The organism is Priestia sp. YIM B13486, assembly GCF_042787865.1.
Taxonomy (GTDB): domain Bacteria; phylum Bacillota; class Bacilli; order Bacillales; family Bacillaceae_H; genus Priestia; species Priestia megaterium.
In genome coordinates, this window is record NZ_JBHZOZ010000003.1 from 55308 (window position 1) to 109311 (window position 54004).

Below are 54004 nucleotides of genomic sequence, written 5' to 3' on the forward strand. Positions count from 1 at the left end.
CTTGGCGTATATGATATCCACAGCCCGCGCGTACCGAAGCTTGAAGAGCTTCAGCGAAACATTGACCGCGCTCTAAAGGTGCTTGATCCTGCATTATTTTGGATTAATCCCGACTGCGGCCTTAAAACAAGAGGAATCAGCGAGACGGTTGAAGCTTTAAAAGTGATGGTTACTTCAGCAAAACAAACAAGACAAAATTTATTACAAAATATTTAATAACAAGAAAGTAAAGACCAAGCAGTGTAAACGCTACACTGCTTGGTCTTATGGGATTTTAAAAGGCCAAAAATATCCATTGACACTTCCCGTACATTTTTGTATCTTTTTAAAGGTGTTTTTAAAATCAGGGAGGTACAACATGAGTAACAACAGCACGCAGCACGTTAAAATTGTAACAGCGGATCCATCAGCGCTAGGTCTATTCGGACTTGCCATGGTGACACTTGTTGCATCGTTTCAAAAGCTTGGGGTAACCGATGGTGTTTCATTGGTATTGCCATGGGCGGTTTTTTTAGGCGGAATAGGACAGTTAATCGCATCTATGCAAGATTTCAAACATAATAATACCTTCGGCGCAACTGCTTTTGGTGCCTTCGGATTATTTTGGCTAGGTGTAGCTATGACATGGCTTATTCAGCTTGGAGCATTTGGAGAAGCGCTCGCAAAAGAAGCGGATCCAAAGCAGCTCGCATTTGCTTTTGTCGGCTACTTGATTTTCAGCGTTTTTATGACAGTTGGAGCAATGGGCACTCATAAAGTATTATTTATTATTTTTGTGTTAATTGATTTCTTATTCATTGGATTATCGCTAAGTACATTCGGTGTGGCGTATGAGTACACGCACTTACTAGCAGCAGTGTCAGAGCTATTGATTGCTCTGTTTTCATTCTATGGATCTGCAGCGGCTGTATTAAATACTCACTATGGTCGAATTGTGCTTCCGGTGGGCAAGCCGTTTGGAGCATTTATCAAATAATCAAGATGTTAATTAAAAAGCGAAGTAGGGTTGAATTCTGTATGATGCAGAGGTCAATCCTTTTTTGTTTGGGCATTTTTATATATAGTAGAAAGAGATAGTTATATGTAATAGAAGCTTTTAGAGAAAAAAGAAAGTACATAATGAAAGGAAACGTTCCAATGATTATAAGACAAGTGGAGGAAAAAGATTTAAACCAATTAATTACGTTAGAAAACAAAGGCTTTACACCTGAAGAAGCTGCCTCAAAAGATGCATTTATCACGCGGATTAACACTATTCCTGATACGTTTATCATCGCTCAAGAAAATGAAGAAATAATCGGATATGTGAACGGTCCCGTCATTTCAGCTCCGTTTATTACGGATGATTTGTTTGAAAAAACGATTTCGAACCCTGAGGCAGGCGGTCATCAAAGCATTTTAGGTATCGTTGTAAATCCAGAGCATCATCATAAAGGAATTGCGAGTATGCTGCTAAGAGAGTTTGAAAAGCAAGCGCAGGACAAACAGCGCTTAACGGTTACATTAACATGTAAAGAGAAATTGATTCCGTTTTACGAAAAAAACGGATATGTGAATCAAGGCGTTGCCGAGTCTCAGCATGCAGGCGTGCAGTGGTTTAATATGAGTAAGGAGCTTTAATGTTAACAAGGAAATAATGAAATAGAAAAGCACCAGCTTCCTTTAAGGAGTTTGTGCTTTTTTCATTGTGATGGTGAACATGTGTTTAATCTATTTCGTTGCTTCTAGCGGTTGATTGGAGGGCGAGGCGAAGACTCCTGCGGGAAAAGCGGTACAGGTGAGACCCCGCAGGAGCGAAAGCGACGAGGAGGCTCAGCGCCCGCCCGCGGAAAGCGAGACCTTGCACGGAAATCAACAGCGGTGTAACAAGCGATTTATACTCAATCATTTCTCTCATTTTTTCGTCTTTAGATTGGATCAATCTCGTTATGTTTCAATCTCTTTTTTAGGTAGGTAAGAGACATTGATTTGTCAAACATATTTGACAGTAACAAGAAAAATAATATAAGATATGGATGTAAAAAGTTTTTTACATTTTAGAGATGAGTGATGAATGGTGGAAAATCGAATTAAAGAACTGCGTAAAAGCAAGCGAATGTCTCAGGATGAACTGGCAAAAGTATGCGGCGTATCGAGACAAACAATTAATGCAATTGAAAACAATAAGTATGATCCAAGCTTAACGCTAGCTTTTCAGCTGGCTGAGGAGCTGGGAGCAACAGTAGATGAGCTGTTTTTATTTCATAAATCAGGATGAGTTAGTTAAAAAGAGAAGGTAATGTGAAGTAGTGATCTTACTAGTAGAAGTTTTGACATTTCTGTACTATAAGCTAAAATCACATATGTAAACAGTAGATCAATATTACTTCTATCACTTTATAAAAAAGAGATTTACAGAGCAACGGTGGTGAAAGGAATGAAAAATCGAGCTGCCGGAGTAGCTCTTACAAGTACGGGCATGTTACTGTTGATGGTAACGTTAGTACTTCCTGTTCCGGGAGTAACGTATAGTTTACTTGTAGGAAGCAGCATTGTACTAAAGGGCTGCGGAACAGGAGGAATAAAAAGGTGTATCACGTGAATGCAGCGCGATGTAGAAAAGGAGGTTCCTTTTGAAAAAAAGAACAATTATTATAGCTGCACTTTTATTTATCGTCGTATTTTATTTTACATATACCGGGAAAGCCTATCAGTTAAAAGACGTCATAAAAGTAGATGAAGCAAACGTTACGCGTATTGAAATAGATACGGACGAAGGAAAACGTGTAGTAGATGATAAAAAAGAGATAAAGCAAATCGTACATTCTTTGGCAAAAATAGAAGTAAAAAAAAGCAAGGAGCTCGACCCAAAGTTTGATCAGTCTTACTGGGTAAAAATCGTCGAAAACGGAAAAGATGCGTACGGTTTAACGATTTATGATGATGACTACATAAAAGCGTTTAGCTTTGAAGATAAAAAACAGGCGACATATACGATTGTTAAAGACCAAAAAGTAGATGTTAAAAAGCTGTTTTCAACTAAATAAACGTGTAAACCTACTAAAAAAGACAGCCTGCGCTGTCTTTTTTTATAAAAATAATAGATTGAAAATTTAGATTATTTTAAGCGGAATTAATCCTTGCCTATATAATTAATAAATGATTGAATTAGGTCAATATCCGGGTTAACTAATAGTGCTGGAAGAAGGCCAAATGTTAATAATACAAGAACGTTTGATCCAATAAAGATGCGAAGTGCTTTTTTGATTTTCATGATATTTCCTCCCTTTTTTATATTTTCGTATAAAAAGAGAAAAAAATCAATAGAAATGTGACGAAATTGTGAACTTTTTGTCTAATAGTCCCTGATAGATGATAAAAATTCCCTCTCTATACTAGATAAAGAGGGGATATAGCACGTCATAAAATATGTAGAAACATTAAAAATACATGTGCAAATTCTCAACAAATCGGTAAAGAAAATAGCATGAAAAACCGATTAAGATACATCCAGCCGCAATAGAAACCCATTTAATATAAAACTGATTCAGTACTTTTCTAGTTCCAGAGACAATCGTCATTAAGCCTAGGTCATGAATTAAAATCCCTGTTAATATTCCGGCAGCAATCAGCAGGAAATGAAAAGAATGAGAGGATTGAAGCGAATTGGTCAGCACCGTTCCAAACACGCTGAGCCAAAAAATGAGATTGCTAGGAGAAATCGCAACAAAGATCCCGTTCACATAAGAAGAGGCAAACGACTTTTTTACGTGTTCTCCAGGAGCTGTTATATCATGGTCGGCATGTTTAATGCTGTCATAGCCAATATAAAGTAAAAAAAGCGCTCCTATAAGCCACATGATAAGCTGTATAAAAGGAGCCGATAAAACAGAAGCCAGTCCAGAGTAAAGAAGCACAATTAATAATAAATCAACCGTCATCCCTCCGAGTCCGACAACCCATCCGTGAAGAAACCCGTTTTTTAAACCTTGTTTTGTCATTTCAATTGTCACCGTACCAACGGGAAGGGCAATCGAAAGACCGAGCAGCACATTTGTTAAAAATAACGTCACCAAAAACAAAACCTCTTTCAATCTTGTATCTACTATCGTTTTCCGTTTAAGTGGTCTTTCATTATATAAAAATATGTAATGAAATTTGATGTTATGTATAAAAAACAGTAAGCACAAAGGCTGCTTCGGTATATTGACACTTTTTTCCTACCGAGCTATAAAAAGAGGAGCAGTAACTGCTCCTCTTCACCATTTTAAACGCTTTCCTGCACGGTGGCCGACGGTCTTTTAAACGCAGCAACAAACCACACAATATTCGTAATCAGCAAGCCTAAACAAGAAATCATTATTCCTATAATTGAAGCTAAGTTTCCTGAGAAATCTTCTAATCCGAATAAAAACAGAGCCGGCATCAGTAATAGAGTACTAGCAGCGATTAAAAGGCCGATGCTGCAAAAAGCGGCCATGATAAATTTTAAGAAATTGATTCCCAACATATAAAAAGCTAACGGCAACAAATATAAAAACAGAATCATGCCAAGAGATAACCACAGCCCTGTTGAGCCGAACGTATTAACGTTGGGACCTGAATCTGCTAGAGGAGAAAGCGAACCAAGAACTAAAATGAAGCAGAAAAATAGGGCAGAAAGCAAAGTGGTGACTATCACACTATTTTTTGCTGTAGAATTACGCATTGTTTTTTAGCCTCCTTTCTAATAAATAAGTGTATGGATTAATTTTACAATACAAAAGTTTGGGAATCACCAGTTTTTTTACAAAAACCTTTGGTAGGTTGGATAATAATGAAGAGAAGCCGGGTTAAGATAATACACGTGTACATATTTTTTGTGTGGACCTGGATAGTGGGTTTCGTGCCAGTATTGCGCCAGTATTGTTTGAATAGGATGCGAATGAGGGGCTTCTCCGTAATGTCCGTAGTAGAGGCCGCTTCCTGAATAAGGAGAATACATAAAATCACCTGCCTGTTTAAATGAATGTGTTACACGGTATGATTTTATACGGATTAACGTTCTTCTACAGTGTAAAAAGGGCACAAATAGGTCATTGGCTATATGAATGCTCCATTACAGTAAAAAAGACCTCTAAAAGCAAGAGGTCATAACCTAGGCATCTGTATGTTCTTCACTTGGATGTCTTTGAAAATCCAAAAAACGAGTTCCTTGAAACGTCAGCATTCCTTCATCGCCTTCTGCTAGCATGCCGTATTCGCGGCCTGAAACCGTAAATTCAGAGCGGTCGGTGCTTTCAAATTGGAAGGTTACGTAGTAAGTTGTAGACGTGTGAGAGTGATGATGTTCGTGAGCATGATCGCCATGGCGGTGGACGTTTGTCCGTTTGCCCGTAATTTTTGCTTTTACGGATAGACGGGGAGACTGCTCATTTTTACTCCAAGTGCCGATCCCTTTAAAAATAGAAAATAGAAAAATACCAATAACAATAACAAAAAATAGCATCACAAACGTAGGCATTCCGTTAAATAACGCGTCGTCTGGAAAAAAAGCGCCTCCGCTTACGTCATCGGGCACATCACCTTCAAAAACAATGTCATCTCCGGACGGATCATCTTCAAATATCATTTCATCTTCAAACATTCGTATTCCCCCTTACTATAAATACGATTACTGAATGGAAAAAGTTTCATCTTTATAGTAGGCTTATGATAGGATAGCTAGTTACTATTCATACATATGAGTGAACAAGAAAAAGGAGAGATACACATGGGGAAATACAAAGTTGTTATGTCTGGAAAAACGTGGCCAAATGCTTACGAGAAGCTAGCGGAGCACTGCGATATTCAAATGTGGGAAGGAGAAGGAAAGATTCCACAAGAAACGCTGCGCGACTGGCTTCGTGACGCCGACGGCTTTTTTAATATCGGCCACATCACAGTGGACGAAGAGCTGTTAGAAGCAGCGCCGAATCTGCGCGTTATTTCTCAATCAGGCGTCGGGTATGACAGTGTAGATGTCGAAGCATGCACCAAAAAAGGGGTGCCGTTTAGTAATACGCCAGGCGTTCTAGTAGAAGCAACGGCAGACTTAACGTTTGGTCTCTTGCTGTCAGCAGCTCGCCGCATTCATGAAGGCTATGAAAAAGTGAAACAAGGAAACTGGGAAACGGTATTTGGCGTTGATTTATTTGGAAAAACGCTTGGTATTGTTGGAATGGGCGATATCGGAAGCGCCGTTGCCAGACGAGCAAAGGCATCGGGTATGAACATCGTTTACCACAACCGAAGCCGCAAGCATGAAGCCGAAAAAGAGCTTGATGCCGTATACCTTTCATTTGAAGAGCTGCTTCAAACAGTTGACTGTATCGTATGCTTAGTGCCGCTTTCAAATGAAAGCAAAGGCATGTTCGGAGAAGCTGAATTTAAAGCCATGAAAAGCAGCGCGTATTTTGTGAACGCAGCGCGCGGAGGATTAGTGGACACGGAAGCACTTTATAACGCGCTGAAAAATGAAGAAATTGCGTATGCCGCACTGGACGTAACAGACCCAGAGCCGCTTCCGGCAGATCATAAGCTCCTGCAGCTTTCAAACGTACTGGTGACGCCGCATATTGGAAGTGCTACGTACGAAACGCGCAATCGCATGGCAGATTTAGCCGTCCAGAACCTGCTTTTAGGTCTTGAAAAAAAGCCTTTAGTGACGTGTGTGAATGAAGACGTGAATTACAAGTAAGGAGAGATTTTTTGTTAAAAGCATTACAACTTATTTTTTCAATTATTACTGTTGGACTGGCTCTTTATATCATGCTTACTCACAGTTACCAGTTCCTTTCGTTTTTAAATATACTTTTAGGTTTAACGATGCTAGTTTTAGGAGCAATCGAGTGGCAAAAAAGAAAGAAAACCAGCGCATGGCTGTTGTTTTTAGTTGCGCTGTTTAGCTGGTTTGTCGGTATTTATCGCATGACCATTTAAAAACGCTTGGCAAATGCCAAGCGTTTTTTTAATGTGCTTCCAGCTGTGCTTCTAACACTTTTTCAATAACGGAAGCTACTCCGTTTTCATCGTTTGTTAATGTAACGTCATCAGCTAACGCTTTAATTTCCGCGTGCGCATTTGCCATAGCGATTCCTTTTCCAGCCGTTTGCAGCATGGATACGTCGTTAAAGCTGTCTCCAATAGCAATGGTATCATGAAGAGAGCCGCCGAGCTCTTTTACAACGTATGTTAATGCGTTTCCTTTTGACGCGTCTTTGTGTTCAAGTTCGAAGTTATGATCAGCCGAAGATACAAGCGTCATGTCGTGCTGCTTGCTAAAGTGATCCCAGCCTTTTTGTCGTTTTTCATCATCAAATGAAAAAGCTAGTACGTTATAAAGCTCAGCGTTTGTATTTAAAATATCTTCATACGATGCAACAAAGGCAAATCCCGTTTGGCTGTATTGCTTAGCCGCTGCGTGATGAAGTCTTTCTTCATCCACGTTTTTATTGGCGCTTTTTACTCGGTCAATTTCAATAGCCAGCAGCTCACGGCCTGAGTTTGGCGTATAAATCGCATGTTCAGCAAACACTTCATAGTAAAATTCGTTTGCATCCAGCCACTGAAGCGCTTCTTTGACGTGATGTGCATCAATCGGAACAGAATGTCTGAGCTGTCCGTTTGGGTCATGAATAGTCGCTCCGTTTGCGGCAATCACCCAAAGGTTTGAAAGCTCAGCTTTTTTTAAAATTTCCTGCACGTCGAAATAAGCGCGCCCCGTAGCAACCACGACTTCAATTCCTTGTTTTTGCGCTTTTTTAATTGCTTCTGCATTAATTGTGCTAATTTCACTGCTGCTATTTAAAAGCGTTCCATCTAAATCTGTAAAAATCATCTTCATAAACTATCTCTCCCTTTGACTATTATTACTTGTTTTTGCATGTTTTATCTTGTTTATCCTACAATAAACGAAAAAACACTGATAATCAAGCGTTTTTACATTGTTTTTACAAAAGAAACAAGTATAATAAAGTAAAAAGCAGAAAGAAAACAGGTGAACAAGCAATGTTAAAACAAGAAAGACGCAAACAAATTATGAATTTGCTTGAAAAAGAAGGGCGAATTGTGGCTACCACGCTTAGCCAAACGCTGAATGTTTCAGAAGATACAATCCGCAGAGATCTGCGGGAAATGGACGCGCTCGGTCTGCTGCAGCGCGTACACGGAGGAGCGCTTCCGCGTTCCACGTCTGCGGTTGAGTACAAAGAGCGAAAACGTGAATTGATGGATGTCAAGCATTCACTTGCCGTTGCGGCGCTTCCGTTAATTAAAGACGGGCAGGTGCTCTTGATGGACGGAAGTACAACAAATATTCAGCTCGTCAAAGCTTTTCCAAAGAATTTAAACGTCACGGTTATTACAAACAGTCCGTTAATTACCGTTGCACTAGCGGAGCATGACTTTGTAGAAGTTGTTTCTCTTGGAGGAACGTTTCGAAAAGAATCGATGGTCACGGTAGGACAAAGCGTGGTTGATACATTAAAACAAATTCGAGCGGATCTCTGTTTTTTAGGCGTATACGCAATCGATCCTAAAATCGGCATGAGCATTCCTTTGCTTGAAGAAATGCACATTAAAAGCCAAATGATTAAAAGTGCGAGTGAAGTAGCGGCTATTGTAACAGCTAAAAAACTCAATACATCGTCAACGTACACGTTCAGTTCAGCCAACTCACTAGATTGGCTCATTACAGAAGAACATGTGAACGAAACCGTGTTAAATGCTTACCGCGAAATCGGCATTGAAGTAATCACAAATAAATAGTCGTTTTAGTAAGGAAGTATATGGTAATGTAGAGTAAAAAGGAGCTTGAGCGATGAGCGAACAAATAGATGTTACGCAGGAACTAGCGAAGCTTCAGCAAAGAGTCGAACACCTAGAGGAAAGAGTGGAAAAAGCAGAGTCTAAGCAAGGTCCTTTATGGTTTCTATGGGAAGCCATACGATCGATTTTAATTGGACTATTCATTGTAGGGCCTGCAGCAGCAATCATTTTTGGCGTTTTATCGGCACTAGCGGGAAAATGAAAAAGGTTGAGACATAACTAAATCAATATAATCTCAAGGCGAACAAATTGGATAGATGAGCTATTGTGTTCGCTTGTTACAGCGCTGTTGATTTCCGTGCAAGACTTCGCTTTCCGCGGGCGGCTGGTGAGCCTCCTCGTCGCTTTCACTCCTGCGGGGTCTCACTTAGCCCGCTTTTCCCGCAGGAGTCTTCGTCTTGCCCTCCAATCAACAGCTAGAAGCTGCTATATATATGAACGTTCACTATACTAATAAAAATCCGAACAAATTTGATTCTCAATCAAGAATCAAAATCGTTCGGATTTTCCTTTGACTAAAATACTTTTATCCCAGCCTCGTTTTATTATTATTTTTCTGAATCAGAGTGAAACTTCGTGCTGACAAAAATGATAATGGCTAACAAAATCACAATTGGCAGCCAAATAATTTCAAATTTATAAGCAGGCTCTGCAAGCGCGGCGATAACAGCGCCAAAGCAGTAAAGCACAAGAGACAGCGCGCGAAGAATAGCATCGGTGTTAAACGTTTTGCGGTAGCGAGAACTGCGAAAACGTGCCGTTACGTCTTCAAAAAAGTTAGCAAGCGTCCCTGTCAATACAGTTGTGGAAATGCCGGCTACGCCAAGCTTTCGAGCCGCCGTTGTTTGAAGACCCATCGCTGAGCTTAATAAGAAAATAAATAAGTAAGTTAAGTGTAAAGAAGGAGAAAACGAAGATAAAAGTGCAAAAACAAGTAAAATTAATCCTTCTATTCCAAGCGCGATCGTTACGGCTTTAGGCCAAAACGTTTTTTCTTTGTTTCCAACAAGGATTGCAGCGCCTACAACTCCTATAATAAAGCCTCCTAAAGCTGTCAGAGAGTGAAAAACAGTTGTTTCAAGCGAGTTTCCGATTGCTAACCCGAGCAGCACGATGTTTCCGGTCATGTTTGCAGTAAAGATATGGCCAAGGCTTAAGTAGCCAATCACATCGACGATACCCGCTGTGACACAAAGAACCAGCAAAATAATGTTTCGATAAGTAGAATTCGTCACGGTAAGTCATCCTTTCTTTTATACCAACTAAACAGTTTACCGTGAAGAAAAAAATCTGTCCAGAGAGTTGTCTTACAAATTTTTAAGCGTGTCCCATCCAAAAGCCACTTCAGATAGGGAGGTCCCCTCAATAACAACCTCAGCACGATCGATTCTTTTTCCGCCAAGCGCTTCGTAAAACTGACAGGCGCCGTTTTGTTCAAAAGCCCATGTGAGCATCGTATGTATATGTTGGTTTGCCAACTCTTGCGCTATTTTATGCATAAGCGCTTTTCCGATTCCTTTTCGCTGATGCTCTGCGAGTAAATACATGGCATACAGTTCTCCTTTATAGAAAGGATGCTTGCTGGTTCTTTCTTTGCCATAAGAAGCAAAGCCTACGATTTGACCGTTTTCTTCTGCAACAAAAATAGAATTTGATTCCAGCTGCTTTTTCCAGACGGGCTTTCGCTTTTCAGCGCTCAAAGAATCTAAAAAAGAATCCGGAACAAGTCCTTTATAAGTTGATTTCCAGCTTTCTACGTGTACATTTGCAATGCCTGCTTCATCGCCAATTCTGCCTGGACGTATCATATGCTCACCTCATTTTTTCTATATTTTAACATAATTTTAAAACGGGCATCCCCGTTTTTTCATTTTCTTTGTATATATATAGTAGCTATTTTACATAACAAAGGAGATGATATAATGAGTAAATTATTATTAAAAGATCAGCCGTTAATTGTACTACCGGCGCTGGCAGTCAAAGTAGGAGTGAACGGAGCCCTGTTTCTTCAGCAGCTTCACTACTGGCTTGAAAAAAGCGTAAACGTGCAGGACGGATATACGTGGGTATACAACACCAATCAGCAGTGGCTGCAGCAGTTTCCATTTTGGTCGCTTTCAACGATTCAACGCATCATTTCAAAGCTTGAAAAAGAAGGCCTGATTGTAAAAGGAAAGTACAACCGCTCTAAATTTAACAACACGGTCTGGTACCGGATTGATTATAAGAAACTAGAAGAGCTTATGCCAAGCGATGAATTTGAAGAGCTCGAAGATGTCAATTTGACAGAAGGAGAGAGTCAAATTGAAGCAGCGGATTCACTCACTGTGACGGCGTCATTAACAGAGACTACAGCAGAAAATACAAATCAAATAAAAAGAGAAGAAGCCGCGCATGACGCTTACGTACAAACGTTAGAAGCCGCTTTTATTGCTAGAAGAAACCGAGGAGTGTATCCTTCAGCGAGTGACTTGAAGCATATGTACGAAGTCGCCAAAAGCGAAATACCTATAGAAGAGGCGCTAGCTGGACTGCATGAAGCATTTGATCACTACGTGCCTAAATACAGCGGAGATACCATTCGAGCATTTGCCTACATTAAACAGCATCTTTTTCATAAGCATTATGTAACATCACAGCGCACGCTAGCGAGTCAGCAGACTGAAAAGCCGCTTTCCTACGCTACTAAAAAGCGCATTGTTCGCAAGGAATTGACGCCGGATTGGCTAAGAGAAAATGAAGAGCTAGAACCTTCAGCTCCTGCTTTTAAAAACGATGCCCACTTTGAAGAAGAAAAGAAAAAGCTTGCTGAAAGTCTTCGTGAGCTGGAGCAGGAATTAAAAAATAATTGAAAATACCCCCGGACTTTTATAAGATAAAAGATAGTAAACCTTTTGAATACGAAAGGTTTACTAGGTAAAAGAAAAGCGTCTCTTAAAGAAGGTGCGCCATAAACGTGATAAAATTTTTGTTTTTGCTGTTTATGCCAACAATCTTTGTTTTTTTCGGTTTGTGGCTTATCCAAAATGTGTTGGTAACATTTGTTTGCTTTTACGGCTGGATGTTTATGATTTTATATGCGAATAATAAAATTAACTTGAAGGTAGCGCTTACAAAAAAATCTCTGTATGTGGGAACTCTGAGCGGAGTTCTATGTGCCGCTGTGATAATTGGAAGCAGCCTGTTTTTTTCTGGTAAAATCTTTCATGCAGAAGATATGCAAGCGGTTTTGCAAATATGGGGATTTAGCGGATGGAAAGTGATCATTTTAGCCGTCATTTTGATTTTTATTAACCCTTATTTAGAAGAAATGTATTGGCGCGTCTATATACAGAATAAAGTGAAGAAGCATCTGTCCTTACACGCTTCAACCATTGTTACATCAAGCTTTTATACGCTTTATCACCTGTTTATTATTCTGCCCGTTTTTGCGTTTCCTTTTAATTGGATCTCGGCTGCAGGCGTTTTTTTAGCAGGTATAACGTGGGCGTGTATAAGGGAGCGATACGGTGCCGAAGCGGCAATTATTAGTCATGCGTTAGCGGACGCGGCGATTATGATTGTATACGGATTATATGTAAGATAGTGGTATTATGTCAAAAAACCATGAATCGTTATTCATTTATAACTTGTTTTCATGGTATAATAACAATAATAGTAAAATTTTATCAACACATTTGAATTGAAATAATGTATACTTGTAATACAAAGATTGAAGCGTTTACATAAATCGGAATACACATAGTTAATCTGGGTCCGATGAAAACTAAAAAAAAAGAGAGAGATAATTACTTGGAGGAGGAATAGAAGTATGTTTGTACCTATTGAGCGTAAAAAAGTATCTAGTCAAGTGCTTGATCAATTAAAAAAGATGATTAAAGAGAAAACGTTCCCGCCAGAGTCTCGTTTGCCGTCGGAACATGAGTTATCCAAAATGTTTGGAGTGAGCCGCGCACCAATTCGTGAAGCGCTAAGCGTTCTTTCTGCCAGCGGATTAATTGAATCACGACAAGGCGGAGGAAGCTACGTAAAACGTGTAAACTTAGTGGGCATGCTTGATCCAATGACGTTTGAAATGGTTGAAGCAGATCAGGTTCTTGAACTAATTGAAATGCGTATTATCATCGAGTCGCAGGCAGCAAGCTTAGCCGCGCTGCGCCGTACGGATGAAGAACTGATTGAAATTAAAGAATCGTTAGAAGCATTTAAAAAGACGGTTCACAACAGTGAAGAAATTGGACATGAAGCGGACTATCGCTTTCACCATGATATCGTGAAAGCAGCTCATAACTCATTCCTTCTTCATGCTGTAGAAGATTTAGGCCATTTGTATCGAAAAGCGCTTGCTTATTCGTTAAATAAAAGCCAAAAAGAAAATCGCAAGCAAACGGATGCCGACCATGAGCGTATTTTTGAAGCGATTAAAAATGGTGAGCCAGAAGAAGCAGCAGAAGCGGTTCGTGATCACTTAGAGCACGTTCGCCAAAAAGTAATGGTATCTCAATAATAAAAAAAACGATAGTCTCAAGGGCTATCGTTTTTTTATATTTCGTTCATGTGAGGAAATAAAACATGTTGAAAACGAAAATTTACGCTTAAGCCGGTGCGAATGTGCCGGCTTTTTGTATATAAAAAGAGAAAATATCTAATTATACTCTTTAATAATCAGAAAATACAGTATTGTTAATAATTTTATGGCATGGTATTTTATTAACAAATGTTACTTTTATTTACATATTAATGTTAGTAAATCTAACATTAATAGGAGGAGGAGGGAGAAGATGCTTTCATCAAGCGTCGGGTATTTGATTTTACTGATTTTTGGAGGAGGCTTTACGGCCGTTACAATCATGATGCAGCGCCGCCAAGGAAAGGAAATGACGGCTGAGCAGTTTAGTACAGCCGGAAGAAATGTAAGCGTTGGGCTGGCGAGTGCATCCATTATTGCTGCATGGACGTGGGCCGCTACGTTAATGATGTCTTCTTCCACAGGCTATCAGTACGGCATTAGCGGACCGTATTGGTACGCAGCGGGAGCAAGCATTCAAATTTTGCTGTTTGCCATTGTCGCGATTAACCTGAAGAAAAAAGCACCGAATGCTCATACGTTTTTAGAATTTATTGCACAGCGTTTCGACGTGAAAAATCATCGTTTAATGCTTGGCTTTGCTCTTATGACAAATATTATTGTGACCGCCATGGTTATTTTAGGAGGAGCCATTGCTTTAAACTCTCTTACCGGGATGAATATTTTTATTGCTGCTTTTTTAATTCCTCTTACGTTTACCATCTACACCATGATTGGCGGTTTAAAAGCCTCATTTGTTGCTGATTATTTTAACACCGTTTTTATTTTCATTATTTTATTTATTTTTGCTGCTGCCGTTTATTATAAGTTCGGCATAACAAGCGTGTACGAAGGGCTGAAAAATCTGCCTTCGTCACAGCATATGCTTACGATGGCATCGGTGCCGGGTCTTTTGTTTGGGATGATTAATATTATCGGGAACTTCGGTACGGTCTTTGTGGATCAAGCATACTGGCAGCGTGCCATCGCAAGTAAAAACAGCGCTGCTTCAAAAGCGTATATTTACGGCGGAATTGCCTGGTTTTCGATTCCCTTTGCCGTTGCCACTTTCCTAGGTGTAAGTGCGGCTGGGCTTGGAATTGCCGTAGATTCACCGGATTCTATCGCGCCCGTTATGGCGTCACACGTGCTTGGAAATCTAGGTTCTATTTTGTTTTTAACGATGCTGTTTATGGCGGTAATGTCGACAGGAGCGGCTGAATTAACAGCGATCACAAATATTATCGTAACGGACATTTACCTGCGTTCTATTAATCCAAAAGCAAGCAGTAAAAAAATCTTAAGCACGTCGCGAAAAGTGACGCTTGGCTTTGGGCTTGCGATGGGTGTGTTTTCCATTTTACTGTTTTACTTAGGAATTAGCCTTGGGTTTGTGTATATGGCTATGGGCATTTTCGTCAGCGGAGCCGTTATTCCCGTTACGCTTGGACTGATGTGGAAAAAAGCGACGAATACAGGTGCATTTTACGGAGCGCTTTTAGGGATGATTGGCGGCGTTGTCGCATGGAACACATCTGCTTACTTGATTAACGGTCACATTAATGTAGAAGCCCTTGGCGGACTGTATCCAATGCTTATTGGAAATTCTACCGTTTTTATTATCAGCGGAATCATATCAATTGGACACGGCTTGCTTGCTAAAAAAGAATTTGACTTTGATGAACTAAAAGACAAATTCAAAAGCTTTGATGAACATGGAGATGAACCATTAAGGGAGGAAGTGGCGTATGGATCCACAACAACAGTTAAATAAAGACGCAAAGCTATGTGCGCGCTGGGCGCTGGGACTTACATTTTTGTTTGTCCTCTTGTTTCCAGGCGTGATGTTTTTAACGGGCTATCAATACACGCTTTCCTTTTTTAAAGGCTGGACGTATTTTGCGTTTGGCTGGCTGATTATCGCGGGAATTTGTATTATTGTGGGGCCTGTGGTGGAGTTTGTGAGGGAGAAGAAGGAGAGAGATACCGTTTAATTTGTTAAAACGCTACGAATTTCAAATGTGTTAGTTATAAAAAAAATCACAAATCATATTCTAGTGAATATGGTTTGTGATTTTTTTGTAAAGATATTTAAAGTTATGTTAATTTTTGGTAAACTGGACTTAGTTCCATAAAATTACATTATGGTTTTAAATAGATTTTCCTATTTTATTTGGTTGTCTTTTAACATAAATGAAAGGAGGTTAAGTGATTGTACATCGTCTCTTTAGAAAAAGCATGTTATGCAGAACTTCAAGCAGTAGGTTCAAAAGCTTACAATCTCTCAAAAATGATTCAGCACGTTTCTCATATCCCTACAGGATTTGTTTTAACATCTCACGCATTACATTCCTTTTTAACGTTTAACCAAATAGAAATAAAAGCAAAAGATAGCAGCTTCATAGAAAAGAAGATTCAAAGCGGCACGTTTCCTTTAGCTTTGCAAAAAGAAATTGTTTCTTCGTATGCCAATATTCAAGGTGCTGGTGTAAAAGCCGTAGCCGTAAGATCTTCTTCCGCACTTGAAGATTTGGAGAATGCGTCTTTTGCCGGACAGTATGAAACGATATTAAACCTAAGAAACAGAGAAGAACTTTTGACAAGTATAAAAAAATGCTGGGCTTCTTATTTTTCATCCGTTGTTCAAGCGTACGCCGAAGATAAAGAAATTTCGCTTTCTAATCCCCAGATGGGTGTCCTTGTACAAGGAATGGTTGAAGCCGATGTATCCGGAGTGATTTTTAGCGTAAATCCTATTACAGAAAGTGAAGATGAAGTAGTCATTAACGTGGCGTACGGCTTAGGAGAGGGAATCGTATCAGGTGGTGTTACGCCAGATTTATTTATTATTCATAAACAGACAAAAAGTATAGTGAAAGAACTAGGATTAAAAGAGTATAAGCTAGTGTCAGGTTTTACAGGAATAACAAAAGCTGTGACAACGGATAAAGAAAAAAATGAATTTTCCATATCAGATGAAACAGCACTACAGCTGCTTTGTTTAACGAATCAAGTAGAGCAGTATTGTCAGTACGCTGTAGACATTGAATTTGCCATAAAAAATGAACATATTTATTTGCTTCAAGTGAGACCTGTTACTACATAATGAAAAGGAAAGGGGAAATCAAATGAACGTATTATCTGCATTTCAAAACGACCTATTTTTAAGTGAGGAAGAAAAACAAACAGGATTTTGGGTGCAAGACAACCTACATATCGCACATGCGCTAAGTCCTTTATACGCTTCCTTTCAGCTTCCGGCAATGACTTATGGGACAAAGCAAGGTTTTGAAACGTTAAAACTGCCTATCTATCAATTTGTAGTGAAATTAGCTGATGGAAAAATGTATCAGCAAAATATCCCGTTTCCCGGTGACGTAAACGATCGCTTAAAGGAGCACCAAGAAGCAGTGAAGCCGCTGTTACCTCGACTTAAACCTAGATTATACGAGTACGTTAATGAGGTGTTTTTACCTTTTTATACGGAAGTTAAAAGAAATGCAGAACGTCCCTTATCTTTAAAAGAAGCAGAAGAAAAAGTAAAAGAACTGCATGATTTTTATAAAAAAGCTTGGCAGCTTCACTTTGAAATTGTCATGCCAAGAAGTGATTTAGGAATGATTTTAGAAGAGCTATATGGAGCCTTGACGGGAGATGAGAATACCGCTTACGTATATGATCTGCTAGAAGGCGTAATGAACAAGTCACTTGAAACGGATCAAGCACTTTGGGAACTAACTGACAAGGTAAAGCGTTCTGGCCCGTTAAAACAAGCTTTTACGGACCAGAAGTCAGAAGACATAGAAGCAAATCTATTAGGCACAGCTGAAGGCAGAGAATTTTTAAAGAATCTGCAAAACTTTTTGGATGAGTATGGCTATCGTTCTGCAAATTCGCACGAGTTTATTGATGAGACGTGGGTAGAGAATCCTTTACATGCGCTATCGATTATTGCTGGCTATGTGCGTAAAGATTACGACTTCAAGAAAAATTATGAAGATGTCGTAAAAAAAAGAGAAGAAAGCTATCATGATGTACTCGCAAAAATGCCAGAGTGCCAAGAAAAAGAGCAGTTTAAGCTGTTTTATGGATGGGCCCTAGACGCGTGGGGGTTGGATGAAGATCATCATTTTTATATCGATGCGATGCTGCCTGCTACAGCAAGACTGTTTTTGCTGAATGTAGGAACTCTTTTAGCTGATCACCAAGTGATTCATCAGCCTCAAGATATCTTTTATTTCTATTACGATGAATTGCTGGAAGTATTAAAAACGCCCGTGGCATCTCATGAACTGATCGTCAATAGAAAGCAGGAGTTTGAAGAAAATCGTCATAAAAAAACGCCGCCTGCTTATGGCACGCCTCCTCAAACAGGAGAAGATCCTTTATTAGAGCGTATATTCGGGAAAATGGGGCCTCCAGAAGTAGATGAAACGCAAAAAATCTTTAAAGGAAGTGCCGCTTCAAGAGGCGTTTATACGGGAGTAGTAAAAATCATTTCAGATCCAAGTCAATTTTCTAAACTTAAACAAGGAGAGGTTCTTGTGTGTGAAACAACAGCACCGGCTTGGACCACGTTATTTTCGCTTGCAGGCGCAATTGTAACCAATGCAGGAGGGATTTTATCTCATGCAGGAACAGTGGCTCGTGAATATAAACTTCCAGCGGTTCTTGGCACAAAAGTAGCCGTGGATCTACTAAAAGACGGAGATGTTGTTACCGTAGACGGAACTAACGGAGTGGTGACGATTGAACAGCAGTAAGCCGTCTTTGATTATCTTTTCTATTTTAACGGGAACTTTTTTAATTCCCGTTAATTCCACTATGATTGCAGTAGGCTTACCGTCTATTGCCAAAGCGCTTCATCTTTCCATCGTACATGTATCAGTAGTGGTAACTATCTACTTAATTGTGATGGCAGTTGCTCAGCCCATCGCGGGGAAACTTGGCGATTTATATGGAAATAAAACGATGTTCGTAGCTGGAATGATTATTTTTTTAGTGGGATCTGCCGCCTGTGTGTTTTCATATAACTTACTTTCGCTCACCGTTTTTCGAACGCTGCAAGCATTAGGAGGCGCACTAGCTACGCCTAACGCAACAGCCATTATGAGACACAGTTTGCCAAAAGAAAAGCTTGGAAGAACACTTGGGTTATTTGGCTTATCAATGGGGCTGGGAGCAGCTGTAGGTCCTGTATTAGGTGCCTTTTTAATTAAGTATCTTGGGTGGACGTCGATTTTTTGGTTTAACGTTCCTTTTGCTGTTCTATCGTTGATTTGCTCATTTATATACGTGCCGTCTAACGTAAAACAAAAAGCAAAAATGCTGGATATAGGGGGCGCTTTTTTACTTGGAGTAAGCATGACGAGCTTTACGCTAATGCTGACGCACCGTGATTTGTTTAATGCTTGGACTATTTTTATATGCATAGCGTCTATCGTTCTTTTCATTGTGCAAGAACGCAAAGTCCAAGAGCCGCTGATTGATTTTAAGCTTTTTAAGGTTCGTCCTTTTTTTTCTTCAAATCTTTCCATTTTATGCAGTAATTTTATGATGTATAGTACCATTTTGTTTGTTCCGCTTTTGCTAGAGAAGCAGTATGATATTCGGTTAATTGGTTTGCTTCTTTTCTTTTTTTCATTAGCCATGTCTATTTCTTCTTGGCTGGGAGGATTGTTAGCAGAAAAGGTAGGGAAAGAACATCCGATACGGCTATCATTTCTTATTTCACTGCTTGCGGCGATGCTTTATTTCCACTTAGCAAATGCCTCCATTTCTTATACCATTGTATCTTTATTAGTAGGAGGAGTGGGAGCAGGGATCGGTGTTTCATCTATGCAGGCTATGAATATTCAATCCGTCAAAAAAGAGCAATCAGGCACTGCATCGGGCATTTATTCTACTTTTCGCTATATTGGAGGAATGTTAGCGTCAGCTGCGGTGAGCTTGTTAGTAGGCACTACTGATCTATTAGTGGTTCTATGTATAGCCGGAATAGCAGGATTCCTTGTGTCGTTAGTTGGAAAAGAAAAAGAAAAGCAAGTTTCCTTGTCTAAAGACGTTTTTAAATAAAAAAGAATAGCCAGCGGAGAAGCAGACACTCATTTTATTGCAGGTCCTGAAAATGATGATATGCTGATCCAAAGGCTATTCTATTTTTAAGTGATCGCTCTTTTTTCAATTTTACACACCCACCGGTAATACTGCACCACCATCCAAAACAACAGCGGATTTAGCAGGAGCGAATACCACCATGTCCACCATCCGTAGTGAAAATAACCCCAAGGAGCAGGGAGAAGGGCCACTACTTCATAAAGTAAAACAGCAACCGACCAAAGTAAAATATAGGCGGCTTTTTTTGTGAGCTTTCCTGCAAAAGGATAGTAGGTAAGAAAAAGCATGTTCACAGGCGGAATGAGAACAGTATAGGCAAAAATACCTTGCCAGTCTGTCTCTTGTGTAAAATACCAGTAGCCGTGAAATTTGAAATTAATGAAGACGTCAAAGATATGCTGAGCAGCAATGGTGAACATCCAAATGTGAACAATTTGATTTGTTGTGAAGCGCTTGTTTGTTTTAAAAGCAAGAATGTTAAATATTAAAATAGAAAGAATTAATCCAATCATATTGGTTCTCCTTTTGGCTTCTTGATTATATTGTATAATTTTAGGAGATTAAATCCAATAGAGAAATGGACATACTACGAATTTTCTGCGGTATTTTTCACAGGGACGGACTGTACTTTTTTTCGATTTCTTAAAAATGCGATCACGAGTAAAAGAGCAGGAATGACAATTTGAAACGGAAGATGTAAAGTGAGCGGAATGATTTTTAACCCTTCATATACGTGTTCGAAATAGTTTTGAGCAATAGACAATGAATAAAACAAAACGACTAAGCCGATTGAAAATACAAGCGGTGACGGGTTTTTAAGCTTAAACACGTGGGAAAGCCCCAGCACAGTGGCATAGAAAAACAGACCGATTTTAAAGAAGCCGCCAGTGATTAAAGCCAGCATAAAAAACACATCAAGCCGTTCTAAAAAACCTGCGAATTGAATGCTTTGAACCGTGCTTAAAAGCGGAAAAGCAGACCTCGATGTTAAGGTAACGCCCAGCACACCTATATTCACAATCATTGTAATCATAAGGTTAATACCGTTTAACGTAATGGCGCTGAATACAATCAAAGCGGTCTTTTTCACATTCATGGAAGAACTGGCTTCAGCATCATATTCGCGGTATGCTGGGGTCTTATATCGGAGCGGTTACCGCACTGCTTGTGAATGTTGGAGACAGTATTCCGCTGTTAAACAAGCTTCCGGCACTTTCTTATTGGTTTTTGCCGACGATTATTGGCAGTCCGCTTATTTACATAGTCGCAAGACGCTATAGAAAAAATGCTTCTGTTTCTAAAAAAATATCATACTAAGCAAAAAAGCCTTTTACCGAAAAGGCTTTTTTCTGTTGCGAACATTTGTGCTATGATAGAGAAGCAAGGAGGATGCAGCATGAAAGAAAATCATCAGTTTACCATACATACGAATAAAGAAAAGCTTGATATAGATGTCATCTACTCGTACCTTCATTATGAGTCATACTGGGCAAAAGGAATTCCGCTTCACCTTGTTCAAACGTCCATTGAACACTCCGTTTGTTTTGGCGTGTATGATGAGTGCGATAAACAAGTAGGATTCGGACGAATTATTTCTGATTTTGCCACGTTTGCTTATTTGGCGGATGTGTTTATTCTTCCGCACGCACGGGGCAACGGGCTTGGAAAAGCGCTGGTACAAGAAATGATTCGCTATCAGCCGATTCAACACGTACGAAAAATTTTATTGGCAACAAAAGATGCTCACGGTTTGTACAGTCAGTACGGATTTAAAGAAGTTAAAAATAAGCAGCTGTTTATGCAAATTTTTAAAAAAGGCATGTACGAGCGGGCGCTTTATTCAAAAGAAAATAAAATACTGCCTGGAAAAGAGGGATAAGTATGGCTGAAGAGTTACGTAAAAGCGTATTTAATGAAGAGTTGATTACGCACTTGAGCGACGCTTTTTCACGTGAAATGAGTTCATTTGATAAACAAGTATTTCATGAGCTGGTTTTTCAACAGGACTGGGAAGACTTAGGGCTGAAAGAGCGCATGAGAAGAATTACGCTTTCCATGCATGAAGTGCTGCCGGAGGATTATGAAGAAGCACTTCATATCCTTTATAAAGTGGCTCCAACGGTAGGAGGACTTCAAGGCACGATTTTTCCAGATTACGTTGAACTGTACGGATTGAACGATTGGAAAGCTTCAATAAAAGCACTCGCGTTTTTTACGCCGTTTTCCACATCAGAATTTGCGGTGCGTCCGTTTTTAATTCAAGATAAAAATCGAATGCTCCAGCAAATGATTGAATGGGCAGGAGATGAAAATCATCATATTCGCAGATTAGCAAGCGAAGGGAGCCGGCCTAGACTTCCGTGGGGACAATCAGTACCTGCATTAAAGCAAGATCCGAAACAAACGCTGCCGATTTTAGAGCAGTTAAAATGCGATGAATCGCTCTATGTCCGAAAAAGCGTAGCCAATCATTTAAATGATATTTCTTACATAGAAAAAGACTGGATGCTTGATGTGGTGAAAAGCTGGTACGGAAAAGACGTTAAAACCGATTGGATCGTTAAACATGCGTGCCGTTCACTGTTGAAAAAAGGAGATCCTGAAGCTCTGTCTCTTTTTGGCTATGGAGATGATCCGGGCGTGACTGTCACAGAACTTAGCGTACATCCGCATACTATTACAATCGGTGATAGCATTGACTTTTCTTTCCGATTATCGGTGAAAAAAAACATGCCCCTTCGCATAGAGTATGGAATTCATTACGTAAAAGCAAAAGGAAACCGCAGTCAAAAAGTGTTTATGCTAAAAAATGTTCAAGCAAAAGCAGGCCAAACGCTGACAGTCACAAAAAAGCATGCGTTTAAAGATTTAAGTACAAGAAAACATTACAGCGGTACGCATACGCTTTCTGTTATTGTAAACGGAGTGGTAAAAGCAGAAGCGGACTTTGTGATAGAGTAGCTCTTTCCTCATGGAGAGAGCTTTTTATGTTTTTATAGAGCTGGTGAGGAAACTTAAGTCAATAGGTTGGTTGCTGCCTCTGTACTTATTTACAAAATCGACTGATAAACATCCATTTAAATTCCTTTTATGGTATATTAATCCTTGAGGAGTGGTGAAGTGAAGAAATTTATGGTGGGCACATTGAGTGCTTTTTTGGCAATGTCATTGGTAGCGTGCTCAAACTTTGCTAGTAAAGAAGAGAGCGGCTATAGCATTCAAAAAGTGAAAGTCAAGATAACGGATGCTGCTGATTTAATTGGAAAAGTTGGTATACAAGATAGCAAAGGAAAAATGGTGGACGTAAAACCAAAAGCGCTGTATTACGAGTTTAAAATGAAGCAGCAAGGCAAGCGTAAATTCTATCAAAATGATAAAGACGAAATAGAAGCTAAAATTATACCGAATGAAGATTTAAAGAAAGCATCTATCAATACAGTAGGTGTTAATGTATTTGATGAAGGGCATGAGCAGTTCGGTACAGGTATGGGAATTGAAGAGTTTAACTATATGAAAAAAGGAAAAGTCGATGTGCACTACGATCTGGGCGCGACTGTTAAAAACAAAGAAATGCCTATGGCTCCGTCCGATCAGGAATTAAAAAAACTCCAAAAGGTGGCGAGGCATGGAACACTCGTCATTACGAGAAATAACAAAGAAATTGGCCGATATGATTTAGAAACGCTAGAATCCGTAAAGAAATGAACATAGGAGAGATAGCTGCATGGACTATGAAACAGCTAGACTAGCGCAATACAAGCTCAAGGAAATCCTGATTTTTATAGCAGTTCATACATAAAAAAGAGGCTGGAACAAACGTATGGTAGCTGAAATGAAAAATGAACCATTGATCAACATGTTTGATTAGAGGTACATTTTTTTGTTATGGCGAACGGAGATTTCATTTGTTTCATTCCTTCTAGCAGTTGATTGAAGGGGAAGGATCCTGCGGGAAAAGCGGTTTAGATCATTTACCTTGATTGGTCGTCTTCATATTGAGTTGGTTTTGCTATGTCCTAATCTCTTTGTTATAAAACCGCACTCGTCTCCTACATTAAAATAGTCAAAAAGGTTCAGCTCCCTTATCTTGAAGTTATTTCCTTAAACGGTATAATTATTTATGTAACATTTTAAATATTTTAAAAATTTAAAATGTCTAACCAAGGGGATGGGGAGGAGTAAATGAATGAAAAAAACAGTAAAACGAACGGCCGTGCCAGCTCTTTTGTCGATTGGATTATTGCTGTCGCCGCTTGCGGTACAAGCTGAGATGCCTTATTACGGAAAAGACTATAGCCAGCCGGAAAAAATTAAAGCGCTTTATCCGGAAATAAAGGTGAATGAAGCCACGCCGGCATTTCTGAAAGGACAAGAAGCCTTTACGACTCAAGAAGAAATGATGAGCTATGTTCAAAAGCTTGCTCATAAAAGTCCGTACGTAAAGCTGAAGATTATCGGTAAATCACAGCAAGGACGAGACATTCCGGCTCTGTATTTTTCAAAGGAAAAGAAATTTGCGGATGGAAAAATATCCAAAAAACCAACGATTTGGCTTCAAAGTCAGATTCATGGTAATGAACCGGCAAGCGGTGAATCCGTACTCGCCGTTGCGACGCGTTTGACAGAAGACTTTGGAAAAGATGTGCTAAATAAAGTGAACATCGTCATTGTGCCGCGCATTAATCCAGACGGATCTTATGCATTCAAGCGTCAGCTAGCAAATAATTTAGATGGAAACCGCGACTACATAAAGCTTGAAAGCCCGGAAGTGCAGAGCGTACGAGCTGAATTTAACCGTTTTTCACCAGAAGTTGTCATCGACGCTCATGAATATACGCCTTACAGCAGCGGGCTTAAAAATATCGGTAAAGAAGGCGTGTGGAAGTATCACGATATTTTACTGCAGTCCGGTCGAAACTTAAATATTCCGCAGAACATTCGAGACGTGTCTGATGAGCTGTTTGTGAACAGCACGCTTACAGCCATTGAAAAGCAAGGATATTCAGGAGAAGTATACTATACGTCTCAAGTGAACAAACAAGGGCAGCTTGAAGTGGAAGAAGGCTCAGTTGAACCGCGGATCGGACGAAATTCACTAGGCTTGTATCCATCGTTTTCATTTTTAGTCGAAAGCAGAGGGATCGGTATTGGACGAGAAGATTTTCCGCGGCGAGTGAGTGCCCAAATTGCTACGCAAGAAAAGCTGATTACGCAAACAGCCGCTCATGCGAAACAAATTAAAGCGCTGATTGCAAAAGAAAAAGCGGCGCTTGTCAAAAAAGGAAAAAATGCAAATGACCGTGATCCAATTGTTGTGAACAGTGAAAATAAAAAAATACCAAACTCGACGTTAGAAATGGTTGATGTGGAAAGCGCGTCTGTTAAAGACATTCCTGTGACGTACTACAGTGCAAAGAAAGCTACGCCGACGCTTGTCCGCGAACGTCCGACTGCTTATATTTTAAAGCCAGGACATGAAGAGTTAGCAGCGAAATTGCAGGGACAAGGAGTAAAGGGCTTCAAGTTAACGAAAGAAACGGCTCTTTCAGTAGAAGCGTATAGTGTTAGCAGCCTCATTGAAAATGAAGCCTACGAAAACAAACCAAACGTAGACGTGCAAACAATCGTCAAGCCAAAAACGGTGACGTTCCCAAAAGGAAGCTACGTCTTTTTAACATCTCAGCCGCAAAACAATTTATTGTCTCTATCACTTGAGCCGGAATCTGTGGACAGCTTCACAACGTTTGGGTATTTGCCTTCAGAGGTAGGGCAAGAACTTGATGTTTACCGGTTTACTCGTTCCATTGAAAAATCGCCTTTGCAAAAAGAATCCCGTAAATAATGAAAAAGCGTGGAGCTTGGCTTCACGCTTTTTATATTGAGATTTTTAAGAAGAAACCCACTCTCCGCCGTTTACATGCAGCGTCTGCCCCGTGACAAACCGTGAGTCGTCGCTTGCGAGGTACACGTAGGTTGGAGCAAGTTCAAACGGCTGCCCTTGGCGCTCCATCGGATTGTCCACTTGCGTTACATGATCAGCTGAAAAGCTTGTTGGAATGAGCGGTGTCCAAATGCGTCCCGGCGCTACGGCGTTTACGCGAATGCCGTCTTTAATCACGCTATTGGAAAGCGCACGAGTAAAGCCAACAATGGCTCCTTTAGTTGCCGTATAGTCAATTAACTGTTCATAGCCTTTATACGTCAAAATTGAAGCGGTATTAATAATGGATCTGCCGCTTTTAGAACCTCGTCCTCCTTTTTATGTAAACCCTCGCTATGAAAAGTATCTGCCTGTTTTATAGTACAGAGAGCCCTTTTGCATGAAGGGCTTTTAAATTGGCATTCTCTTTTATTTTCCTCGTGATTGCTCACGTGATTCATGACGGTTTTTTCTTCTTCTAGAGAGGAAATAAATAAAAAAGCCGATTAATACAAGAAACGTGATAAGCAAAATACTAGTAGGAAAATAAAGAGAGCCTATCTGAATTCCCAAATAATTTAACATCGTTATAACTTCCTTTCTTGATAGACAATGGTTTATTTTACTAAATACCCTTATAAGCTGATAAAAAACGTTTTCGCTATTTTAGTAGGGAATTGATTGACTCTGTGCGCCAATAACCACGATATGTCCTTGTTTCATTTCTTCTTTATAGCGGTTTGCTTCTTGATTGGATAAGCCGAGCGAAGCCATCTTTGAAAGAAGCTCATCTTCTCTTGAAAGAAGTTTATTTACCGCCGTTTCAAACATACCTTGCTCTGCCATTCTGTACTTTTTTGTATGTGTTGCCTCCGTTAAATTCTGAGCCCATTCTTTATCGTAGGCCAGCAGATAAATATCTTTGCTTGTAAATCCTTTCTTTAAAAAAGAACGGATCACGCAGGCTGCCTCCTCTTGGTTTTCTGCTACTTGAATGTGTTTCATACACGAACTAAACCTCCTGATAAAAGATATTTCTGAAATACATCTTCTACTCATTCTGTAGCCTTTGTTTCCAACTTTAAACTTGTTTTCTATGAATTTTCTAAGATAGTAAAAGAGAATAGAAACATCATAAATTTTTAAAAAAAGATGTTTGAACTTCAAAACAGAAGGCTAAACCTAGACTATACTAAAAAGTTCCATCAAAAATAGGAGGAGATTAAAATGAATTTACAAGATCAACAAACACAAGGCCAGCCCCAACAAACGCAAGACCGCCAGCCGGGTATCGAAAGTGAGATGAATCCTCTCCCTATTTATGAGGATGACAATTACATTGGTACAGGAAAATTAAAAGGAAAGGTAGCGCTAGTTACCGGGGGAGACAGCGGAATTGGACGAGCTGTATCCATTGCTTATGCGAAAGAAGGAGCGGACGTAGCCATCGTTTACTTAAACGAACATAGCGACGCCGAGGAAACAAAAGCCCGCATTGAAGAAGAAGGTGTAAGATGCTTGCTGATTGCAGGAGACGTAGGAGACGAATCGTTCTGTAACGAAGCGGTAGAAAAAACAGTAAGTGAGCTTGGAAAGCTTGATATCCTTGTGAACAATGCAGGAGAGCAGCATCCAAAAGAAAGCATTAAAGAAATTACAAGTGAACAGCTTGAACGAACGTTTAAAACGAACTTTTATTCATACTTTTATTTTACGAAAAAAGCGCTTGATTATTTAGGAAAAGGCAGTGCGATTATTAATACAACGTCAATTAATCCTTACCGCGGAAATCCTCAGCTGATTGATTATACAGCGACAAAAGGTGCAATTAACGGCTTTACGCGCAGTATGGCGCAAGCGCTTGTCAAAGATGGCATTCGCGTTAACGCTGTAGCGCCGGGCCCGATCTGGACACCGCTTATCCCGTCTACTTTCTCAGGTGATAAAGTAGGAGAATTCGGTACAGATACGCCGATGGGCAGACCTGGGCATCCTGTGGAGCACGTAGGCTGCTATGTGCTGCTAGCTTCAAATGATTCATCTTATATGACGGGTCAAACGCTTCATGTCAACGGCGGAGATTTCATGAACACATAATTGCTTCACCTATAGTAGAGGAGGAGAAAAGATGGGAGAACGCCAGAAAAGATCTATTTCAAATACACCAAAAAAAAGAGATGAAACGGAACAGCGTGTAACAGATCAAGACGAAACGTTATTTGAACGTTTCAAAGAAGAAGAAACGGTCGATCCTATGCCGTTGGAAGATATAAGACTTGAACAAAAAGAAGAGAAAAATAAAACGAAAACGAAAGATGAATCAGGTTCTGAAAACATTCATCATAGAAAATAAAAAACAGCCTTTCGGGGCTGTTTTTTGTTTATATCCCTATATTAATGAGTGCTAGAAGCAATTACAATTTTTGAATCATCTTCTAATGCCTGAGCAAGGTTCGATTTAATTCGTATATGCTCAAAATTTAAACCAAGCTGCATCGCAGTAGTGGCTAATTCAGGACGAATGCCCGATAAAATCGATTTAACGCCGATTAAATCAAGCGCATTTATCAGCTGAAACAGCTCGTGCGCGACCATTGTATCGATCATCACAACTCCTGACAAATCAATATACAAATGAGCGATTTGTTTTTCTGCACACTGTTTTAACGTGCTTTCTAGGATCATTCTGGCTCTTGCTGTATCAATATCGCCGACTAACGGTAAAAGAGCAACGTCTTTTTTAATCACAATAACGGGTGAACTTAATTCATGAATCATTTCCTGCTGAGAGCGGAGGCGGTTTGAGGCATATTCCTGCGCTTCTGTGATGAATTTCAAAATAATAATATCAAATACCCTTATTACTTTTTCATTCCATACATCGAGGTGCTGCTGAGTAATGTCATCATGAAGTTCTGCAAACCGGCTAATATACTCACAGTATTGTTTGCGGACGTTCATAAATTCTTTAATAATACTTTGAATGGGGGTTCTGAGATGCTGTTGGTCTTTGGCAACTTTATTTAGCCACGTGTTAAGAGATTCAAAAAAGCTTTTTTCATCTTCTATAAAGACGTTGCTAATATATAAATGAAATTCATAGTTTTGCGCTTTTAAGCGTTGAATGACGTCAGGGTCATTAGAGATATATACGCCTTCAGACGATTTTTTGTCCAAAGATTCATACCATTCTTCCGTCATATTAGGTGCACTTTCTAGCAGATAAGAACGTAAAGCGATATCTTTCTTCACTGTTATTCTCCTCTCAAACTGATAAAGCATAGCGCAGGTGCGCAACGTATTTATTATAGCACCTTTTTTATAAAGATGTATATGAAATGTATGTTTATTTTGTGTGTTAGGTTTTAAATGATTGTATATAGGGAAAAATTCTAATAAAAGGGGAAAGAGGGAAAGTATGAATACTGTGACGAACGATCAGTGGAAATGGTATCAGTTTGATTTAGAAGAAGCAGACGGAATAGCTGATGTCATCCAAGACTATCAGTATCCACGAGATGAATGGTTTTGCCAGCAGCTGCAAAAGAAAAACTCTAATCATATTCAAGTAGATGTAATAGGAGAAAGTGAGCTCATTTATGGTTCACTCATTTATCATAAGAAGTCGTTTGATCAAAGGGATTACGAGTCATTTCATTTTTATATTACCGAGGAGTTTATTATAACGGCAGGAATCGATTTAAAAATCCTCGAGAACACCAATCATGAACGAATGATTGAACGCATGAAGCAGTCTGCTAACACAGCGGAAAGTTTTTTTATTCTTTTAGGCGAAATTATGAAAAAACATTTAAATGGGTTTGATCAGTTTGAAAGTCATTTCAGAGAGCTTCTGTGGGAAGTTCGCCATAATAATAACATCGACGTGCTAGATGAAATTCACAAAGCGCGGTATGACCTGCTTATATGGACAAATTTAATCAGTTCTGTTCGAGAAGTCACCATGGGAATAGAAGAAGCGTTTCATAAAAAAATTAACCAAACGGTCGAATATCAGCGGATGTGTAAAAAAATTGAAATTGGCTTAACGCTGATTGAACAATATCAAAAAGAATTTGATGCGTTAATTAAATTAGAAGAAGTTGTGTCTACTCATCGAGGAAATGAGATTATGAAAGCTTTAACGCTGCTGACAGCAATCGGTACGCCTTTAACGGCTTTTGGAGCTCTTTGGGGAATGAACTTTAAAGGGATGCCGGAGCTTGATTTGAAGTTTGGCTATATCTATGCACTCATTTTAATTGTCCTTTCGACCGTGGCCATTTATCTCTATTTACGAATGAAAGGGTGGACGGGCGATCTGTTAAAAGGAAGAAAAAAGAATTCATTTTTTAAATAAGCTTTAATAAAAGCAGCCGCTTAATAAGCGGCTGCTTTGTTGTCTGTTATCCTCGCCTCCACGTCGTAGGCTCACCTGAACGAAGGCATCTTGGAAATAAATCGTTTTCTTTTAGCTTTACTTGATTGCCGTTTTCGTCGGTATAGCGACCGGTTTGCGGAACCAATTCTCCGGTTGAAAAGGCGTCATCTACAGGCTTCCACGTCGTTGATTCACGTGTGTGCGGGCAAGGTGTAAAAAGATCATCTTTTTGAAAGAGTTTAATTTCACCTTCTGCACAAACGTAAGCGCCCGATTCTGGTACAGCTTCACTCGTTCGATAAATGTTCTGTACGGTCTTCACACGCATCCAACCTTTCTTTTTGATTAGTTGTATTTTAGTGTTCCGGTCGTGGCGTCCATGTACGTACGGTCTTCTATAATATCTGAGTCGTCTAGCTTTCTAAAAGGAGCGCAGTAGCATACAACACCCGTCTCGATTTCAATTTCTTGAAATCCGTACGCACGGCAAAGGTATTCACCGACAGCGCTTGGAGATGGATGCGTATCCAACTCATCTAATGCTTCATTAAACATTTCTAAAAATTCTTTTTTCGAAAATTGCTTCTCATGGTGCAGTGTTACTGGATCTCCAGAATCTGTTCCTTGTGCTAACGCGTAAAAATACATCGTCCTCACTCCTTGCATATATATAGTCGAGCTTTTTCTAAAATGTAGAAACATTGATTGTTAGTAAGTAAATTCCCTTAAATAAAAGAAATAAACGCATTTGGAAGAAAACGGTTTCTTCATGATCATTCTCTCAGAGAGAATTCAGTGCTATCAGCGTTTGATAGCAAGCTGCCACAGGGTGATAATCGGCTTTAGGAGCCGGGCTTTTTTTCGAGCTGTAGCGTTCGTTTTGCTGATTTAACAGCTGATACCAGCCTCCATATGTGTGATCGATAAAGTGTTTCTGACAGTAGGAGAACAGGGCATCGTATGCTTTCCAATATCCGCTGTCTCCGGTTTTTACCCCGAGCAGTGAAGCCGCAGAAATGGCTTCAGCCATCACCCAGTAGTTTTTGTCCCGGTCAATGACCTCTTCTTGAGGCGACAGCGCAAAGTAAAGACCTCCGTACTTAGCATCCCAGCATAGGTTCCAGCCCTTATCAAACAAATCTTTTGCACGTTCTGTCATCCAGTTTTCCGAACGGTGCCGATCAAGCCATAAAAGCAGCTTGCTCCATTCAAACTGATGTCCTGGTATAAAGCCGTACGGACGAAATTCATCTTTTGTATTGTTTTTATTGTAGTCCCAATCTGGCTGCCAGTCTGTATCATAGTGCTCCCAAACCATGCCGCCAGATCGTTCAGCAAGCTGCTGAGTAACGCCTTTTGCAAGCGTATACGCTCGGTCTAAGTATTTTTTATCTCTTGTTGCTTCAAAGGCAGAAAGCATCGCTTCACACATATGCATATTTGCATTTTGGCCGCGATATAAAGAAGAAGCCGACCACGATGCGTCCCATTCGTCTCGGTAAAAGCCGTGCGCATCTTCCCAAAAGTACTTTTCCATCACGTCATATACCTGTTCAATTGTTTCTTTTGCTTCTGAAATGCCGGCTTGATACGCGATGGAAGAAGCTAAAAGAGCAAAAGCATGCCCATATGCTTGTTTAGAATCATCTTTTACTTCTCCGTCATCGGCTATTTCAAAAAAATACCCGCCGTGCTCTCTGTCATAATGGCTGTTTTGTAGAAACCGAATGCCGTGCTGAGCTGCTTCTTTGCACCAATCCGGTCCGTCTAAAAGAGCCCCTACACTGAAGATATAAATAAAGCGCGCCGTACTTACCAAGTGCTTTGAATGCGTGTTGTTGACGGTGCCGTCGTCGTAGTATTCATGGATATACCCACCGTTTTTCTTGTCAATACAAGCGGGATAGTAGAAATGAAGCGTATCAAAAATATGCTGTTTTAATGTGTGAGGTTCTCGAAACGCAGTTGAGGAAAAATCCGTTGCCGTGTTCATTTTATCACCATCTCAATCGTTGTTTTTAGTTGTTTTTTACCCTAAGCAGTTGGGCGTAAACGTAAGGGTTTTTTTGCTGTTTCTGCTCTATTATTCTATTTTTGTTGAAAATGTATCAGTTTGGAAACAAGTTTGAAATATTTTGATATACTTTTGATACGATTATCCGGTATTCTAAAAGTACGTGCTAGCTGGAACGAAGTAATGATAAGCCTCTAGACGTCGAATAAATTTACTTAATGTTGTTTAGTTAAGGTTGAGCTTAAACATCGGATCCTGTTTTCACTTAACCTATTAAACTAGCAGCATATATTTCTATTATATTTTGCAAATGAGGTATAAAAAATGACAGAAGTGAACAAACAAAGATTTTACAAAAAATTAGCGGTAACAGGTCTTGCTTTTACACTTGTAGGGGCAGGAACTCTAGGTCTTCATTCTTCACATTTTACGGGTGAGCCAACTGTAGCAAGCGCAGCGGCGGAAACATATACAACAACGGCGAATTTAAATATTCGAAGCGGCCCATCGACGTCCAACGCGATTATTGCAACGGTCAAACAAGGCACGCAGCTAACGGTAGTTGGACAAGCAGCAAGCGGCTGGCTGAAAGTAAACTATCAAGGCAAAACGGGTTACGTAAGCAGTGAGTATGTTAAAAAGTCAGCGAGTTCAACGACCAAAATCTATGTAACAACGGCAAATTTAAATATTCGAAGCGGTCCATCGACGTCCAACACGATTGTTGTAACGGTCAAACAAGGCGCGCAGCTAACGTCGACAGAACAAGCAGCGAACGGTTGGCTAAAAGTAAGCTATCAAGGCAAAACGGGCTATGTGAGCACGCAGTACGTAAAGGAATCAACGGGTTCTTCTGAACCGGCTCCAGCTCCGGCGGCTTCTGTCTATGTGGCAACGGCGAATTTAAATGTTCGAACAACTGCTTCAACATCTGGTGCTGTTATTGCAACACTTAAAGCCGGCACACAGCTCGACGTAACGGCTAAAGCAGCAAACGGCTGGCTGAAAATTACGTATCAAGGTAAGGTTGGCTATGTAAGCGGTCAATACGTACGAGCATTAGCTGGTATGAAAGTGGTTTCGAACCCTGAAAGCATACAAGTTGTTGTGAATAAACAAAACAAGCTTCCGGAAAACTACGTTCCGAAAGATTTAGTATATACAACGATTCCATTTACATTCAAAGAACAAACGGAAAAGAAAAAAATGCGCAGTGAAGCAGCCGCTGCTATTGCACAGTTATTTGCAGGTGCGAAAAAACAAGGCGTTACGCTTCTTGGCGTATCAGCTTACCGTTCACATGCAACGCAAAGCGCGCTTTTTAGTTCGTATGTTCAAAGAGACGGTTATGATAAAGCGGCAACTTATAGCGCATTGCCAGGCACGAGTGAACATGAAACGGGTCTTGGAATTGATGTAACAAAAGGAGACGGCACATGTGCTGCTCAAGACTGCTTTGGCGGAACTAAAGAAGCAACTTGGCTCGATGCCCACGCAGCAGAATACGGATTTATTATTCGTTATCCAAAAGGAAAAGATGCGGTAACCGGCTATAAATATGAACCGTGGCATTTGCGATATGTAGGCAAACCAGTGGCGCAGGCGATTAAGAGTAAAGGCATTACGCTTGAAGAATATTACGGAATTAAGTAGTTTAAAAAAGAGGCTAGAATAAAAGCAGCTTAGTTGAAGGAAGATCCGAACGCGTTTGATTCTTGATAGAGAATCAAACGCGTTCGGATTTTTTATTGTTTTGATGAAGGTAGGTTTCATATATGCAGGGACTTCTAAGTGCTGAATAGAGGGCAAGGCTCATCGGCCGCCAGCAAAAAAATTAACAGCGTCGGAACAAGTGATTCATACTAGCTGCTTTATCCCATTTGTTCGTTTTTAGATTGGATGGATGTAGGTATGCCTCAATCTCTTTTATTTTTGTTCACCATGTTTACCCTTCTCGTGAAGGAGGGTAGGTAACGATACAAAAGAACTACTGTTTTTACATTTAAAGTTGTTTTTGTGTGTGAAAAGATCTAGTTTATATTTCATACAGAAGTGTAAAGTACAGGGGGCGTTCATCTGTGAAAAAACGAAGGAGATGCATCCTACCATGTTGAAAGATCATATGTTTGAATTTTATTTTGATCAAATGAATGAGCTGGTTTTTTTAGCGGAAGTAAAGAACCAACATCTTTATTATAAAAAAATGAATAAAGCGGCTGCTAAGCTTATACGGTGCCAAGGAGAAGCGGGCATGCGGCTAGAAGGCGTACTCCCTGAGCGGGTGTATCACTCCCTTTACCCTTACTATATGAAAGCGATGGAAACAAAAAAACCAGTTATCTACCATGACATAAATACCTTCTCATATGAAGCTGAAGCGTTTGAAACAACGCTTACCCCAATTTTTGATGATGCCGACAATAGTACGCACCTATTAGTGATGAGTAAAAATATCCAGAAGTTAAAAAAAGAATTAGCCCAAAGCATGGAGCAGTATAAATCGCTTTTTATCAACCATGAAAACGCCATATGCATGATGGATTTAAGCGGTAAAATTGTTCAAGCAAATCCTGCCTGTGAGCAAATGTTCGGCTACGATGCGCAGGAGATCATCAATAGTTCTTACAGGCAGCTTCTAGAAGAACTGAAGATTGACGCCCGTGCTTTGCCTTTTTATCACATCATATACGACCAAAGCTACAGCAAAGAAATCCAAGCGTGGCACAAAGAAAAAGGAAAGATTTATTTATATGTTACAAACGTGCCCATCATAGTGGAAAATGAATGGATTGGTATTTACTTGATTGCTCAGGACATTACAAAGGAAAAGACAGCTGAAATAAAGTTGGAAAACACGGTGAAAGATTTAGCAAACATGAAGTATGCCCTTGATGAGTCTGCTATCGTAAGCGTCCTGGATCCGTATGGAACGATTATGTATGTAAACGATATGTTCTGTACGATATTCGGCTATGAAAAAGAAGAGCTAATTGGACAATCATATGAACTGTTTGATGTAAGCTATGACCCTCGGATTCTTGAAAGTATTGGACAAGGAAAGGTTTGGAGAGGGCAAGTCAAAAGCATAACAAAAGAAGGCGTCATCGTGTGGAGCCATAAGACGATTGTTCCGCTGACCGATATTCATCATCGCATCTCAAGCTACGTGCTGATTCAAACCGATATTACTGCGCAAAAAAAGCTGGAAAATCAGCTGAAGTTTAAGGCGTTTCATGACAGTTTAACGGGGGTGCCGAATCGAATGATGCTGCAAAAACAAGTACAGGCTGCGATGGAGCAAAAAGAAAGGTTTGGCCTGCTGTTTTTAGACTGCGATAATTTTAAAGAAGTGAACGATCAATTTGGCCATGATATTGGCGATGCATTTTTAATTCAGTACGCACATCGTTTAACGTCTTGCATTCGCGCATGTGACGAAGTATATCGCCTTGGAGGCGATGAATTTGTTATCTTGCTTCGGCAGATTGAAAGGTGCGAGGAAATACAGCAAATCATGGAACGAATTCACGGAGAGCTTCAAAAAGAATGGAGTATTGAATCCTGCATCTTTACAGCTACATCGACCATTGGAGCCGCTTATTATCCAGAAAACGGAGAATCGTTTCAAGAGCTGTTAAAACAGGCGGATCAAGCGCTGTATGAAGGAAAACGACAGGGAAAAAATAACGTGAATTTCTATAAAAAAAACCAACCTGCAGCCGATTCTATAGATAAAGGAAGTATTGTCTAATATAGAAAGGGATAAACATGAATAAACATAAATTAATGGTTGTTTTATCAAGCGGAGCAGTAACGATTTCTCTGCTTATACATATCATTCATCGTATTTGGCCGATGGGTATGTCCGGCATGTCCATGGAACATAATTCAACGCCAGGCGAAGTGTCCATGATCTTTTTGATGCTTCCTATTCTTTTTCTTGGTGTACTGCTTGTGCTGTACGTTAAAAAGCATGAGCTAGTACCTGCGTTTGTGACACTAACGCTGACGTTTTCAAGTATCAGCACGGTTGTAGGGGGAGGAGGAATGGTCGAGTATCACTTTTCAATTTTTATGGTGATAGCTATTCTTTCCTACTATGAAAATGTAAAGCTGTTATTGTTAATGACGGGTATTTTTGTCATCGAGCATCTAGCTGGATTTTTCGTGCCATTTTTTACGCCGATTATTTTCGGAACGTCTTCTTATTCCTTTTCGATGCTTTGCCTTCACGCGGCTTATCTGCTTTTTACATCAGGGGCAACCGCTTGGCAAATTACTTCAAAGAAAAAATACACAGAACAGCTTCAGCAGGAAAAGGAACAAAAGCAGCATATCATTTATGACATGATGAAAAAACTGCATGAAACGAATGGGCAGGTAAGACAAACGGTTGACAACTTAAAGGGGAATTTAGAAGAATCAAAAACGGCTAGTCACCATACGTCTGCTTCAATGCAAGAGCTAGCCGCAGGAGCTGAGCAGCAGGTAATAATGGCTCAAAAAAGCAGTGAGTTTCTAGAAGAGATGACGCAAGGCGTAACCAAAATAGCTGAGGCTTCAGCGGCAGTCAGCGAAGCTTCTGATCAAACAGCAAATGAAGCCGTGCAGGGAAAAGAAAAAATTCAAGAAGCAATTCAACAAATTCATACAATCGATTCTTCTGTTCAGCATGCAGCTAGCGTTATTCATCAGTTAAAAGAACGTTCTGCGGAAATCAACGATATTATGAGTGTGATTTCAGGCATTGCTGCACAAACAAATCTACTGGCGCTAAATGCTGCAATTGAAGCAGCGCGCGCAGGCGAACATGGTAAAGGGTTTGCGGTCGTAGCAGCGGAAGTTCGCAAACTTGCCGAACAATCCAATCAGTCAGCTGAACAAGTAGCAAGGCTCATTCAGCATATTCAGCAAGAAACGTCTCAAGCCGTAGCATTCATTCAATCAGGAACAGCCGATGTAAAAAACGGTATTTTACTAGCCAACGAAGCGGAAAATGTTTTTAATCGAATCGCCGACGCATCTGCCTACGTTCACGAGCAAATTCAGCAAACGTCTGCTTCTGCTCAGCAAATAGCAGCCGGATCTACGCAGGTGCTCCATGCCGTCAGCGATATGACCGCTTTTGCCAATCAATCGGCTGCAAGCAGCAGGGGCATTTCTTCTGCTTCCGTGCGTCAGCTGCAATCGCTGCAGATCATTGGCCAGACGGCGGAATTTTTAAGTGGGTTAGTTGAAGAGCTTGGCAGCGTAACGGAAAAGTTAGCGAAGCAAGCGTGAGTGAGTCAGCAGACTACATAGAAGTACATGATTTTATACACTGGATTAATGCTATAAATCTACTAAAGAATTATGTACATACGAACGCTTAAAAAGTTTCTGCGGACCTTTAGACCACTAATGTTTATATAAATCCCCTCCTTTAGAAAAATGAAGCGATCTAAAAAGAGGGGATTGATGCTTTTGGCTAAAAGCTAGTGTTAGTTATTTGTTGGAGAAGGAAATCTAGCTGCTTCAAAATGTGAGCCATCTTCGGATGTGACGATTGTGCCAGCTATGCTGCTTTGAACAAAAACTTCAACGCGATCTCCAGCTTCTAAATTATAAATAGTAGACACGGATACCGCATTAACAAACGGTGTGTTTCCGCCAAAGAAATCGTTATCGATAGCGATAGCGGTTGTCCCATTTACACGTATTTCTATACGAGTTCTATAATCTAGCATTTGGTCGTTAGGAGAGAATCCAATTGTAGCAATGATGGAATATACGCCATCTTTTTGGGGGCGGAAGGTAGAAGTAATCGGGTTATATTCATTTGCTAAATCAAATTGTTCAGTTGGGAAAACTGCTTTTACAAACGTATTTGCAGGAACATTTTGAGGCATCGTTAAATTGAGCGCTCTAAATGCTGACTCCCGCGTGCTTCCTTTTTTGCCTTTATCTTCTTTATATTTAGAAGCCCAATCATGTGATTCCTCATAGAAATCTTCTTCGCGTTCATACATCCAAACTTGTGATTCTTCAGAGCTATCTTCTTCACGTCCATAAGCCCAGCCGCGTGCTTCCTCAGGGGCATCTTCTTGAAGCTGCTCTTTCTTATTGTTAAGGGAAGTCTCGCGAGATTTCTTCTTGTAAGGATAAGATTTTTCTACATAATATCTGTCATCTTTATCATTGTAATTGAAATAATACTTTTTTATAATAATCACCCTTTCTTTGCAGTACTCTATACTGTATTCACTCGTAGAGGAAATGTTTGGATACTTGTCCGACAACTTTAGAACTGTTTTTTTAAATAGCTAATAGTAACTAATTTTGAATGTAGAATTAGTTGCATTATACAAAAAAAACACCTCTTTCGAACAAAAGGCGAAGAGGTGTTTTTGGGTTCGAAAAGTATTTGATTTGACAGTCTACCCATAATCTGTATGTAAATGTCACTCTATCAGTCAACTGGGTGTACTTTTATAGCGCTGGGTCCTTTAGCTCCTTCTTGGATTTCAAACTCTACTTTTTGTCCTTCTGCCAGGTTTTTATATTCCTCACGGTCAATCGCATTGGAGTGAACGAACACTTCTTTTGATCCGTCTTTGGGTGTAATAAATCCAGATCCTTTTGATTCGTTGAAAGATTTAACGGTTCCTTTATGTTTGCTCATTGAAAAAGCCCCCTTATAAGTATAGAAATAAATTCATAGTAGTTTTTTACCCAAACGCTGAAATTTCAATCCTATTATGGCAGGTATACTGATTAGAAGAATAGGGGTAAAAGTAAATAGGGGGGGGCCTAACAATTTTTTTATTTCGGTTATATTTTTATATTGTATGTGATATAACTATTGTTATAAAATGTAATCGTTAATTCTGCTAACTAAAGGAGATAAAGAAAAAAATGAGGGATGAGTTGTTATATATAGGGAAGAAAATTATCGATAATAAGCAGGAATTAGCGATACAATTTTCTGATCTGATGGACTCTGAATATAAGCGGAAGCTGGTTTACCACGAAGAAAGCGAAGTTTTAAAATGGAGAGCAGAACTCATTGAGTATTTAGGCGAGTCGTTATTCGAGGAGCGCTCGGTCGTTTTAAAGAAAATCGTTCAGTGGGGGACAGATATAGGAAAAGTGGCTGTGGAAAACGGACTTTCTTTGAGCCAAACGTTAAAATCACTTGCGCTGTTTCGAACAGTGATATGGGGTGTTTTTACAGAAGAGCTGCAGCAGAAGCAGTTTGCTCCTATTACGATGCTTGATGTAAGTAAAAAAATTGATCCGATGCTTGATCAGCTTAATCATATATTTGTCGAAATCTACGAAGAACATAATACGGACACCATAAAACGCGCTTATGCAGCGCTAGAAGAATTATCAGTTCCCATCGTTCCTCTTTCTGAAGGAATCGCTGTGATGCCAATCGTTGGACAAATTGATACGCATCGTTCGCAGCTTATTATGGAAACGGCTTTAGAAAAAAGCGCTCAGCTGCAGCTGAGTTATTTAATATTTGATATTTCAGGTGTTCTTATCGTCGATACGATGGTAGCGGACAATATTTTTCAAATTGTAAAAGCCTTACAGCTTATCGGCACTAAAACGATGATTACCGGAATACGTCCGGAAATCGCGCAAACCGTTGTGGATTTAGGCGTGGATTTTGGAACAATCAAAACAAGAGCGACATTAGAAAAAGGTCTTGAAGAAATAGGCTTTAGTAAACTGCCAGAAAATCCGCAAAGAAAAAAAGACAAATGGCGTTATTAATAAATAAAAAAGCCCAGAGGCTGAGACAAAAATATTTTAGTTAACGTTAAATCCGAACTATTAATCTGAGTGATGGTTCGGGTTTTTTTGGTGTTAGGGTGAACATAGGTTTCATGTATGTGGCTGCTTCTAGCTGGTGATTGAAGGGCTTATATTGCAAAAAAATTAAGGGAAAGTCACAGCGTCACATGTTACATTCCTTGTAAAAAGGGGTACTGGTAAAAAGAAGCATTCCAAGTGCTTTTCAATTACATTAGCCGTCTAAAATTAATTAATTGTCAATTTCGAATAACATAAATTATTTAAATACTTAGACAAACAAATGAGGAAAATATATACTTATTAGTGTTGTCATGAAAAGATAAAGGGGAGAAACAAGGATGGATATCAAACGTCAAAACGTTGATTTTGGTAACTCAATTTTTCAAACGCTAGTGGATGGTTATTACTATGAAATTCCTACAAACGTAGTAGAAATCACAAAAGATCAGGCAGAGGGTCATTTTCCTTCAAGTGTAAATGAACCGGAATTACTTCTTCAAAATTTACTGATTTCTACAACAATCGAAGGAGTAGAAAAGTATTATTTAGTAGGAGACGCAGCAGAGAAACACGTGCTAGGCAATATCCATATTAATAAGTTACATAATAAAACTGAATCCGATATTCCTTATGTGATGTTTTTAGCTTCAGTTGCTTATTACAACATACTTAAAGGAAAAGACAAAGAGGATAATCATGTGACGATTAATTATTTCTCGACTATGCTTCCGATTTGGCTGCTTAAGAAAACAAATAAATTCAGTGAAATGCAGCAGAAGATGGCCGAACGTTTTCAAGGAGAGCACACGGTTACGGTATTGACTCCGGGATTAGAAAAAACGCTCACTGTGAACATTGAAACGAGCAAATGCCGTATTGAAAGTGAAGTTGCTCGCTGGGCGATCAAAAAAGATTTTGAATTACAAGATAGAGAAGAAGCAAATGCATTCAAACATTTTGAAACGCTAATTGTAGATTTGGGCGGAGGCACGGTTGACCTTGCGCTTCTTCCTGCAGGACTTCAAGCTCCTAAAAGCAGAAATTCGCTGAAGTGTCTTACGGATATTTCATATTTGAAGCATATTGAAAAGCTAAGAAATGAAAAACTGCTTGAGTATTTTGATGATGTTCGTTCATTAGAAGAGTTTATTATTGCTAATATCCATAAAGCAAAAATGGAGCAAAGAGACGGCAATAGCGGGAAAAAAGTAGATCTCACGGAGCCTATTCACGCTTCGCTTAGAGAATACACGCAAATTTTATTAACGAAAATTGAAAATCTATTTCCATCGCCAAAAGATAAAGTCTATAAATATATTTATATTGGAGGACTGGCTCCTATCCTTCAACAGTTTATTGCAGAGCAGATTGATAACATGTACGGGGAAGAAATCAGAGAAGAAAATCATCTTTTCTTGCCGGAGACGCGCAAATTAAATTTATACGGTCTTGAAATTTTAAGCAGACATGAAACAAACGCAGTTCACGTTTAAAAAGGGGGAGCATATATGAGTCATCAAAACACTCGCCTTAAGGACGCACTAGATGATTGGTACGGTCAGCTAAGCTCCCAAATGGCTGCACCGTTTTACTTACTATCAAATGCGTTTCTGACAGCTGGCAATCTATCAGCAGATATGATGGGAGTAAGGGAAAAGACCGTAAGTAATAGAGATGAAGGTGCAAATTTCACAATCGACACTGCTGACATTCCGTCAGAAGTGTCTTCATTTCTGAAAGAAAAACAGCAGGCAAACGAGCTGCAGGACTATGTAGTAAGACTCATACAGCAAGACTTGCAAAAAAAGAGCAAAGAAAATGAAGTGGAGACGCTCGTTCATTCACTTCGAAAAGAGCTGTTGGGCGAAATTGACTTACTAAAAAAAGAAATGAATTCAAGTCTTGCTGCAAATCGTGAGGAGTATGAGGCCTCGCAGGCAAAGGACCTTCAGGATTATGTAGCGAAGCTTGTGGAACAAAACGGGCAGAAAGACAGCCGGGAAGACGAGTTTCAATCGTTAATTCATTCATTGAGAGCCGAGCTGTTAGGCGAAATTCATTTGCTTAAAAAAGAGCTGGGCTCTGCGTCAGCTCCTTCCTATAAGCAGCTGAAATCCATTAAAAATGAGGAAGAAGAAACATTTAAAGAAGGTCAATTAATTAAAAGTGAAAAAGTGACCGGAACCATTCAAGAAGATATCGATGTAGATTTCTAAACAGAAAGTAGAGGCGTAATATGCCTCTACTTTTATTATTTTTCTATTAAACATGAGGACGGAACAAAAGTGTTTTAGGTGAAGAAAGGACCGAACGAGTTTGATTCTTGAGTGTGAATCCAACTTGTTCGGCTTTTTATTGGTATGCTGAATGTAGGTTTCATGTGTTTAAATGCTTCTAGCTGTTGATTGGAGGGCAAGGCGAAGACTCCTGCGGGAAAAGCGGAACAGGTGAGACCCCGCAGGAGCGCAAGCGACGAGGAGGCTCATCGACCGCCCGCGGAAAGCGAAGCCTTGCACGGAAATTAACAGCGGTCCAATGTAAAAGCTTTAGCGTATAAATCATAAAGCTCTTTTGTTTCTTTTTAGCATTTTTCGAACGTATAAGCAAAGATCGAATGTAACAATGGTGAAGATACTGCATTTTATCATAAACCAAAATAACGATTCGTTTATGCCAAATCCGCCAATGGAAGCTTTTAGTTCATTTAGCTGCCTGAGAATTAAATTTATGTCGTTTTCATAGGCCACAGTAAAAGATTTAATCACAAGCATGGTCATAATGACTGCTTCTACCGATGTATATAGAATTTTTCTTGCTAGTTTAAGAGAAGGATGTACGTTTGATTTGGGAATTTTATAAAATAATTTCATCGCCTGTTTGCCTTTCAGTTATTTTAAGCTGTTTAAAAAGATTGGGTTCATTCTATAATTCTTTCCTTGGCTATAAAATCCTGTATGTATAGCAAGTTTAAAAAAAGCCCTCTAGAAAAGGTCATACACCGATTTTCTAGAGGGCTTTTTTAGTCAACATCCGTCTATTCATTTAGTATTGATTCTGAAAAAGCGTTCCAATCCTGCATAACGCTCTGCTTATTTTTAATGTTCTTCAGCCAGAGCGTTTGCTTTTGTCACATGAACCGTACCAAATGGGTGGTTTGGCGGAGCGTATATGGAGTAAAGCTTTAGCGGAGTGGTACCCGTATTGGTGACATCATGCCACGTTCCGGCAGGAATAAATATCGCATCGTCATCGTAGACTTTTCGTTTAAAGGTTAGATTGTTTTTACTTTTGCCCATTTGAACAACGCCTTGCCCTTGTTCAATGCGCAGGAATTGATCAACGTTAGGGTGGATTTCTAAGCCGATATCTTCACCGGGCTTAAGACTCATTAGCGTCACTTGTAAATGTGTTCCCGTCCATAAAGCAGTGCGGTACGTATTGTTTTGCTTTGATGCTTCATTAATGTTAATAACAAACGGCCTTGGTCCGTAGTCCTTTAATTTACCGTTTCTTTGCTGAAACTGTTCGCTAGTGTGATAGTGATTCGGCACATAATAACTATATGGCTGCCAGCCGTAATACACTGGAGTCTGCCACTGATGGTAATAAGGTGTATAGTGCATACTCATTCTCCTTTTCTCGTTTAATTTTTCTTTTCATCCTATGCTTTTGTCAAAACGGTTGATACCATTTGCCTTTTTGTCCGCGGTCTTTATGCACTTATTTTTTACTGAAATCATGTGATTAATGATTTATCTGAGCTCTTTGATTGTTTTGGGATGGTTAAAAAATAATTTCATCACTTTAATACGATAATTCAGTAAAAAATATATCGTATGAAAACGTTTTATTTGATATAATTTTAGAAGATGAAAATTATTTTAAAGGGTGACGTTCATTGAAAGAAAAAAAACTTCAAGAATTAACTGAACATCTTAATAATTTATTCAACAATTTAATTCATGGATCTATCACAGAAGGTGAATTTAATGAGCTGTCCGAAGAGCTTTACAGAAAGCAAACTAGGCTGCGCTATGAGATAGAGTGTGAGAAAGGTTCGTATTATAGAGAATATTTTAGAGGCTAAGGCTTTGTATTAGACTGTTTTATAAGAAATAAGAAAAGGCCTCCATTTAGGAGGCCTTTTCTTAACTTCTCACAGAAAGTGGAGTGATACTTTCTATTTCAATAAGTATATTAGTATATTTACTTCATAAAAAATACAACTGTTGAAGGTCTAAAACTCGCTATTCACCCCCAAAAACCTGTATGATAGGTTTAAGATTACCGCATATGAGATATATGTATAGTAAAAAGGGGTGATGAGCTGTGAAGTGGTATAAAGGAGTTGTCATGCAAGTCTTAATGACAGAAATCGAAACAGCAAGAGAGCACATGGTTATGTTAGGACTTACAGAAGGTCTTACAAGTCGTAATACAGTTCGAATCAGTCAAACCCTTGATTATTTATTAAATGAACTAAGTAAAGTGATGGCCGCAGATTAATCGTATTTTATATAAAAATGAAAAGAGCTGCTGACTTCACGGCAGCTCTTTATAAGTTGCCTTAACGTTTACTTTAATGTTTATGATACTATTTATACAGTTACCTCATAGTAAAGAAAATAGTGGAATCTATTATATATATTGTATAGTAGAAACCTAGAAAAAGAGTTGAAAGCACCCGTAAAAAGGGAAGCTTAGATACATAAAGCAAACGCCGCACTAAGAATGGCGATGGAGGGTATAGTGGAATGGAATATCATATTAAAGAGGCCGCTGCAAAGGTAGGGCTGCCTACGCATACGCTTCGATACTACGAACAGCAAGGGCTTTTACCTTTTATAAAAAGAGATGAGAACGGAAATCGTATTTTTAGTGAGTCCGATATCGAGTGGTTAGAATTTATTATTTGCTTACGAAAAACGGATATTGCCCTTTTAGAATTACGTAAAATTGTTGAATTAACACAAGAAGGCGATGATACAATCGGTTTGCGCAAGCAGATATTTAAAAAGCATAGAGAGAAAATGATGGAAAAACAAAGAGAGCTGGACGCAGCTTTTAGAAAAGTGGAAACGAAAATTGATTACTATGATAAATTAGAACAAAAGTATCAGGAAGAGCTTTCATCTAAAGCCTAATTTATCGGTTGTTTTTCGTATTTTATAAAGAAATAAAAAGCGGGCAGCTCATCCAATTAGCTGCCCGCTTTTTTCTAAATTTACAGTGTAGAAATGTCAATAACAAATCGATAGCGAACGTCGCTGCGAAGAACGCGCTCGTACGCTTCATCTACTTGCTTAGCATCGATAACTTCAATCATAGGAGCAACGCCGTGTTCAGCCGCAAAATCAAGCATTTCTTGTGTTTCACGAATGCCGCCTACAAGTGAACCAGCAATGCTACGACGTCCCGTGATAAGTGAGAATACGCTGTACTGATCTGGGTTAGCCGGTGCGCCAACGTTAACAAGCGTTCCATCTACGCGAAGTAATGATAAATATTGATCCACATTCAGGTTAGCCGATACTGTGTTTAAGATAAGGTCAAAGCGACCCGCTAATTCAGTGAATGTTGTCTCATCACTTGTTGCAAAATAGTGATCTGCGCCAAAGCTTAGAGCTTCTTCTTTTTTATTGTTAGAACGGCTCAATACCGTCACTTCAGCACCCATTGCATGTGCAAATTGAATCGCTACATGTCCAAGACCGCCCATTCCCACGATCGCCACTTTTTTGCCAGGGCCAGCATTCCAGTGCTTTAACGGAGAAAATGTTGTAATACCTGCACATAGAAGGGGACTTGCTGCATCCATACTTAACTTATCAGGAATACGAACAACGAATCCTTCTTTTACGACGATTTTTTGGCTGTAGCCGCCGTATGTAGGATTTCCGTCATAATCCAACGAATTATACGTTTGAACAACGCCTTTTGTACAGTATTGCTCGTCACCGTTCACACAGTACTCGCACTCTCCGCAAGAGTCAACGAAACATCCCACGCCAACGCGATCGCCAACCTTGTATTTTGTTACGCTTTCTCCAACCGCTTCAACTACTCCCGCGATTTCGTGACCAGGAACCATCGGGAATATTCCGCCGCCCCACTCATCAAATGCACTATGAATATCAGAGTGACAGATACCGCTAAACTTAATATCAATTAAAACGTCGTCTGCTCGCAGTTCTCTGCGTTCAATTGTCGTGTTCTCGAATTTTGCCTTTGCATGCGGCGCACTTAAAACACGTGATGTTGTTGTATGTTGATTACACATAAGTAAAAACACAATCCTTTCGTCATTTGATGTATTTAAAAGCTACAACCCTAGCTTAAACGTTAAAGTCGACTTTAAAGCAAGAGTTTTTTTAAAAAAAATTTTACTTTCTATCTATGATTTTATGAAAAAAGGAGAGTAAGGAATAGTGTAGCAGCTTTTTATCTCTATTTAGTTAAAAGAAATTCTTCAAGGGTGCGAGCGGCGGCGTGTTCATCCGCTCCATTTGTCAGTAACGTTATTTCATCTCCTTTTTTAACAGCTAAAGCCATGACCTTCATGATGCTTTTTCCACTTACACATTTTCCATCTTTCGCAATAAAAATGTCACTTGGAAATGAACAAGCTTCACGTGCAAACAAAGCTGTATGTCTAGCTTGAAGTCCTCCATAAAGCTGCACCGTTATTCTTTTAATCAGCATTGTATTTCCCCTTTTTTATATTTTAAAAGCTATAAAACTAGCTTAATCGTTAAAGTTAACTTTAAGGCAAGAGGTGATTTGGATAAAAGAGTCATTTATGAATGTATGGAGAGCAGCAATCGTTTCTACTAGTCATTTAGATGATGGTAACTAAATGAAAATACGGCACACATGTTCAGGAAGGTTCAATAAATAAGAATTTATTTTTAAAGGAATTTCCACGTTCTAACCAGAAAAACCATATATATTGTTTTCTGGAGGAATACGATGAAAGAGCTAAAAAGGTTAGAACCGCTGCAAGCAGCTACACAATTCATTTTTAAACATTACCCTAACTGTCAAGGCGCATTACTCGCCGGGAGCGTGGTGAGAGGAGAAGCTACCCACACGTCTGACCTTGATCTTGTTATTTTGGATGATAATTTTACTTCTTCTTTTAGAGAGTCCCTCATTGAATTTGGATGGGCAATTGAAGTTTTTGCTCATAATCTGACTTCATACCAAGCCTTTTTTAAAAGCGATTGTAAGAGGGCTAGACCTTCACTCCTAAGAATGATTTCCGAGGGAATTATTTTAGCGGATAAAGGAGTGATGCAGGTTATAAAAAAAGAAGCTGCACAATTACTAGAAAAAGGCCCAGAAAAATGGTCGGAAGAGACGATTAAACTAAAAAGGTATTTTATAAGTGATGCTTTGGATGATTTAATCGGTTCTTCAAATAAAGGTGAATCACTTTTTATCGCCAATACGCTCGCTTACATAACGCATGAATTTGTTTTAAGAACGAATGGTCATTGGATCGGGGATTCTAAATGGATTGTCCGGTCTTTGAATGACTATAATGAACGCTTTAGTAAAGAATTTGTAGAGGCATTTGATACCTTTTATAAAACAGGGAATAAAGATAAAGTAATTCAACTGGTGGATAAAGTGTTAGCACCACATGGAGGCCGGCTGTTTGAAGGGTTTTCACTGGGGAAATAGAGGTTGAATCAGTAGCCTTGTTAGAACCCCGCTACTATTGCTTGCTAGTAGTGGGGTTATTTTTTATGAATATTCACGTATGCTTAAAGAGTTTGCCCGTTATCAATCGTAAATACTTGGCCCGTCACGGACTCTTGCTTTAACTGAAACAGAATAGCATCTGCGATATCTTCAGGAGAAGAAATGCGCTGAAGAGGTAGATTTCCTGCAAGCTGATACATTTTATCTTCGTTGTCAGACCACCATCTTGTGTCGACTGCACCAGGAGAGATGCAGTTTACTCGAATATGTGGTGCCAGTGCAATGGCTAACGACTTAGTCATCGTATGAATCGCTGCTTTTGTTGCTGCATAGGGAATAGAGGAGCCGATTCCAGTTGTACCCGCAACGCTTCCTACATTAACAATCGCCCCTGACTTTTGCTTTTTCATATGTGGAACGGCTGCTTTTACACAGTGAAACATGCCTTTTACGTTTACATCATATAAAGAGTTCCATATGTCATCCGTTGCAGACTCTAAGTCATTCATGGGGATTTGAGCTGTAATACTAGCGTTATTCACTAATCCATCTAACCGTCCGAATTGTGTAATGGTTTGATGAATCATTGCATTTACTTCTTGCTCGTTGGCTACATTCGCTTTAAAAGCAAACGCTATGCCTCCTTTTTCAGCAATCTCCTCTACAACTTTTTTCGCTTCTGTTTCTGAGTTGCTGTAGTTTATAACAAGTTTCGCGCCCATGTCAGCTAACTTTAAAGCCGTTGCTTTGCCTATACCAGTGCCGCCGCCCGTAATAATAAATACTTTATTTTTAAAATCGATCATTTCTATAAACCTTCCTTTCTCTTAACATCTTTTATTATATCTTCGATGGGAAAAAGGATATAATAGGTAATACTAAGAGAGTTATCATTTAAAATGATAGCAACGGAGGAATTAAAATTGGAAAGCCAAGACTTACGAATTTTCAAATGTGTCGCAGAAGCAAAGTCACTATCAAAAGCTGCGGAGGTATTAGGATATGTGCAGCCGCATATCAGCCAGCGGACTAAAAATCTAGAGGAAGAATTAGACACCAAATTATTGATACGTACGAATCGAGGAGTTACGTTAACAAACGAAGGGGAAGCTTTGTTTGACTACGCACAGCGTATTTTACGTTTAATGGAGGAAGCTAAAGCAGAAGTTAATCCGAATAAGTTTAAAAGATCCTTGATTATTGGTGCCTCGCAGACGATTTCCGCTATTAAAATTCCTTCTTTATTCTCATCTTTTCTGAAAGAACAACAAAATATTGAAGTTAAAATAAAAACAGATAGAAAACAAGTCTTACAAGAAATGCTCTCGTACGGAGAAATTGACGGACTTTTTCTTAGCGGTATCTATAATGAGGCTCAGTTTGAAACGGTTTATCACTATGCAGAAAAAATGGTGCTTATTTCACCTCTATCCGCAGAGAGAGCAGAAACAGGTCAACTAACGTTACTCATTAATAGTGATGTAAACTGCATCTATAGAAACAGACTATTAGAGTTTTCAAAAGAACATCATATACATAAAGCCAATATTATGGAATTTGATTCATTAGAAGCTATTTTACAAGGCGTTCGTGATGGAATAGGCATGAGTGTAGTCCCGGCTAGCGTAGTAAATTCTCGTGGTGATATGAAAAGCATTGAATATCAAGAGCTTTCAGAAGACGTTCATATTGATTTTGTAGTAAAGAAAGGGAAGCAGCGCTCTCAAAGTCTTAAAAAGTTTATTCATTTTTTAGGGAGTCTATAGATTCTGTCCTGAGGTGGCGTGATGTCTTCTCTTTTCCAATACATTAAAAAGAACCCTTAATGCCTGAAATGCGCTTCAAGGGTTCTAGCTTTCTTATGTTCCAAAGATTATGCAGCTAATTTTCTACACTCATCCGCGCATTTCAAGCAAGCTTCCGCACATTTTTGACAGTGGTCATGATCGTGTTTCTTACACTCATTTCCACATTTTTCGCAAATTTCGGCGCAAACCCCAGCCAGTTCAGCAACGAAAGGAGTTCCTCTTTCTAGAGCTTGTTCCAAATATCCGCAAATATCTGCACATTCTCGATCAAAACGGATACAGTCCACCATCATACCCACATTTTCTTCTTTTAGACAAGCATCAAAACAATGGTTGCAGGCACTCATACAGTCATGCAGCGTTTGAATAACAGTTTGATAATTTTCGTTAGACATTGTAAAATTCCTCCTTATTTTTTCTTCTCTCTATTACATTAGACTATCGTTTGGTTTATTAAACATAATAAAAATGAGCAGGTGGTCTTTGATGTTTAAATATAGGGGTGGAGGGTATGTAGTTGATAGATAAATCTTAAAGGAGTGTAGTACATGAGCTGGCTAGAAATACTTTCTTATATAGCTATTGCAATTGGAATTATTCAATTTTTAGTTATTACAATCGACGTGATCAGGCATCCGCAGATGATGTTTGTGATGAATATTGTGTGGCCTATTACGGGTCTCTATTTTCCTGTCGCCGGGATATGGTTTTACTTTAAATTAGGGCGTAAAGATCGAAAAAAACACGATCACGCTCATCATTCCTCTGAACATATGCACGGTAACCATGAAGATCATCATGAGCACCATCATAGTGAAAAGCCTTTTTGGCAAAGTGTTTTTGTATCGACTACGCACTGCAGCAGCGGGTGCTCGATTGGAGGAGGTGAAGCTGACAGGTTTAAATGATGTAAGTGAAGAGTTGCTTCAAAGGTTAGCGACTTACAATAAGCCAAGCGCAAGAGCATCAGCTCATTGATAGGGGGACAATGAATGTATCAAAAAATCTTGTTAGCTGTAGATGGGTCGGAACATTCAAAAAGAGCCGCGGAGCATGCGATACAAGTTGCTTCTTTCATACCGCAATCACAAGTAGAAATTATTTCGGTTATTGACTTATCAAAAGCGAAAACCGAGATTTTACATGGAGAGCTGAAACAAAAAAGACAGCAAGCGCTCGAAGAAATAAAGAGTTGCTTTGAAAAGAAGCAGATAGCGTATCAGCTTAAAATAGAACGCGGCGATCCTGGCCCAACCATTGTAGCCTACGCTAATAAAAACAACTTTAATCTTGTTGTAATAGGAAGCCGCGGCTTAAATTCTCTTCAAGAAATGGTGCTAGGCAGCGTCAGTCATAAAGTAGCTAAACGAGTATACTGTCCGGTTATGATTATTAAGTAAGTGAACGTAGGTATTGTGGGTACAAATCGTAGACGATTTGTACCTTTTTTGCGTTTGAATATAGCAGTTAACGTTTATAAATCATTACTAACATGTATGATACTTTTTATCGTATACACATACTCGTAATAATCTGCCAAGGACTTTTGGTTTTGAAAAAAGAAATAGTTTATAAAAAAACAAAAGGAGTAGATTCTATGAAGATTTCCTTTTCACATTCTATAGAAAATGTTGAGTGGTCGAGAATGAAAGAAATTTATCACTCGGTAGGATGGACGAACCATAATGAAGAAAAAATTAAAAAAGTATTTCAATCAAGCAACGTAGTAGCTATCGCTTATGATGAAGATAATATAGCAGGGTTTGGGAGAGCTCTTTCAGACGGTGTGTTTAATGCTGCCATTTATGATGTTGTGGTTAACGAGCAGTATCAAAACAAAGCAATTGGACAGAAAGTTATAAAAAACTTACTTGCTCAGCTTGACGATATTTCCTGCGTTCATCTTGTTTCTACAGCAGGTAATGAAGAGTTTTATAGAAAAGCAGGATTTCGGAAAATGAAAACTGGAATGGCTCGTTATTTAAATCCTTCTTTAGCGGAAGAATATTTGGAATAAGTTATGTGTTAGATTGCAAACCAAGGGACATTTTAAAGTATGTACCGAATGAATAATAAAGAGGACATAGAAAATCTAACGTGTTCCCTTTTGAAGTGCAAACATTGCAAATCGCATCACACTTTTTGTTATCAATATCAATATAATTCTCAATCAAGTTCTCTAATTAAATAAATCAATAAAAGCAGAGAAGGGACAGCAATTAAGCTGTCTCTTCATTTTAATTTCAATACTTAATCCTCATGGTTGAAGGGATTTGTTGTCTTTTATTATTGATTGTCTTCCTCGCTTTTGTACTCCAAAATATCACCTGGCTGACAATCCAAAGTCTTGCATATTGCTTCTAATGTTGAAAAACGAACCGCTTTTGCTTTTCCATTTTTTAGGATGGAAAGATTCGCCATAGTAATTCCAACCCTCTCTGAAAGCTCCGTTACGCTCATTTTTCGTTTTGCTAACATCACATCAATATTAATAATAATTGCCATATCCTACACCTCAGACCGTTAAATCATTTTCTGATTTTATGTTAATCGCTTCTTGCAAAAGTCTTTGGAGAACAGCAGCAAAAACTGCGATAACCAACGAAGCAAAAGGAATGACCATTCCAACAAAAATGAGACCTGGGGCATCGTCTTTATCTGCCACGAGATAATAGACGGGCAAACCTAAGACATGCAAACTACAGATAGAAATGGCGCAGTATTTGATGCTCATTAAAATTCGAACAGACAATTCGGAGAAAGCAATGTTCTTGTCAATATAACTCAACAGTTTAACAGCTTGATAAAGGGCGAAGTAAAAAGGTAATGTTCCTCCATATAAAAGAATGAAAATTATATATTCTATGGAATGAATACCTAAGAACTCCGCTACCGCATCTGCCAGTTCAGGAACTAGAAATATGCACAAAGTGAGAACCAAAATTCCAATGAGAATAACTGCTATCTTCAAAAATAATGTGGTTGCTATCTTCATAAAAACACCTCTTCTATATTTCAAAATATTAATTGTTTTTTGTCTGTAAATCCATGACATTCTTTATAGGTTTTTGAAACACGTCCACAATGGCTGCGATGATACTTGTTGCCAAGATGCCCATTAGACCTAGAGATATTGGACCTGCTGCATCATCACCTGTGAATTGAGCATGCGCCCTTAAATAAACTATTGCTAACAAAATAAACAAAATGACAGTAAAAGTGCATTTTTTTATTACCTTCAAAGATTGAAGAGATAACTCAGAGAAAGCGTTATTCTTCTCGATATAGGTTAAAAGTTTAAAAGCTTGATAACACGCCAAAGAAAATGTAATACATATTCCATATGTACATACCAACAGTGGATATAACGAATAATCACCAGGACGCTCTATAGCATCTCTTCTGGCTGCCTCAGGCAACAAAAATATACATGCGGCAAGCACTGCAATTCCAATCAGAAAAATTATTACCTTTAAGAAAGTGGTAGAGCCTCGTTTAACATTCATAAAAAACACCTCACTAATGATAATACGAATTTAACATATGATTTATCGTTTTACAATAAAATATTATCGCTTTATATTATATTATTGTTGTTACTGAAATATCCTTTTAATTTTAAACAAAATAAAAAGCATTTCTTAATACAAAGAAATGCTCTTACTTTAGAAGGTTAAATTTATAAATTTTTCAACAAAACTTCCAAAATCAACAACGAAAGATATCAGCCCCTACTTAAAATAAATAATATCTTTAAAACTCACTAAATAATTCACGGTTAAATTCAAATAATTATTTCCATAGTGGAGAAGTTTCATGCGAATTCCTGCTTGAATTTCAGGGGGAATAGCAAATATAGAAGTAATACCAAGCAAATAAAAAACGTAAATTCATGTGTGACTTCATGCTAAAAATGCATGATGAAATTAAATTTTGCACCTCAAAAAAGAACCTGTTAATAAAAATCTATGTCCTTTTTTCTTTTTGATATTGAGACTATGGAATCTGTATATGTCTATTTAATAATATATGGTATTATTTTCTTTAGTTAGGAGGTATTTGAAATGAGTGTTTCAAAAGAAAATAAGCCGATTTTATTAACGGTTATTCTGCTGGCGGCTGCTTTTGTAGTGTTTTTTTCGAATCGGATATTCCCACTAAATTCGATTTTTCCAAATAGAAGCGGTGATTTGACCATTCCGCTGTGGCTATTTTTTGCAATAGACGTTGGCTTTATTGTGGCATTAGTTTTAGGAGTCCGAACAAAAAAGCCGAGCGTTGTGTGGTTTAGCATAATCGCAAACAGCATCTTTTTTGTGTTGCTTTCTGGCTTGATGTTTTTATTAGCGATTGCCCAGGGAATTTCTGAGCCGTAAGCTGATTATCTCTATTTTAAGTGAATGAAAAGGATTTAGAGAGGTTGATAGATATGATGATAGGCGGTCCTTTACTGATTGCCCTGCTGCCAGGTGTACTTGTACTCCTTGTAACCTGGCTGTTCAGAAAGATGAAGTGGAACAAAGTCATTAGAATGCTTCCTTCAATGCTAACCGTTATGGCTGCCGCCGTTCTTTTTTACATTGGCTATGTAGAAATAAGAGGCTTTGAAGGTGCGGGCTATTTGTTTTTATCTGTGTTTTTGCTTTTATTCGCGCTTGTATCCTATATTGTAGCTAAAAAGCCTGTACAATAATTTTTATAAACTTTATAAATTCTTTATAAATCCCTCCTATACTACGTGTAGGAGGGATTTAATATGAAAAATATTATTTTAGAGGTAAGAAGCGTTTCAAAAAAAGTAAGACGTCGTCACCTAGTAAAAGAAGTATCGTTTCAAATTAACAAAGGGGAAATATGT

Annotated in this window: 71 protein-coding genes and 2 pseudogenes (2 of these 73 only partly in view); 45 read left to right on the forward strand and 28 right to left on the reverse strand. The window is 39.1% G+C overall.

The window, feature by feature from the left end:
• The 7 genes from metE to ACFX4G_RS08315 all read left to right on the forward strand — a co-directional run.
• Nucleotides 1-216, forward strand: partial view of a 5-methyltetrahydropteroyltriglutamate--homocysteine S-methyltransferase gene (metE, locus tag ACFX4G_RS08285; RefSeq protein ID WP_377573952.1) — the 3' end only. Its footprint begins 2079 nt before the window's first position; the window shows 216 of its 2295 coding nt (coding positions 2080-2295); its start codon lies beyond the left edge, outside the window; the stop codon is at nt 214-216.
• 142 nt (nt 217-358) lie between these two features.
• Nucleotides 359-976, forward strand: coding sequence for an acetate uptake transporter (locus tag ACFX4G_RS08290; RefSeq protein WP_043981097.1), 618 nt, complete (start codon nt 359-361; stop codon nt 974-976).
• Between the two features lie 143 nt (nt 977-1119).
• Entirely contained in the window at nt 1120-1620 is a 501-nt protein-coding gene (locus tag ACFX4G_RS08295; protein ID WP_377573955.1) for a GNAT family N-acetyltransferase, read from the forward strand.
• Nucleotides 1621-1731: 111 nt separating this feature from the next.
• Nucleotides 1732-1866, forward strand: a complete 135-nt coding sequence (locus ACFX4G_RS08300) for a hypothetical protein (protein ID WP_255255681.1) — start codon at nt 1732-1734, stop codon at nt 1864-1866.
• Between the two features lie 187 nt (nt 1867-2053).
• Entirely contained in the window at nt 2054-2257 is a 204-nt protein-coding gene (locus ACFX4G_RS08305; protein ID WP_097822958.1) for a helix-turn-helix transcriptional regulator, read from the forward strand.
• Between the two features lie 159 nt (nt 2258-2416).
• The gene (locus ACFX4G_RS08310; RefSeq protein ID WP_165574848.1) at nt 2417-2581 is read left to right on the forward strand and encodes a hypothetical protein; all 165 of its coding nucleotides are present in this window, start codon (nt 2417-2419) and stop codon (nt 2579-2581) included.
• 31 nt (nt 2582-2612) lie between these two features.
• The gene (locus tag ACFX4G_RS08315) at nt 2613-3026 is read left to right on the forward strand and encodes a DUF5301 domain-containing protein (protein ID WP_097822957.1); all 414 of its coding nucleotides are present in this window, start codon (nt 2613-2615) and stop codon (nt 3024-3026) included.
• 86 nt (nt 3027-3112) lie between these two features.
• On the opposite strand, the gene ACFX4G_RS08320 is transcribed toward ACFX4G_RS08315, so the two are convergent.
• The 5 genes from ACFX4G_RS08320 to ACFX4G_RS08340 form a co-directional block, all read right to left on the reverse strand.
• On the reverse strand, nt 3113-3253 hold the full coding sequence (locus ACFX4G_RS08320) for a hypothetical protein (RefSeq protein ID WP_013058226.1): 141 nt from the start codon (nt 3251-3253) through the stop codon (nt 3113-3115).
• Nucleotides 3254-3419: 166 nt separating this feature from the next.
• Nucleotides 3420-4052, reverse strand: a complete 633-nt coding sequence (locus ACFX4G_RS08325) for a LysE family translocator (protein WP_176521205.1) — start codon at nt 4050-4052, stop codon at nt 3420-3422.
• A 194-nt stretch (nt 4053-4246) separates the two neighbouring features.
• On the reverse strand, nt 4247-4687 hold the full coding sequence (locus ACFX4G_RS08330; RefSeq protein ID WP_377573960.1) for a DUF5391 family protein: 441 nt from the start codon (nt 4685-4687) through the stop codon (nt 4247-4249).
• Between the two features lie 78 nt (nt 4688-4765).
• Nucleotides 4766-4963 (reverse strand): hypothetical protein, encoded by a 198-nt coding sequence (locus ACFX4G_RS08335; protein WP_043981104.1) that lies wholly within the window; start codon nt 4961-4963, stop codon nt 4766-4768.
• A gap of 153 nt (nt 4964-5116) precedes the next feature.
• Nucleotides 5117-5605 carry a DUF2500 domain-containing protein gene (locus ACFX4G_RS08340; RefSeq protein ID WP_377573963.1) on the reverse strand — a complete coding sequence of 163 codons (489 nt, stop codon included), beginning with the start codon at nt 5603-5605 and terminating at the stop codon, nt 5117-5119.
• Nucleotides 5606-5731: 126 nt separating this feature from the next.
• Here ACFX4G_RS08340 and ACFX4G_RS08345 point away from each other — a divergent pair, with 126 nt between their 5' ends.
• Nucleotides 5732-6697, forward strand: coding sequence for a 2-hydroxyacid dehydrogenase (locus ACFX4G_RS08345; RefSeq protein WP_377573966.1), 966 nt, complete (start codon nt 5732-5734; stop codon nt 6695-6697).
• An 11-nt stretch (nt 6698-6708) separates the two neighbouring features.
• On the forward strand, nt 6709-6939 hold the full coding sequence (locus ACFX4G_RS08350) for a YczI family protein (protein ID WP_043981110.1): 231 nt from the start codon (nt 6709-6711) through the stop codon (nt 6937-6939).
• A gap of 28 nt (nt 6940-6967) precedes the next feature.
• Here ACFX4G_RS08350 and ACFX4G_RS08355 read toward each other — a convergent pair whose 3' ends face one another.
• The gene (locus ACFX4G_RS08355; protein ID WP_377573969.1) at nt 6968-7843 is read right to left on the reverse strand and encodes a Cof-type HAD-IIB family hydrolase; all 876 of its coding nucleotides are present in this window, start codon (nt 7841-7843) and stop codon (nt 6968-6970) included.
• 164 nt (nt 7844-8007) lie between these two features.
• On the opposite strand from ACFX4G_RS08355, the gene ACFX4G_RS08360 reads away from it, so the two are divergent.
• Nucleotides 8008-8766: a DeoR/GlpR family DNA-binding transcription regulator gene (locus ACFX4G_RS08360; protein ID WP_097822948.1), complete on the forward strand. Its 759-nt coding sequence runs from the start codon at nt 8008-8010 to the stop codon at nt 8764-8766.
• 52 nt (nt 8767-8818) lie between these two features.
• Entirely contained in the window at nt 8819-9028 is a 210-nt protein-coding gene (locus ACFX4G_RS08365; protein ID WP_377573974.1) for a hypothetical protein, read from the forward strand.
• A 346-nt stretch (nt 9029-9374) separates the two neighbouring features.
• Here the strand turns inward: ACFX4G_RS08365 and ACFX4G_RS08370 are convergent, their stop codons facing one another.
• Both ACFX4G_RS08370 and ACFX4G_RS08375 read right to left on the reverse strand, forming a co-directional pair.
• Entirely contained in the window at nt 9375-10061 is a 687-nt protein-coding gene (locus ACFX4G_RS08370; RefSeq protein ID WP_043981119.1) for a YoaK family protein, read from the reverse strand.
• A 72-nt stretch (nt 10062-10133) separates the two neighbouring features.
• Entirely contained in the window at nt 10134-10634 is a 501-nt protein-coding gene (locus tag ACFX4G_RS08375) for a GNAT family N-acetyltransferase (RefSeq protein ID WP_043981121.1), read from the reverse strand.
• A 114-nt stretch (nt 10635-10748) separates the two neighbouring features.
• Between ACFX4G_RS08375 and ACFX4G_RS08380 the strand changes: the two genes are divergently transcribed.
• The 8 genes from ACFX4G_RS08380 (at nt 10749) to ACFX4G_RS08415 (ending at nt 19468) form a co-directional block, all read left to right on the forward strand.
• On the forward strand, nt 10749-11678 hold the full coding sequence (locus ACFX4G_RS08380; protein ID WP_377573977.1) for a hypothetical protein: 930 nt from the start codon (nt 10749-10751) through the stop codon (nt 11676-11678).
• Between the two features lie 104 nt (nt 11679-11782).
• On the forward strand, nt 11783-12412 hold the full coding sequence (locus tag ACFX4G_RS08385) for a CPBP family intramembrane glutamic endopeptidase (RefSeq protein WP_377573980.1): 630 nt from the start codon (nt 11783-11785) through the stop codon (nt 12410-12412).
• Between the two features lie 225 nt (nt 12413-12637).
• On the forward strand, nt 12638-13333 hold the full coding sequence (locus ACFX4G_RS08390; protein WP_013058211.1) for a FadR/GntR family transcriptional regulator: 696 nt from the start codon (nt 12638-12640) through the stop codon (nt 13331-13333).
• Nucleotides 13334-13607: 274 nt separating this feature from the next.
• A complete protein-coding gene (locus tag ACFX4G_RS08395; RefSeq protein WP_237074303.1) occupies nt 13608-15167 on the forward strand; it encodes a sodium:solute symporter family protein in 1560 nt (519 codons plus the stop codon).
• The gene (locus ACFX4G_RS08400; protein WP_043981129.1) at nt 15142-15387 is read left to right on the forward strand and encodes a hypothetical protein; all 246 of its coding nucleotides are present in this window, start codon (nt 15142-15144) and stop codon (nt 15385-15387) included. The genes ACFX4G_RS08395 and ACFX4G_RS08400 overlap by 26 nt, the downstream gene beginning before the upstream one ends.
• Before the next feature lie 218 nt (nt 15388-15605).
• A complete protein-coding gene (locus tag ACFX4G_RS08405) occupies nt 15606-16499 on the forward strand; it encodes a PEP/pyruvate-binding domain-containing protein (RefSeq protein WP_377573983.1) in 894 nt (297 codons plus the stop codon).
• Between the two features lie 22 nt (nt 16500-16521).
• Complete coding sequence (locus ACFX4G_RS08410) at nt 16522-18156, forward strand: PEP-utilizing enzyme (protein WP_162214689.1); 1635 nt, start codon at nt 16522-16524, stop codon at nt 18154-18156.
• A complete protein-coding gene (locus ACFX4G_RS08415; protein ID WP_322552312.1) occupies nt 18143-19468 on the forward strand; it encodes an MFS transporter in 1326 nt (441 codons plus the stop codon). The genes ACFX4G_RS08410 and ACFX4G_RS08415 overlap by 14 nt, the downstream gene beginning before the upstream one ends.
• An 86-nt stretch (nt 19469-19554) precedes the next feature.
• Here the strand turns inward: ACFX4G_RS08415 and ACFX4G_RS08420 are convergent, their stop codons facing one another.
• Both ACFX4G_RS08420 and ACFX4G_RS08425 read right to left on the reverse strand, forming a co-directional pair.
• Nucleotides 19555-20022, reverse strand: coding sequence for a hypothetical protein (locus ACFX4G_RS08420; RefSeq protein ID WP_043981135.1), 468 nt, complete (start codon nt 20020-20022; stop codon nt 19555-19557).
• A gap of 74 nt (nt 20023-20096) precedes the next feature.
• Nucleotides 20097-20606, reverse strand: coding sequence for a GerAB/ArcD/ProY family transporter (locus ACFX4G_RS08425; protein ID WP_323618052.1), 510 nt, complete (start codon nt 20604-20606; stop codon nt 20097-20099).
• On the opposite strand from ACFX4G_RS08425, the pseudogene ACFX4G_RS08430 reads away from it, so the two are divergent.
• From ACFX4G_RS08430 to ACFX4G_RS08450, 5 genes and pseudogenes are all read left to right on the forward strand, one after another.
• Nucleotides 20606-20827, forward strand: a pseudogene (locus ACFX4G_RS08430) (DUF2306 domain-containing protein); the annotation flags it as partial. The gene ACFX4G_RS08425 and the pseudogene ACFX4G_RS08430 sit on opposite strands and share 1 nt — an antisense overlap.
• Nucleotides 20828-20906: 79 nt before the next feature.
• The gene (locus ACFX4G_RS08435; protein WP_322552308.1) at nt 20907-21389 is read left to right on the forward strand and encodes a GNAT family N-acetyltransferase; all 483 of its coding nucleotides are present in this window, start codon (nt 20907-20909) and stop codon (nt 21387-21389) included.
• A gap of 2 nt (nt 21390-21391) precedes the next feature.
• Nucleotides 21392-22471, forward strand: a complete 1080-nt coding sequence (locus ACFX4G_RS08440) for a DNA alkylation repair protein (protein WP_162214688.1) — start codon at nt 21392-21394, stop codon at nt 22469-22471.
• Between the two features lie 159 nt (nt 22472-22630).
• Nucleotides 22631-23215: a hypothetical protein gene (locus ACFX4G_RS08445; RefSeq protein ID WP_162214687.1), complete on the forward strand. Its 585-nt coding sequence runs from the start codon at nt 22631-22633 to the stop codon at nt 23213-23215.
• A 481-nt stretch (nt 23216-23696) separates the two neighbouring features.
• Nucleotides 23697-25352 (forward strand): M14 family metallopeptidase, encoded by a 1656-nt coding sequence (locus ACFX4G_RS08450; protein WP_377573989.1) that lies wholly within the window; start codon nt 23697-23699, stop codon nt 25350-25352.
• A gap of 45 nt (nt 25353-25397) precedes the next feature.
• Here the strand turns inward: ACFX4G_RS08450 and ACFX4G_RS08455 are convergent.
• From ACFX4G_RS08455 to ACFX4G_RS08465, 3 genes and pseudogenes are all read right to left on the reverse strand, one after another.
• Nucleotides 25398-25751: pseudogene (locus tag ACFX4G_RS08455) on the reverse strand (SDR family oxidoreductase); the annotation flags it as partial.
• A 108-nt stretch (nt 25752-25859) separates the two neighbouring features.
• Nucleotides 25860-26015: a hypothetical protein gene (locus ACFX4G_RS08460; protein ID WP_169305194.1), complete on the reverse strand. Its 156-nt coding sequence runs from the start codon at nt 26013-26015 to the stop codon at nt 25860-25862.
• Nucleotides 26016-26096: 81 nt separating this feature from the next.
• Nucleotides 26097-26435, reverse strand: coding sequence for a YflT domain-containing protein (locus ACFX4G_RS08465; RefSeq protein ID WP_043981149.1), 339 nt, complete (start codon nt 26433-26435; stop codon nt 26097-26099).
• Between the two features lie 222 nt (nt 26436-26657).
• On the opposite strand from ACFX4G_RS08465, the gene ACFX4G_RS08470 reads away from it, so the two are divergent.
• Together ACFX4G_RS08470 and ACFX4G_RS08475 are read left to right on the forward strand one after the other, a co-directional pair.
• Nucleotides 26658-27527, forward strand: coding sequence for an SDR family oxidoreductase (locus ACFX4G_RS08470; RefSeq protein ID WP_013058194.1), 870 nt, complete (start codon nt 26658-26660; stop codon nt 27525-27527).
• Between the two features lie 31 nt (nt 27528-27558).
• Entirely contained in the window at nt 27559-27783 is a 225-nt protein-coding gene (locus ACFX4G_RS08475) for a hypothetical protein (RefSeq protein ID WP_028409498.1), read from the forward strand.
• A gap of 41 nt (nt 27784-27824) precedes the next feature.
• Here ACFX4G_RS08475 and ACFX4G_RS08480 read toward each other — a convergent pair whose 3' ends face one another.
• Nucleotides 27825-28682, reverse strand: a complete 858-nt coding sequence (locus ACFX4G_RS08480; protein WP_377573991.1) for an STAS domain-containing protein — start codon at nt 28680-28682, stop codon at nt 27825-27827.
• Between the two features lie 166 nt (nt 28683-28848).
• Between ACFX4G_RS08480 and ACFX4G_RS08485 the strand changes: the two genes are divergently transcribed.
• Nucleotides 28849-29790 carry a magnesium transporter CorA family protein gene (locus ACFX4G_RS08485; protein WP_377573994.1) on the forward strand — a complete coding sequence of 314 codons (942 nt, stop codon included), beginning with the start codon at nt 28849-28851 and terminating at the stop codon, nt 29788-29790.
• 46 nt (nt 29791-29836) lie between these two features.
• Here ACFX4G_RS08485 and ACFX4G_RS08490 read toward each other — a convergent pair whose 3' ends face one another.
• The 3 genes from ACFX4G_RS08490 to ACFX4G_RS08500 all read right to left on the reverse strand — a co-directional run bounded on the left by ACFX4G_RS08490 (nt 29837) and on the right by ACFX4G_RS08500 (nt 31804).
• Entirely contained in the window at nt 29837-30139 is a 303-nt protein-coding gene (locus ACFX4G_RS08490) for a hypothetical protein (protein WP_155660409.1), read from the reverse strand.
• A 17-nt stretch (nt 30140-30156) separates the two neighbouring features.
• Nucleotides 30157-30459, reverse strand: coding sequence for a hypothetical protein (locus ACFX4G_RS08495; protein ID WP_028409496.1), 303 nt, complete (start codon nt 30457-30459; stop codon nt 30157-30159).
• A 133-nt stretch (nt 30460-30592) separates the two neighbouring features.
• Nucleotides 30593-31804, reverse strand: a complete 1212-nt coding sequence (locus ACFX4G_RS08500; protein ID WP_377573998.1) for an AGE family epimerase/isomerase — start codon at nt 31802-31804, stop codon at nt 30593-30595.
• 345 nt (nt 31805-32149) lie between these two features.
• Here ACFX4G_RS08500 and ACFX4G_RS08505 point away from each other — a divergent pair, with 345 nt between their 5' ends.
• The 3 genes from ACFX4G_RS08505 (at nt 32150) to ACFX4G_RS08515 (ending at nt 37105) form a co-directional block, all read left to right on the forward strand.
• Nucleotides 32150-33478 (forward strand): SH3 domain-containing protein, encoded by a 1329-nt coding sequence (locus ACFX4G_RS08505; protein WP_097822931.1) that lies wholly within the window; start codon nt 32150-32152, stop codon nt 33476-33478.
• Between the two features lie 454 nt (nt 33479-33932).
• A complete protein-coding gene (locus ACFX4G_RS08510) occupies nt 33933-35576 on the forward strand; it encodes a diguanylate cyclase domain-containing protein (protein ID WP_377574003.1) in 1644 nt (547 codons plus the stop codon).
• A gap of 17 nt (nt 35577-35593) precedes the next feature.
• A complete protein-coding gene (locus ACFX4G_RS08515) occupies nt 35594-37105 on the forward strand; it encodes a methyl-accepting chemotaxis protein (RefSeq protein WP_097822928.1) in 1512 nt (503 codons plus the stop codon).
• Between the two features lie 200 nt (nt 37106-37305).
• On the opposite strand, the gene ACFX4G_RS08520 is transcribed toward ACFX4G_RS08515, so the two are convergent.
• Together ACFX4G_RS08520 and ACFX4G_RS08525 are read right to left on the reverse strand one after the other, a co-directional pair.
• A complete protein-coding gene (locus ACFX4G_RS08520; protein ID WP_377574864.1) occupies nt 37306-37833 on the reverse strand; it encodes a hypothetical protein in 528 nt (175 codons plus the stop codon).
• Nucleotides 37834-38273: 440 nt separating this feature from the next.
• Nucleotides 38274-38486 carry a cold-shock protein gene (locus ACFX4G_RS08525; protein ID WP_377574006.1) on the reverse strand — a complete coding sequence of 71 codons (213 nt, stop codon included), beginning with the start codon at nt 38484-38486 and terminating at the stop codon, nt 38274-38276.
• Nucleotides 38487-38719: 233 nt separating this feature from the next.
• On the opposite strand from ACFX4G_RS08525, the gene ACFX4G_RS08530 reads away from it, so the two are divergent.
• From ACFX4G_RS08530 to ACFX4G_RS08545, 4 genes are all read left to right on the forward strand, one after another.
• Complete coding sequence (locus tag ACFX4G_RS08530; protein ID WP_097822926.1) at nt 38720-39589, forward strand: STAS domain-containing protein; 870 nt, start codon at nt 38720-38722, stop codon at nt 39587-39589.
• A gap of 380 nt (nt 39590-39969) precedes the next feature.
• The gene (locus ACFX4G_RS08535; protein ID WP_162214677.1) at nt 39970-41124 is read left to right on the forward strand and encodes a ParM/StbA family protein; all 1155 of its coding nucleotides are present in this window, start codon (nt 39970-39972) and stop codon (nt 41122-41124) included.
• Between the two features lie 15 nt (nt 41125-41139).
• Nucleotides 41140-41847 carry a hypothetical protein gene (locus ACFX4G_RS08540; protein WP_377574010.1) on the forward strand — a complete coding sequence of 236 codons (708 nt, stop codon included), beginning with the start codon at nt 41140-41142 and terminating at the stop codon, nt 41845-41847.
• A 185-nt stretch (nt 41848-42032) separates the two neighbouring features.
• Nucleotides 42033-42188: a hypothetical protein gene (locus tag ACFX4G_RS08545; protein ID WP_162488940.1), complete on the forward strand. Its 156-nt coding sequence runs from the start codon at nt 42033-42035 to the stop codon at nt 42186-42188.
• A 1-nt stretch (nt 42189) separates the two neighbouring features.
• Here ACFX4G_RS08545 and ACFX4G_RS08550 read toward each other — a convergent pair whose 3' ends face one another.
• Both ACFX4G_RS08550 and ACFX4G_RS08555 read right to left on the reverse strand, forming a co-directional pair.
• Nucleotides 42190-42501, reverse strand: a complete 312-nt coding sequence (locus ACFX4G_RS08550; protein ID WP_097822923.1) for a hypothetical protein — start codon at nt 42499-42501, stop codon at nt 42190-42192.
• Nucleotides 42502-42726: 225 nt separating this feature from the next.
• On the reverse strand, nt 42727-43254 hold the full coding sequence (locus ACFX4G_RS08555; protein ID WP_016764982.1) for a cupin domain-containing protein: 528 nt from the start codon (nt 43252-43254) through the stop codon (nt 42727-42729).
• Between the two features lie 275 nt (nt 43255-43529).
• Between ACFX4G_RS08555 and ACFX4G_RS08560 the strand changes: the two genes are divergently transcribed.
• The 3 genes from ACFX4G_RS08560 (at nt 43530) to ACFX4G_RS08570 (ending at nt 44775) form a co-directional block, all read left to right on the forward strand.
• Nucleotides 43530-43718: a hypothetical protein gene (locus ACFX4G_RS08560; protein ID WP_013058178.1), complete on the forward strand. Its 189-nt coding sequence runs from the start codon at nt 43530-43532 to the stop codon at nt 43716-43718.
• 242 nt (nt 43719-43960) lie between these two features.
• On the forward strand, nt 43961-44137 hold the full coding sequence (locus tag ACFX4G_RS08565) for an aspartyl-phosphate phosphatase Spo0E family protein (protein WP_223260221.1): 177 nt from the start codon (nt 43961-43963) through the stop codon (nt 44135-44137).
• A 248-nt stretch (nt 44138-44385) separates the two neighbouring features.
• Nucleotides 44386-44775: a MerR family transcriptional regulator gene (locus ACFX4G_RS08570; RefSeq protein ID WP_209150319.1), complete on the forward strand. Its 390-nt coding sequence runs from the start codon at nt 44386-44388 to the stop codon at nt 44773-44775.
• Nucleotides 44776-44855: 80 nt separating this feature from the next.
• Here the strand turns inward: ACFX4G_RS08570 and ACFX4G_RS08575 are convergent, their stop codons facing one another.
• Nucleotides 44856-45911, reverse strand: coding sequence for an NAD(P)-dependent alcohol dehydrogenase (locus ACFX4G_RS08575; RefSeq protein ID WP_098432395.1), 1056 nt, complete (start codon nt 45909-45911; stop codon nt 44856-44858).
• A gap of 167 nt (nt 45912-46078) precedes the next feature.
• Complete coding sequence (locus ACFX4G_RS08580) at nt 46079-46333, reverse strand: HPr family phosphocarrier protein (RefSeq protein WP_377574014.1); 255 nt, start codon at nt 46331-46333, stop codon at nt 46079-46081.
• A gap of 267 nt (nt 46334-46600) precedes the next feature.
• On the opposite strand from ACFX4G_RS08580, the gene ACFX4G_RS08585 reads away from it, so the two are divergent.
• Nucleotides 46601-47317, forward strand: a complete 717-nt coding sequence (locus tag ACFX4G_RS08585) for a nucleotidyltransferase domain-containing protein (protein ID WP_377574017.1) — start codon at nt 46601-46603, stop codon at nt 47315-47317.
• Nucleotides 47318-47400: 83 nt separating this feature from the next.
• Here the strand turns inward: ACFX4G_RS08585 and ACFX4G_RS08590 are convergent, their stop codons facing one another.
• On the reverse strand, nt 47401-48144 hold the full coding sequence (locus ACFX4G_RS08590; RefSeq protein WP_377574020.1) for an SDR family NAD(P)-dependent oxidoreductase: 744 nt from the start codon (nt 48142-48144) through the stop codon (nt 47401-47403).
• A gap of 117 nt (nt 48145-48261) precedes the next feature.
• Between ACFX4G_RS08590 and ACFX4G_RS08595 the strand changes: the two genes are divergently transcribed.
• Nucleotides 48262-49104, forward strand: coding sequence for a LysR family transcriptional regulator (locus tag ACFX4G_RS08595; protein ID WP_377574023.1), 843 nt, complete (start codon nt 48262-48264; stop codon nt 49102-49104).
• A gap of 107 nt (nt 49105-49211) precedes the next feature.
• On the opposite strand, the gene ACFX4G_RS08600 is transcribed toward ACFX4G_RS08595, so the two are convergent.
• Nucleotides 49212-49541 (reverse strand): four-helix bundle copper-binding protein, encoded by a 330-nt coding sequence (locus tag ACFX4G_RS08600; protein ID WP_028409479.1) that lies wholly within the window; start codon nt 49539-49541, stop codon nt 49212-49214.
• 153 nt (nt 49542-49694) lie between these two features.
• On the opposite strand from ACFX4G_RS08600, the gene ACFX4G_RS08605 reads away from it, so the two are divergent.
• The 3 genes from ACFX4G_RS08605 to ACFX4G_RS08615 all read left to right on the forward strand — a co-directional run bounded on the left by ACFX4G_RS08605 (nt 49695) and on the right by ACFX4G_RS08615 (nt 51163).
• Complete coding sequence (locus ACFX4G_RS08605) at nt 49695-50054, forward strand: hypothetical protein (RefSeq protein WP_377574026.1); 360 nt, start codon at nt 49695-49697, stop codon at nt 50052-50054.
• A gap of 84 nt (nt 50055-50138) precedes the next feature.
• The gene (locus ACFX4G_RS08610) at nt 50139-50546 is read left to right on the forward strand and encodes a universal stress protein (protein ID WP_377574029.1); all 408 of its coding nucleotides are present in this window, start codon (nt 50139-50141) and stop codon (nt 50544-50546) included.
• A 197-nt stretch (nt 50547-50743) separates the two neighbouring features.
• The gene (locus ACFX4G_RS08615) at nt 50744-51163 is read left to right on the forward strand and encodes a GNAT family N-acetyltransferase (RefSeq protein WP_377574032.1); all 420 of its coding nucleotides are present in this window, start codon (nt 50744-50746) and stop codon (nt 51161-51163) included.
• A 269-nt stretch (nt 51164-51432) separates the two neighbouring features.
• Here the strand turns inward: ACFX4G_RS08615 and ACFX4G_RS08620 are convergent, their stop codons facing one another.
• The 3 genes from ACFX4G_RS08620 to ACFX4G_RS08630 are packed head-to-tail and all read right to left on the reverse strand — an operon-like array spanning nt 51433 to nt 52652.
• The gene (locus tag ACFX4G_RS08620) at nt 51433-51651 is read right to left on the reverse strand and encodes a helix-turn-helix domain-containing protein (protein ID WP_097822910.1); all 219 of its coding nucleotides are present in this window, start codon (nt 51649-51651) and stop codon (nt 51433-51435) included.
• Nucleotides 51652-51661: 10 nt separating this feature from the next.
• Entirely contained in the window at nt 51662-52141 is a 480-nt protein-coding gene (locus tag ACFX4G_RS08625) for a DUF2975 domain-containing protein (RefSeq protein WP_377574037.1), read from the reverse strand.
• Nucleotides 52142-52169: 28 nt separating this feature from the next.
• Complete coding sequence (locus tag ACFX4G_RS08630; protein ID WP_097822908.1) at nt 52170-52652, reverse strand: DUF2975 domain-containing protein; 483 nt, start codon at nt 52650-52652, stop codon at nt 52170-52172.
• A gap of 558 nt (nt 52653-53210) precedes the next feature.
• Between ACFX4G_RS08630 and ACFX4G_RS08635 the strand changes: the two genes are divergently transcribed.
• From ACFX4G_RS08635 to ACFX4G_RS08645, 3 genes are all read left to right on the forward strand, one after another.
• On the forward strand, nt 53211-53522 hold the full coding sequence (locus ACFX4G_RS08635) for a hypothetical protein (RefSeq protein WP_182421655.1): 312 nt from the start codon (nt 53211-53213) through the stop codon (nt 53520-53522).
• Nucleotides 53523-53575: 53 nt separating this feature from the next.
• On the forward strand, nt 53576-53839 hold the full coding sequence (locus ACFX4G_RS08640) for a YesK family protein (RefSeq protein WP_377574041.1): 264 nt from the start codon (nt 53576-53578) through the stop codon (nt 53837-53839).
• Between the two features lie 63 nt (nt 53840-53902).
• A protein-coding gene (locus ACFX4G_RS08645; RefSeq protein ID WP_377574044.1) for an ABC transporter ATP-binding protein crosses the window boundary here: on the forward strand, nt 53903-54004 show its 5' portion. 624 nt of this gene lie beyond the right edge of the window; 102 of the gene's 726 nt are visible here — the first part of the coding sequence; its start codon is at nt 53903-53905; the stop codon falls past the right edge of the window.

Bases quoted from the DNA above. Each gene is read 5' to 3' on its own strand.
- ACFX4G_RS08290 (WP_043981097.1), top strand. From the start codon at position 359: ATGAGTAACAACAGCACGCAGCACGTTAAAATTGTAACAGCGGATCCA.
- ACFX4G_RS08295 (WP_377573955.1), top strand. From the start codon at position 1,120: ATGAAAGGAAACGTTCCAATGATTATAAGACAAGTGGAGGAAAAAGAT.
- ACFX4G_RS08305 (WP_097822958.1), top strand. From the start codon at position 2,054: ATGGTGGAAAATCGAATTAAAGAACTGCGTAAAAGCAAGCGAATGTCT.
- ACFX4G_RS08310 (WP_165574848.1), top strand. From the start codon at position 2,417: ATGAAAAATCGAGCTGCCGGAGTAGCTCTTACAAGTACGGGCATGTTA.
- ACFX4G_RS08320 (WP_013058226.1), bottom strand. From the start codon at position 3,253: ATGAAAATCAAAAAAGCACTTCGCATCTTTATTGGATCAAACGTTCTT.
- ACFX4G_RS08330 (WP_377573960.1), bottom strand. From the start codon at position 4,687: ATGCGTAATTCTACAGCAAAAAATAGTGTGATAGTCACCACTTTGCTT.
- ACFX4G_RS08335 (WP_043981104.1), bottom strand. From the start codon at position 4,963: ATGTATTCTCCTTATTCAGGAAGCGGCCTCTACTACGGACATTACGGA.
- ACFX4G_RS08340 (WP_377573963.1), bottom strand. From the start codon at position 5,605: ATGTTTGAAGATGAAATGATATTTGAAGATGATCCGTCCGGAGATGAC.
- ACFX4G_RS08345 (WP_377573966.1), top strand. From the start codon at position 5,732: ATGGGGAAATACAAAGTTGTTATGTCTGGAAAAACGTGGCCAAATGCT.
- ACFX4G_RS08355 (WP_377573969.1), bottom strand. From the start codon at position 7,843: ATGAAGATGATTTTTACAGATTTAGATGGAACGCTTTTAAATAGCAGC.
- ACFX4G_RS08360 (WP_097822948.1), top strand. From the start codon at position 8,008: ATGTTAAAACAAGAAAGACGCAAACAAATTATGAATTTGCTTGAAAAA.
- ACFX4G_RS08365 (WP_377573974.1), top strand. From the start codon at position 8,819: ATGAGCGAACAAATAGATGTTACGCAGGAACTAGCGAAGCTTCAGCAA.
- ACFX4G_RS08375 (WP_043981121.1), bottom strand. From the start codon at position 10,634: ATGATACGTCCAGGCAGAATTGGCGATGAAGCAGGCATTGCAAATGTA.
- ACFX4G_RS08380 (WP_377573977.1), top strand. From the start codon at position 10,749: ATGAGTAAATTATTATTAAAAGATCAGCCGTTAATTGTACTACCGGCG.
- ACFX4G_RS08390 (WP_013058211.1), top strand. From the start codon at position 12,638: ATGTTTGTACCTATTGAGCGTAAAAAAGTATCTAGTCAAGTGCTTGAT.
- ACFX4G_RS08395 (WP_237074303.1), top strand. From the start codon at position 13,608: ATGCTTTCATCAAGCGTCGGGTATTTGATTTTACTGATTTTTGGAGGA.
- ACFX4G_RS08400 (WP_043981129.1), top strand. From the start codon at position 15,142: ATGGATCCACAACAACAGTTAAATAAAGACGCAAAGCTATGTGCGCGC.
- ACFX4G_RS08410 (WP_162214689.1), top strand. From the start codon at position 16,522: ATGAACGTATTATCTGCATTTCAAAACGACCTATTTTTAAGTGAGGAA.
- ACFX4G_RS08420 (WP_043981135.1), bottom strand. From the start codon at position 20,022: ATGATTGGATTAATTCTTTCTATTTTAATATTTAACATTCTTGCTTTT.
- ACFX4G_RS08425 (WP_323618052.1), bottom strand. From the start codon at position 20,606: ATGAATGTGAAAAAGACCGCTTTGATTGTATTCAGCGCCATTACGTTA.
- ACFX4G_RS08435 (WP_322552308.1), top strand. From the start codon at position 20,907: ATGAAAGAAAATCATCAGTTTACCATACATACGAATAAAGAAAAGCTT.
- ACFX4G_RS08440 (WP_162214688.1), top strand. From the start codon at position 21,392: ATGGCTGAAGAGTTACGTAAAAGCGTATTTAATGAAGAGTTGATTACG.
- ACFX4G_RS08450 (WP_377573989.1), top strand. From the start codon at position 23,697: ATGAAAAAAACAGTAAAACGAACGGCCGTGCCAGCTCTTTTGTCGATT.
- ACFX4G_RS08460 (WP_169305194.1), bottom strand. From the start codon at position 26,015: ATGTTAAATTATTTGGGAATTCAGATAGGCTCTCTTTATTTTCCTACT.
- ACFX4G_RS08465 (WP_043981149.1), bottom strand. From the start codon at position 26,435: ATGAAACACATTCAAGTAGCAGAAAACCAAGAGGAGGCAGCCTGCGTG.
- ACFX4G_RS08470 (WP_013058194.1), top strand. From the start codon at position 26,658: ATGAATTTACAAGATCAACAAACACAAGGCCAGCCCCAACAAACGCAA.
- ACFX4G_RS08475 (WP_028409498.1), top strand. From the start codon at position 27,559: ATGGGAGAACGCCAGAAAAGATCTATTTCAAATACACCAAAAAAAAGA.
- ACFX4G_RS08485 (WP_377573994.1), top strand. From the start codon at position 28,849: ATGAATACTGTGACGAACGATCAGTGGAAATGGTATCAGTTTGATTTA.
- ACFX4G_RS08490 (WP_155660409.1), bottom strand. From the start codon at position 30,139: ATGCGTGTGAAGACCGTACAGAACATTTATCGAACGAGTGAAGCTGTA.
- ACFX4G_RS08495 (WP_028409496.1), bottom strand. From the start codon at position 30,459: ATGTATTTTTACGCGTTAGCACAAGGAACAGATTCTGGAGATCCAGTA.
- ACFX4G_RS08500 (WP_377573998.1), bottom strand. From the start codon at position 31,804: ATGAACACGGCAACGGATTTTTCCTCAACTGCGTTTCGAGAACCTCAC.
- ACFX4G_RS08505 (WP_097822931.1), top strand. From the start codon at position 32,150: ATGACAGAAGTGAACAAACAAAGATTTTACAAAAAATTAGCGGTAACA.
- ACFX4G_RS08510 (WP_377574003.1), top strand. From the start codon at position 33,933: ATGTTGAAAGATCATATGTTTGAATTTTATTTTGATCAAATGAATGAG.
- ACFX4G_RS08515 (WP_097822928.1), top strand. From the start codon at position 35,594: ATGAATAAACATAAATTAATGGTTGTTTTATCAAGCGGAGCAGTAACG.
- ACFX4G_RS08520 (WP_377574864.1), bottom strand. From the start codon at position 37,833: ATGTATGAACGCGAAGAAGATTTCTATGAGGAATCACATGATTGGGCT.
- ACFX4G_RS08525 (WP_377574006.1), bottom strand. From the start codon at position 38,486: ATGAGCAAACATAAAGGAACCGTTAAATCTTTCAACGAATCAAAAGGA.
- ACFX4G_RS08530 (WP_097822926.1), top strand. From the start codon at position 38,720: ATGAGGGATGAGTTGTTATATATAGGGAAGAAAATTATCGATAATAAG.
- ACFX4G_RS08535 (WP_162214677.1), top strand. From the start codon at position 39,970: ATGGATATCAAACGTCAAAACGTTGATTTTGGTAACTCAATTTTTCAA.
- ACFX4G_RS08540 (WP_377574010.1), top strand. From the start codon at position 41,140: ATGAGTCATCAAAACACTCGCCTTAAGGACGCACTAGATGATTGGTAC.
- ACFX4G_RS08550 (WP_097822923.1), bottom strand. From the start codon at position 42,501: ATGAAATTATTTTATAAAATTCCCAAATCAAACGTACATCCTTCTCTT.
- ACFX4G_RS08555 (WP_016764982.1), bottom strand. From the start codon at position 43,254: ATGCACTATACACCTTATTACCATCAGTGGCAGACTCCAGTGTATTAC.
- ACFX4G_RS08570 (WP_209150319.1), top strand. From the start codon at position 44,386: ATGGAATATCATATTAAAGAGGCCGCTGCAAAGGTAGGGCTGCCTACG.
- ACFX4G_RS08575 (WP_098432395.1), bottom strand. From the start codon at position 45,911: ATGTGTAATCAACATACAACAACATCACGTGTTTTAAGTGCGCCGCAT.
- ACFX4G_RS08580 (WP_377574014.1), bottom strand. From the start codon at position 46,333: ATGCTGATTAAAAGAATAACGGTGCAGCTTTATGGAGGACTTCAAGCT.
- ACFX4G_RS08585 (WP_377574017.1), top strand. From the start codon at position 46,601: ATGAAAGAGCTAAAAAGGTTAGAACCGCTGCAAGCAGCTACACAATTC.
- ACFX4G_RS08590 (WP_377574020.1), bottom strand. From the start codon at position 48,144: ATGATCGATTTTAAAAATAAAGTATTTATTATTACGGGCGGCGGCACT.
- ACFX4G_RS08600 (WP_028409479.1), bottom strand. From the start codon at position 49,541: ATGTCTAACGAAAATTATCAAACTGTTATTCAAACGCTGCATGACTGT.
- ACFX4G_RS08605 (WP_377574026.1), top strand. From the start codon at position 49,695: ATGAGCTGGCTAGAAATACTTTCTTATATAGCTATTGCAATTGGAATT.
- ACFX4G_RS08610 (WP_377574029.1), top strand. From the start codon at position 50,139: ATGTATCAAAAAATCTTGTTAGCTGTAGATGGGTCGGAACATTCAAAA.
- ACFX4G_RS08615 (WP_377574032.1), top strand. From the start codon at position 50,744: ATGAAGATTTCCTTTTCACATTCTATAGAAAATGTTGAGTGGTCGAGA.
- ACFX4G_RS08620 (WP_097822910.1), bottom strand. From the start codon at position 51,651: ATGGCAATTATTATTAATATTGATGTGATGTTAGCAAAACGAAAAATG.
- ACFX4G_RS08625 (WP_377574037.1), bottom strand. From the start codon at position 52,141: ATGAAGATAGCAACCACATTATTTTTGAAGATAGCAGTTATTCTCATT.
- ACFX4G_RS08630 (WP_097822908.1), bottom strand. From the start codon at position 52,652: ATGAATGTTAAACGAGGCTCTACCACTTTCTTAAAGGTAATAATTTTT.
- ACFX4G_RS08635 (WP_182421655.1), top strand. From the start codon at position 53,211: ATGAGTGTTTCAAAAGAAAATAAGCCGATTTTATTAACGGTTATTCTG.
- ACFX4G_RS08640 (WP_377574041.1), top strand. From the start codon at position 53,576: ATGATGATAGGCGGTCCTTTACTGATTGCCCTGCTGCCAGGTGTACTT.